We start from the raw sequence: 57,671 nt of genomic DNA, 5'->3' as shown, positions 1-57,671 counted from the left end.
ATACAAGGTTTGCAATATCGCGATTCACCGAGCGGAACTTCAAAGAGTCTTGAGTGAGAATATTTCAGAAAATATCATTCTTAACAAACGCCTTTCGAAAATTGAGAAGAAGGAAAATTACCATTTGACCTTTGAAGACAAAACAGAAATAGAAAGCGACATCATCTTCGGAGCAGATGGTGTAAAATCTTTGGTTCGACATCAAATTCTTAAATCTGGACAGATCCGAGAAGCTAAACAAAAATGCTGGCGCGGAATCCTGACGACCGAAATCCCAGAAAAATACAGTCACAATGCCTACGAAATGTGGGGAAAAGGAAAACGTTTCGGTTTTGTGAAGATCAAGGAAAACACGTTGTATTGGTATGCTTTGGTGAATGAAAAATTCTATTCTGAGGATATTGATCTATTGGAAACCTTTAAAGAATTTCATTCTGATGTTTTGCAAATGATCTCTAAAACTTCGAAAGAAAATATCATTCTCACTGACATCATCGACCTAAAACCGATGGAAAAATGGACTGCGGAAAATCTTTGCTTGATTGGAGACGCAGCACACGCCACAACACCTAATATGGGACAAGGTGGTTGCCAAGCAGTCGAGGATGCGTACCACATCGGAAAACTTTTGGAAACTGAAAAAGACTGGAACAAGATCTTTCATCAATTTGAAAAAATTAGAAGATCAAAAGTGAATCACATTGTAAAAACCAGTTGGACGCTTGGGAAAGTGGCGCAATGGGAGAATTTTACAGGGCTTCGGAATTTTGTATTTAGAAATATGCCGGAAAATGTAAATCAGAAGCAGATGGAGAAGATTTTGAAATTGGAGATTTAGTTTTTATTAGTCTTCGAGAGCCTCAGACTGACAAATAATTGTCTTCGGCTACGCTCAAACAACGTGAGGAAATAGAATTAATCTTCTTTTTTCAAATTCTCAATCAAACCTTCCAATTCTTTGATCTTGTCTTTCAGGTTTTTGATATCATTTTTATTATTGGAAACTTTGCTCTTCAGCATGACCGTTCTGGCGCGTTCGCTGTGGTCGTCCTCATCATCGTCCTCGTTGATTTCTTCCACATCTTCCTGGATTTCGTCAATGTCTTCTTGGATCTCTTCTACATCTTCCTGGATCTCCTCGATGTCTTCCTGGATCTCATCAATATCTTCTTGGATCTCGTTCACATCTTCCTTCAGATCCTCGATATGTTCTGTACTTTTGTTGACAGACATTTGAATGAAAATCGCCAAATAAATCGCTTCCAACGAAACAACCGTGGTGAGAACCAACAACATATGTTCAAATTCTACAATATTAAAAATCGGCAATGCAAAACACACGATGAAGAAAACCGTATGGAAAACCAATGACTGAATAGAACCTACCCACCAAATGATCCCATTGGCGATTTTCTCTAAAATAGTCAGTTTTTCCTGAGTTTCTTCTGTGATTTTCATTGATAAATTTTGATAAAAGTAAGGATTTAAAAAGCGATTTGCAAAAAGACATTAATTAATGACATCGCTCAGCGCCGCATCGAGATTGTTGTACTGGAATTTGAAACCAGCATTTTCAATCTTGTTTGATGAAATTCTACTGCCTTCTAAAGCCAAGACGGACATTTCGCCTAAAACTGTTTTGATGATGAATTTTGGAATATTGGGTAACCACAATTTCTTACCAAGATGAGAAGCAATTTTTCTAGTGAGTTCTCTATTATTAATGAAATCTGGTGCAGAAGCGTTGTAAGCTCCATTCATCGAAACATCTTCCACCGCTTTGACATAGATATTGACCAGATCATCGATTTGGATCCACGGAAAATATTGGTCGCCAGTTCCTAATGCAGCTCCGACATTCAGTTCGATGGGCTTCTTCAAGACTTCCAACGCGCCGCCTTTTTCTGATAAAACAGTCGATGTTCTGACACATACTACTCTACTTCCAAGTTCTTGAAACTGGAAGGCTTTCTCTTCCCAATCTTTGCAGACATTTCCTAGAAAGTCATTGGCATGTTGGTCATTTTCGGTGAAAATTTGCTGTGAAGTTGTCTGTCCATAGATCCCAGCGGCCGACGAGGAAATTACTGCTTCTGGGTAGATCTTTCGTTTTTGCATCTCTTCAAAGATGAACTGAGCAGAATCGACACGACTTTTGTAAACTTCTTCTTTATAGGTCTTGGTCCAACGTTTGCTGATCGATGCACCGGCGAGATGAATGAAAATGTAGGTGTTATCTAACGCACCTCCTTCCAAGAATTTCTTTTCATAATTCCATTCATAAGATCTGAAGTCAGAATTCTGAGGTTTGGAACGGACGAGAATCTCTACCTGATAACCTCTTTCGAATAATTTTCTTGCAATTTTTTTGCCTACAAGTCCTGTTGCGCCACTGATGAGAATCTTTTTCATGAAGGAATTTCCTATTTGGAATCAAAAACGAGTCCAAGTAAAGTCAATCCTGCATTAAGATTATGAGAACTGACAATAAACATCTGAAATATCGAAAAAGTTTTAAAGAAGTTTTATTCTGTCATCAGCGATCTCGATGATCTTATCTTTGTACAGACTTCCAATGGCTTTCTTAAAGTTCTTTTTGCTCATTTGAAGTTCATCTTTGATCTCTTCGGGCGAAGATTTATCAGAAAGATAGAGCAATCCGTAATTGTCATTCAACTTATCTAGAATAGCCTGTTTGAACTCATCCACGTTTTCGAAACCTTGTGGCTGAAGGGTTACATCAATTTTTCCATCCTCACGAATGGTCTTGATGTAACCTGTTTCTTCGGAAAGTGGATATAGCTTTTTGAAGACATCGGAAGCATAGATCAATCCGATATATTCTTTATTGATGACAACATTCCAACCTAACTCGGATTCGTTCATCATAATCAGGTCAACTTTGTCGCCTTGTCTCAGAGGTAAATCTTCGTATTGTGGATTGCGTTTAAATTTGGTAGTTCCTGTGGTCAAACCTGTTGCTTCGTCTTCGTAAACATAGACGATGTAGCGTTTCCCTTCAAGAATTTTTGATTTTTGTTGTTTGTACGGGATGAAGAGATCTTTGATGATTCCCCAATCCATGAATGCACCTGTAGGCAGACTCTGTACGCAGGTCATGACAGCGAACTCGCCAACTTGGGCGTTTGCTTTTTCGGTGGTTGCTTTTAATGCGCCATCATCCTGATAGACAAATACGTCAACTTCATTTCCAATTTCCCAGGATTCATCTGCAAATATTTTTTGGATGAATGCTTTTTCACCAAGCTCATCCTTAAGGATAAAACCAGAAGATATTTGTTCGGCAATTGTTAAAGTTTGGATTTGACCAGGTTTCATAGAATTGAATTTGCTGCAAAAATAGCTAAACTTTTCTTTAATCTGTCTTTTTACGAAATATTCCCTCGCCGAAACACATGGTTAGAACAGACAAGATAATCTTTGCCAATTTCATTACTATCAAGTTATATATTTTAGACATAGATCATTATCTCATTTTTAAGTAAACAAATTCTCAGCTTTTACCACAACAGTAAAAACAACCTTGATCCATTTTGCAATGGATCAAGGTTTATAGTATTAAGAATGAATGTTTCAATATTTTACCATCTAGTAGGATCTTTATAAGGCGGATCTGGATCAACAGCCGCATCCTTTTTCACAACATTTGCACTCACTATTACAGAGTCTCCTAAAACTTTTCTGTTGCTCAACATCTCTTGAGTTTCATTATTTGAAAGTACAGTAGCTTCATCATCTTGTCTGCAAGATGCAAAACTTAATGATACAACTGCAATCGCCGCGATAGTGATTAGTCTTTTCATAATTGGAACCTATTATTATTTTTTGTTATTATTTTAAAAAATTTGTGCCGTAATTGTTTGACGAAAGTATAATCAAATTATCATTTATAAAAATAATAGTGGTCTCTATTACGAAATCGACACGTCCTAATTCACAAATAAAGACAAAGCTAAAACTCTGATATTCAAGCATTTTAATATGTAATTTTAGTAATATTAAACATAATCAATTTTGAGTAAATATTTCTTAATCATATTTTATTATTGTGTACTTTTGCAGAACAAATGACGAAGATAAATATCACAATGAAAAATTTTTTCTTTATCATATTGGCATTTTCTTTCAGTCTTATTTATTCTAAGGATAAGACACCAAAAAGCTATGATGATTATAGGAGAAGATATGAAAACTACAGCGAGAATGACGCTAGAGCTTTCGAAAATCTAAATCCATTTATAAAAAAGGCAAAAAACGAAAAAAAATATTCGGAACTTTTCCAAGGCTACAGGGATGCTGTTTTTTATGCAAAATCTCGTGATAAAAAAATCCAGTATGCAGATAGCTGTCTTGATGCTGCATACAAATCTGCCAGTGATGACCGGATATCCTTTGCCTATATTCTAAAAGGAAGTATCTACTACGCTAATTTTAAAAAATACAAACCAGCGCTTGACGAGTATATCATGGCCTACAAATACGCCAAGAGTACAAATGACATGTATCTGAAATACAAAATCTACTATCATCTTGGCGTTGTTAAAAACTATCTAGGCTATCACGAGGAAGCACTTGAGCTGTTTAAAAACTGTCTTACCTTCTTTGAAGCCGAGGCTAATGATACATCCCAGCATCAATTTAAAACCCTCAATAACAAGAAAGGATATCTTAACACGCTTCACCAGATGATTGTCTGTTATCGAAATATGGGAGATTTGAAAAGCATAGATTCCCTTATCGATATTGGATTGCTAAAAACTTTCAATAATAAGGATTTTCTTCAGGAGCGAAGCTATTTTCTTAAATCGAAAGGTCTGTCAGAGTTTAATAATAATAGATATCAGTCCGCAATCACTGATCTTGGTGAATCTGCGAGACTTATGAAAGATGATTTCGCATGGATATCTGTTGATTATTTTTACATCGGGAAAAGTTATCTAGCACTTAATAAAGATGATCTAGCAATCTCCAATTTCAAAAAGATAGATTCAATCTTCAACAAACATGAGTTCATCCTTCCGGAGCTACGTGAAAACTACGAGTTCCTCATCAACCATTATAAAACTCAAAAAAACAAGGAACAGCAGCTCTACTACACTACTCAACTTCTAAAAGCAGACAGCATTATTTCTAGAGATTTTGCCTATCTATCCTCGAAGATCCATAGAGAGTACGACACCAATACTTTGATGGAAGAAAAAGGAAAACTGCAGACAGCCAATACTTGGGGTTTCTTTGTAATTGCATTTTTGGTGATCACTGCAGGAATTCTCTCCTATATATTATTGAAAAGACACAAGAAAGAAAAGAGCACGCTTGGCCAATATCTTGCCTTACAGGAGAAGTTGAAATCTCACAGTTACGAAACCAACAGCAATGTTGCTTCACAAGCAGCGCAGCCTACAGAGATAAGTGACGACAAAAAAACACACATTACTGAAGCGATCAGAAATGACCTTTTGCATAAGCTAAAAAAATTCGAGGATAAAACCCAATTTACCCAAAAAGGCCTTACCATCCAGAAGTTAGCCGTGCAGTTTGATACCAATTCCAACTATCTTTCCAATGTCATCAATGAGCAAAAAGGGATGAATTTCAATCGATATTTGGGCGATCTCCGAATCCGGTACATCACAAAACTATTGTTCGAAAAGAGCATCTACCTCAATTATACGATCGATAGTCTGGCAAAGGAATGTGGTATTGCATCGAGACAGAATTTCTCTGACCTTTTCCATGAGATCAATGGCATCCGACCGACCGATTTCATTAGAAAAAGAAAGAAGGAAATAGAAAATCCCGATTCCCATTCTTCCTCCATTGGAAATATCCGTGGTTTGTTTTCTGATAATTAGATCAAGTCTAAAAATGCTTCGATTGTCAAGGTTTGTTGCTCGCCAGCCTGCAGATCTTTGATGGTAACATTTCCGTCTTTGATCTCTTGCTCGCCCAGGAAAACCAGATTTTCGATACCTTTTTTCTCAGCGTAAGTAAATTGTTTTTTTAGTTTTGAAGCTTCAGGATAGAGTTCTGCGGAGATGTTTTTTGCTCTTAATTTCGAAATTAACTTCAAAGCTTCGATGGATTCCGTTTCGCCGTAATTTGCGAAAAGATATTTCACTTTGACATCGGAATCTTCTGGGAAAATTCCTAATTCCTCCATCACAAGATAGATTCTGTCGAGTCCAAAAGAAATCCCGATTCCAGGAACATCTTTCACACCGAAAACCTCAGTAAGGTTATCATAACGTCCGCCACCGCCGATGGATCCCATTGCGACATCTTTCGCTTTCACTTCGAAAATAGCGCCTGTGTAATAATCCAAACCTCTGGCAAGGGTGATGTCAAAAACCAGATCTTCAGAATTGATTCCAAGTTCTAAAGCATTTTTGATGACAAATTCCAATTCTTCAACACCTTTTAGACCAGTTTCGTTGCCTGTGAATTTTTCTTTTAGGTTTGATAGATTTTCTAGTGCATCATTGGTTTGATTAAAAAGAAAATCCAATTTTGAGATTGCTTCTTCAGAAATCCCTTTTTCCAGCATTTCTTTCGTCACGCCATCTTTTCCGATTTTATCTAATTTATCAAGCGCAACGGTGAAGTCAATCAACTGGTCTGCAATTCCTGCATATTCTGCAATTCCGGAAAGGATCTTTCTATTATTGATATGAACGGAAACCGCTAAATTTAAGTTATTGAACGATTTGAAATACAATTGCAACAACTCTACTTCCTGCCAAAGACTCGTACTTCCCACAACATCCGCATCGCACTGGTAAAACTCTCTGAATCTCCCTTTCTGAGGACGATCGGCGCGCCAAACTGGCTGGATCTGATAACGTTTGTAAGGAAAAGCCAATTGCCCTTGATTCATTGCAACAAATCTTGCAAACGGAACCGTAAGGTCGTAGCGAAGCGCTTTTTCTGAGATTTGAGAAATCAGTTTTTGAGAATTTTTAGTGCCCCAATCTTCATCATTTGTTTTTGAAGCGTAATCGCCGGAATTCAGGATTTTAAAGATCAATCTATCACCTTCTTCACCATATTTCCCCGTCAATGTAGAAAGGTTTTCGAAACTTGGCGTTTCCAAAGGCTGGAATCCGAACAGTTCGAAATTATTCTGTAAAACATTGATGATGTATTTTCTTCTGGAAACTTCTTTCGCTGTAAAATCTCTCGTTCCTTTTGCTAAGCTTGGCTTCATTATAATAGATAAATGATGATTGATAAATGATAATCGACTGCAAAAATAAGGATTATAGAATAAGGACAGAAAATTTGGACGGCGAAACTTTGTCAATAATCATTAATTCAAAAGTTAATTGTATTTTAGAACTTTAAACCAGATCAAATGAAAGCCATCAAAATTCTAATTTCGGGAATTATTTTCTGTTCGATGTTGATTTCTTGCAGTGATTCGAATGACAAGATTCAAGCTGAGAATGAAAAATTGATTGAAAATTATTTCAAACTGTTCAATGAGCACAAATGGAAAGAACTTTCGGAACTTTATGTTGAAAATGCAGAGTTCCGTGATCCATCGTTAGGTCAAAAACTCGTTAAACAAAGCAAAGCAGAATTTATTAAAAGATATTCACAGTTAGGTCAGATCTGTCCGGATATTAAAGATGAGATCACACATATCTATCCGTCTGGTGATCATTTCATCGTAGAATTTGTTTCCACAGGAACAACGCCAGACAAATCGGAATTTGAGTTGGCAATTTGTACAATTTTCAAAATTGAGAATGGAAAAATCACCAAAGATCTCACTTATTATAATAATTTTGACGAAACTAAATAATGAGCCTTTTCAACGACCAATTTGAATTAATAGAAAACATCCTGCCTTACGACGGCGTGACTTCTTACTACGGAAAAGTATTTTCTGAGGAAGAAGCGAACGATTATTTTCAAAAATTAATGACCGAGATCGAATGGAAAAGTGATGAAGCCATCATCTTCGGAAAACTCATCGAGACCAAACGAAAAGTCGCGTGGTACGGAAACGAGCCATTCAGTTACACTTATTCTGGAAGAACAAAAACCGCTTTGACCTGGAATAAAACATTATTGGAAATCAAAGAAAAAATAGAATCTGTAAGTGGCGAAAGTTTTAATTCTTGTCTGTTAAATCTTTACCACGACGGCTCGGAAGGAATGGCCTATCACAGCGATGGTGAAAAGGATCTGAAGGAAAATGGTGCAATCAGTTCGGTCAGTTTTGGAGCTGAACGCAAATTCAATTTCAAACATAAAACCACGAAAGAATTGGTTTCTTTGATCTTGGAAAACGGAAGTCTTTTGATGATGAAAGACACAACCCAAAAATTCTGGCTTCACCGATTGCCAACGACCACGAGAATCATTAAACCGAGAATTAGCCTGACTTTCCGGACAATCGATAAATCAAAAAATTAAAATTATTTACCCAACCCTAAAGGGAGGAATTTTTAATATTAAATGACTGGTTTGTACTTTCTAATAAACGTCAGACAAAGTATAAAACCTGTCATAGCCAATCCAGCACCGACCAACGATGGATAATTGTAACTCAATCCAAACTCCAAAGGCAATCCTCCGAAAAACGCTCCAATTGAATTACCGACATTGAAAGCTGCCTGCATAAAAGCTGCTGCCATCATCTCAGAATTTCTGGCCGAACGAAGCATGATAATATTGACCGGCGTTCCAACTGCCATGGACAAAACACCACAAACGAAAGTCAATATTAAAGAGGCAATCTTATTTTCCGAGAAAAAGAAAACACCAACCAACGCCAGAATCATTGCGGACAAAAGAATTGCTGCAGCCAAAGCGGGACGCATTTTATCTGCCATGATCGCTCCAAGGAAATTGCCAATGACCATCCCAGCCCCAGCTAGAATCATGATATAGGCAATGAAATCTGTCGGAAACTTTGAAACATTGGTCATCAAAGGTGTGATGTAGCTGAACCATGCAAACAATCCTCCAAAACCAATGGCTGTGATTGCAATGATGTGCCAGGATTTTTGGGTTTTAAAAAATTCCAGTTCGTCTTTGAGCGTTGTGGTTCGCAGACTATCCATGTAAGGAAGGAGGAATTTGAGGAAAACCAAGGTGAGAAGTCCGATCAAAGCGACAACGCCGAACGCATATCGCCAACTCAGCTGATGTCCGAGCCAAGTTACGAATGGAACCATTGCCAGATTGGCAACCGTCAATCCCGTGAACATCATGGCAATACTTTGTGCCTGTTTTCCAGGCTTTGCCAATCGGGAAGAAACAACCGCTCCAACGCCGAAAAATGCGCCGTGTGGAAGTCCAGACATAAATCTTACCGCCATCATGGTGTAATAATCGCTGACCAAAGCGGACAATCCGTTGAACAAGGTGAAGGCGATCATCAGGAAGATGAGAATTCTTTTGGGTGGAAACTTCGCTGCGTAAGCTACCAAGATCGGTGCACCAACCACAACTCCAGCGGCATAAGCGGAAATAAGATGGCCAGCCTGTGGAATAGAGATCTTCAGCGAGTGTGCAACGTCGGGCAAAAGTCCCATAATCACAAATTCTGTAGTCCCGATTGCCAAACCGCCCAAAGCCAGCGGAAATATTCTCTTATCCATTTTGCAAAAGTCTTGTTTTTAAAATAGAAATTCAAGTTTTGGGGATTTAAAATGTCGAATGGTAAGATTAAATTAAACTATTGTTTAAATTGGGTTAATAATAGAAACCTTAAGTGTAACATTATCGACTAAATGTGAACTAACCCTGAAATCTGCAGCCCGGCCTGAGTGGAAATCCTTTTTTGTAGCTGGGAAAAGCCAGGCAAAAAAGATTGGGAACGGAGGACGGATAAAGCTGCCATAAAAATGATTATTAATTGCGTTAATTCCGTTCTGTTTTGATTTTTCTGCTATTTTTGCATAGCTTAAAATTATGCTGAACAAAGTGCTCACATTTCCGTTCGTGGTTTTGATAAAGTTCTATCAATTCGCTATCTCGCCTTTTCTGGGGAAGAATTGCAGATACGAGCCGACCTGTTCGCACTACACTTTGGAAGCGCTGAAGGTCCACGGACTGCTGAAAGGGAGCTGGCTGGCGATGAAAAGGATTGCAAGCTGCCATCCTTGGGGAGGCGAAGGTTATGATCCGGTGCCACCAAAAAAATATTAAAATAAACTATCAATGAACAACTTTTTTTTAAGAATTTATTTGATCCTTTTTGCAGGAATTTTCCAAATGGTCTCTTCACAAAGTACCACAAATGACCTTTCTGACGGAACTTTGAAGATCAATAATAAGGAAAAAATTGCAGTCAAGATCTTCGCAACACAAAATACGACGCTTTTCTATGACGAGGCGTCGCGAAATGTTCCCAACGAATTGGTGATCCTGAATGAAGATAATGTGAAGGCTGAATCGGCGGAACAATTGGGTTCTATCCAAAATATCCTTTTGAAATATAAAGCTTTTAATTTCCAATTTTTGGATGAAGATTTCAAACCTTTGGACGCTACTTTGGAGCAGAAGAATATTGAGAACTTCAAATATCTTTTGAAATCGAATAGAGTCATCAAACCAACTGATACTGTAGAACTGGAAACAAGTTTTAAAATTTGGGATCCAGTGAAGGGAATCAAGTTGGGTCCAGTAATGCTTCATTTCTATAGTTTGATGTTTATCTTGGCTTTTGGATTGGGCTATTTTATCATGGCAAAGATCTTCAAGATCGATGGTGTGGATGAGAAATATCTGGAGCCATTTTTCACTTGGACCTTGATAGGAACCATCTTGGGAGCGAGACTTGGACACGTGATCTTTTATCAGCCCGAGCTTTTCAAGGAAGATTTCTTGAGCGTCTTTTTGCCGATCAGCACGCGAGGCGGATTACATTTCACAGGATTTTCCGGATTGGCAAGTCATGGCGCAGCGATAATGGTGATTGCGACAACTTTATATTACAGTTACAAGATCATCAAGAAAAATCCACTTTGGGTGTATGACAGAATTGGAATAGTGGTGGCTTCTGGCGGTGCTTTTGTGAGAATGGGAAACTTCTTCAACTCCGAGATCATTGGGAAGCAAGTTGATCCGTCTTCGCCATTTGCAATCCTTTTTCCTCAACAAAGTTCTGAATATGGCGTGACAATCCCGAGATACCCAACGCAATTGTTTGAGGCTTTTGGATATGTTTGCCTGTTCTTTTTGCTTTGGTTCTTGTACAGAAAAACCGATAAGAAATATCAGCAAGGTTGGTTGTTCGGCTTATTTTTCATTATTCTTTGGGCCATCAGATTCTTTGTAGAATTCCTTAAAGAGCCACAAGGCGACGAGTTCATTTCGTTTGCTGGACTTAATACCGGTCAGATCTTGAGTATTCCGTTTATGATTGCCGGTGCGGTAATTATGATCATTTCTAAAAAATATAAACTTCCGAAAACGGAAACAGTATAAAATAAAAACTCCCAATATTTTGGGAGTTTTTTAATTTTGTGAGATGATGAGATTTAATAGAACAGCAACAACGATTATAATTTACTTGCTAATTGCAGTTTTAAATATTTTAACCTTCGGTGAGTATTTAAAAGCAACAAAATTAGCTGGAGGTGAAGTTGGAATGATTCCAATTGCAATGATTATTATTTTTGGAATTACTTTTCTGCTTTCTACAATTGCATTTTTAATCATTAATTCAAAAAAGAAAATATCTATAATCACTTCCATATTTATTTACCACATCATTTATTTAGGTGTTTTAATTTCTTGGGGATTTGATTTTAAAAATTTGACTAATCTAAAATACACAAACGTTGACTTATTCATTATTCTAATACCATTCTTAATTTGGGCAATTGTATCATTAGTTTGTAAACTTTGGGTTTCAAAATGGATAGAACAAAACAATCAATTCTAAATTTACAAAGCTTTAATTTCATTAATAAAATCTTCTACAACCTCATCCGAAGTTGCCCAGGAAGTGATTATCCTAATTGCAGAATTCTCTTCATCCATCTTTTTCCAAACATAAAAATCAAAGTTATCCGATAACTTTTCGATTTGAAAATTGTTTAGAATTGGGAATATTTGATTGGTAAAAGTCTCTGAGAAAAATTGAAATCCTTTCTCTTGAAAAGCCGATTTGATCTTCATTGCCTGAACATTGGAAATCTTGGCCAAATCAAAATACAGATCATCTTTCATCAATTCCAAAAATTGAATTCCCAGCAATCTACCTTTTGCTAACAACGCACCTTTTTGCTTGACGTGGAAACCGAATTCTCCTTTCAGATTGTCGTTGGTGATCACAATGGCTTCGCCGAGAAGTGCGCCATTTTTAGTTCCGCCGAGATAGAAAACGTCTGTAAAATTGGCTACGTCTTCCAAAGTCAAATCGTTGATCTCAGAGGTCAGCGCTTGTCCCAATCTTGCGCCATCCATAAAAAGAAAGAGATCATTTGCTTGACAAAATTCATACAATTCTTTCAGCTCTTGTTTTTGATAAATCGTCCCAATTTCTGTGGAATTTGAAATGTAGACCAACTTCTGTTTCAGCTGATGCGGCTTGTTGGTATGAGACTCCAAAACCGATTGAATGTGCTCTGGTTTTAGTTTTCCATCTTCCGTTACAACGCCGTGAATTTTATGTCCTGTCGCTTCTATCGCGCCGGTTTCATTGGTAAAGATATGTCCAGTTTCTGCAGAGATCACGCTTTCGTGAGGTCGAAGAATTGACGAAATCACCAAAAGATTAGCTTGCGTTCCACCACTCACAAAGTAGATCTCAGCATTTTTATCATTGATTTTTTTCTTGATTAATTCTCTCGCGTCATCAGAATAATTATCGTAGCCGTAGCCATTTTGCTGATCGAGATTTGTTTTGATCAATGCTTCTAAAATATTGGGATGACAACCTTCTGAGTAATCATTTTTAAAGGAATATTTCTTCATTTTTCTTTCTGCTTTTTGACGATTCAAAGGTATTGATTTTGATTTATGAGCTAAAATTAAAACAACATTATATTGTTAGTCAAAATTTGATTTACTTCTAACTTTTATTTAATTTTGAAATATGAATTCCTTGACCGAAGAAAATTACCTGAAAGCACTTTATCATCTTGTGAATGAGAATGATGAAGTTTCTGTGAACGACCTTAGCCGACAACTCAACATCAAAATGCCTTCTGTCAACAGTATGGTTAAGAAATTTGCGGAGAAAAACTGGGTGAAATACGAATCGTACAAACCCATCAAACTTACAGAATTTGGAAAAAAAGAAGCGTCGCTCATCGTGAGAAAACACCGATTGACAGAAATGTTTCTCGTAGAAAAAATGGGTTTTGGCTGGGAAAATGTCCACGAGATCGCGGAACAATTGGAACATATCCATTCCGATGCGTTTTTTGATAAAATGGATGAGATTCTAAACTACCCAAAAATGGATCCTCACGGCGAGCCAATTCCTGACAAAGATGGAAACGTCATTCAGCCCGATCACAAAAAACTGAGCAAGTGCAAGGAAAATGAAACCGTAGAATTGGCCTCCGTCACAACTTCATCAGAAGATTTTCTGAATTTTCTTAACAAAAGAGATCTAAGCCTGGGAACACAATTGAAAATCTTGCAAATCGAAGGTTTTGACCAATCGATGTTGATTGCTTACAACGGGCGCGAAGAGAATTTTAGCAAGACGGTTTGTGAGAGATTGTTGGTGAAGTAAATTTTGATTTCAAATTAAACCCATTCAAGTTTTATATAGATGTAATAAAAAAGAGACTCAAAACCGAGTCTCTTTTTTATTTAGTTGAACATATCTTTTACTTTCTCAAAGAATGTTTTTTCTTTTCCTGTTGGTTCGGCGTTCATATCGCCGTTTTCCAATTGTTTTTGGAAGAATTCCTTTTGTTCTTTCGTCAGTTTCTGTGGCGTCCAGACATTGATATGAACAAACATATCGCCTTTGCCACCGTAACCTTCAATGTTTGGAAGACCTTTTCCTGCTAATCTCAAGATTTTGCCAGATTGTGTTCCTTCATCCACTTTGATCTTCACTTTTCCACCCACCACGTTGATTTCCTTGGTCGTTCCCAAAGCTGCTTCTGCGAAAGAAACATACAATTCCTGATGAAGATTGTCGCCCTCACGCTTGATGGTTTTGTCCACTTCCTCTTCTACCACAACCAAAAGGTCGCCTGGCGTTCCACCAAGTGGTGCGTCGTTTCCTTTTCCTCTCACATTCAGTTGGATGCCGTCTCTTGCACCAGCCGGAATATTGATTGTGATCTCTTCATCCTCTTTCACAAGACCTTGCGCATTGGCTCCAGCAGGAATCTTGTCCGCTACTTTACCAACACCTTGACAAGTGCCACAAGTCGTTTGCGTTTGCATCTGTCCGAACATTGTGTTCATCATTCTCACTTGCACGCCGCTTCCGCCACAAGTAGGACAAGTCTTGGAAGTCACGCCTTTTGCCAACTTCAATTTTTTGACCTTGATGGTTTTCTGAGTACCAGAGATCATTTCTTCCAAGTTCAATTTGATGCGGACACGAAGATTAGAACCGCGAGATTGCTGTTGTCTTTGCTGACCACCGCCAAATCCACCACCGCCGAAAATATCACCGAACTGACTGAAGATGTCTTCCATATTCATTCCGCCGCCGAATCCGCCGCCGCCAAATCCGCCGCCTGCTGCACCGCCAACACCTGCGTGACCATATTGGTCATATCTCGCTTTTTTATTGTCGTCGCTTAGAACTTCATACGCTTCTGCCGCTTCTTTGAATTTTTCCTCTGCTTCTTTATCACCTGGATTTTTGTCTGGGTGAAATTTGATCGCCATTTTTCGGTAGGCTTTCTTGATCTCGTCAGCACTTGCTGATTTGCTAACTTCTAATATATCGTAATAATCGCGCTTCGCCATAATTGATGATTGATAGTTGAATTATAATTGATAAATGATGAATGATCATTGATACTACATCAGAAAATCATTTATCAATTATCTTTTATCATTAATAAACTTAGTTTCCTGTCACTACTTTTGCGAAACGAATCACTTTCTCGTGAAGTTGATATCCTGTTTCCACGACATCGATGATCTTACCTTTTAGATCTTCTGATGGCGAAGGAATCGATGTGATAGCCTCGTGTAGGTCTACATTGAACGCGTCGCCTTGCTCTACGTGGATCGGTTTCAAACCTTTTTCTATCAATTTGCTTTTCAGCTTTTGGTAAATTAATTCGATGCCTTTAAGTTCGGATTCGTTTCCACTTTTTGAGATCTCTTTGATGGCTCTTTCGAAGTCATCTACAACGCCTAACATAGATGTCATCAGATCTTGAGAAGCATACAAATAGAAATCGTTTTTCTCTTTTTGAGTTCTCTTTTTATAGTTTTCGAATTCTGCGTAGAGACGGATGTATCTGTCTTTCTCTTCTGCCAAAAGTTCTTCTGGCGTCGGTTTTTGTGACACATTTTCTTGATTTTCCGTTTCTGGATTTTCTGTCGAATTCGTTTCTTGATTCAGGTTTTCCTCGTGTATATCTTTGTTTTCTTCCATAATGGTAATTTTACAAAGTACATTTCTCAATTCTTTTGCCAATCGTGGTTTTTTGACAATTAGGCAGAGATTGGGTTTGGAGGGTTTGGAGAGTTTGAGGGTTGGAGAGTTTGAGGGTTAGAGCGTGTGTGGGTTGGAGATTCGGGATTTGAGATTCTGAATTTGGAATTTGGAATAATGTAATTTGGGATTTGGGATCGTCGATGTTGGCGAAGCTGCGTGAGCGATGATAGTGGATATCCTTTTTTGTTTTTGGGATGGGAAATGCCTGGGCAAAACAAAAAAGATAGTAACGGACAGCGCGACCTGAGGTGTGGGAATGGCGGCTGCGAAGGGCACGCCCAAATTTTAATTCGGCTTGTTGGTAATGGAATTGCGGAAATCGATGTCTTCCAAGGTCCAGCTGAGGATCGCGTCCTCGTTGCCAAAAATATCGTCAAAATTGGGGTCGACATAGAAATTTGGAATGACGCCCTTCTTTTGACCAGCAAATTCTATGTTTGGGCGGATGAGAAATAGACCAATCGGAAGCGACAAATGGGAGTTGGGAAGGATGACCGTATTGTTGACGCCAGCCACAGTCCCATCGTTGGCGCCGCCTGTTTCCTCACCTACTATCACGGCTCTTTTGTCGTACTTCAGTTTGGCAGAAATGATGGACGATGCGGAAAAACTTGCGCCATTGACCAAAACGTAGATCTTGCCGGTAAAAGCATTCTCCTTCGGCTTTGTAGAGCGAGCGTTGAACTCACGGAAGTAATATTTTTCGTTCTTTTTGGATGATAAAAGATAACTACCGGCCAGGAAAAACGGATAACCTGGCGCACTCAAAATCCCTGAGAGAAGCGAGTGTCCACGGAAGTAATTCTGGTGCATGCCGGAAGTTTTGGAGGTCATCTCAGGTGACTTGATCAAGGTGAATTTTTTGTCTGTCAGATAAGAATACAACGTGTTGATCTCGGAAAGAGAGCCGCCCAGATTGTCCCGAATGTCTATGATCAGGTAATCTGAGTTGGCTTTTTTGATCTTTCTGAATGTCCTGTCATAGAATTTTCGGGCATAAGTTGCCGAGAAGGATTTGATCTTGATGTAGGCCACACTGCTGTCTGACTTCATAAATTTGAAACTCCTGTTGTAGCTTTTGGAAACCGCATCGTAATCCTGAAGTTTTTGATCAACGGTGACCTTCGGCTTTGCTTTTTTATCTTCAGCTTCTTTGGTTTCTTTCTTTTGTCTTTTCAGATGAACTTCATTGATAACGTTATCACAGAGCGTTTTCAATTTCACGCTATCCAGATAACCATTTTCCAGAGTATAATAATTGAAGAATGTGAGATTGATAAAGTACTTCTGAAAGGTCTTGTTTTCGCCGTCTGAGCTGTAAAGTTTTCGATATTTGTTGATCAGGTCGGAGACATTTGTTTCATTGATGCTCAAAATCTCTGTTCCAGGTTTGATCTGGCCTACATTTTCTTTGTTCTCTTTCACAAAGATCCTATCGCCAATGATCTTGTAGTCCATCTGCGCGAGTAGCGGTTTTTTACTTTTGAGATCTTTTTGTTCCTTCTTAGAATGTTTTTTCCCGACAGACCTCAACCGGAGATGACCTTCATTGATGCTGGCGATGACCGGCGCCAATTTGAAATAAAATTGATTGGGCGTCATCGGCTCTTGAACTGAGGTCTTCAGGCTATCAAATTTATGATCCAATTGTTCTTTGGTTATATACCAATAAAGTTCCGGATGGAATCTTTGAAGTTTCTTGTAGGTGTAGTCTACATCTTTCCGAAGGTCCGCAACTGGAATTTTCTTTTCCAAAAACAAATTGTTCTTCCTCACCGATTGGCAAGAAAACAGCAACATCATTATCAGAAAAGAAATCATTTTTTTCATGAAGAATCTAAAATTAAGACAATTGCAGCAAACGGAATGAAGGGCTATGATAAATTTAACATTTTATAACACAAAGTGGTTCTGGATTTGTAGCGCTGTCCTTTGATAAAAATAACAACTATCCTTATGAAAAATATAATTCTTGCGACATCCGCATTTCTAATCTCTCAGTTTTCGTTTGCTCAAAGCAAAGAGATCACCGCTTTTACCAATCTCAAAGTTTTTGATAAGATCCCGGTACAATTGGTCTCTTCGGACATCTACAAAGTAGAAGTGAGTGGAACGATGGCCGACAATGTAGAATTTGTCAATTCTGGAGACGAACTCAGAGTGCGAATGAAACCAACAAAACTACTGCAAGGTGATGATGTGAAGATATTGCTCTATTACACGGACATCAGCGACATCCAAGCAAGTCAAGGTGCGAAGATATGGTCTACTGACATCGTGAAATCATCAAAATTGGGATTGACTTCCAATGAAGGTTCTAACATCGATCTGAATGTCAATGCGAAAGTTATCGAGGGAAAAGTAAACACCGGCGCAACGTTGAAGTTATCTGGAAATGCTGATTCGCAATCTGTTGTCGTAAATACAGGTGCTAAATATGACGGTCAAAAACTCAACACACAGATCACAAGCATCACAACCAATGCTGGCGGGAAAGCTTCTGTAAATGCTACTGAATCTGTGGATGCTACCACGAGAGCAGGTGGGATCATAGACATCTACGGAAAACCTGCATCCAAAAAAGACAAAAAAATAGCTGGTGGAAAGATCAGTTATCATTAATAAAAAGTGGATCAGATTTAAAAAATCAATCCTATTCGCAAATAAAAAATCCCACCTATAAACTGGTGGGATTTTTTTTATTTTTTCCTTGACGATGATTGTCTGATCTGCAAAATTGGCGTAAGGACCAATTTTTTCTCGATTGTGATCCCAGAGAAATTATCTTTGATGCTTTCCAGGAAAACATTTCCAGAGACTTTTCCCATCATCACTGGTGTTTGATCCACAGAACTGATGGACAATTCCAAAAACTGAGTGAAAGGTTCGTTACTGAATCCGATGACGCCAATATCCTGAGGCATTTTCAGTTTTAAGTTTTTGATCTCTTTGCAAACCCCTAACGCTGTAAAATCCGATGCAGAAAAGATAGCATCTGGCTTTACCTTTCTTTTCCAAAGGTTTTTCATAGCATTGATCCCTTCTTCTATCGAACTTCCGGTATTGATGATGTTGTCCTGATTCACTGGTAAACCGTGGTCTTTCAAAGCACTGATGTATCCACTTAATCTGTTTTGATAGATCTCCAGATTCTGATCACCGGATAGATGGCAAATATTCTTGTAACCTTCGTTGATGAGATGTTCCGTAGCTTGGTAAGCGCCTTTATGATCATCGATCGTGATCGTGCTGATGCCTTGGATATCTTTTTTTCTATCGAAAAATATGATCGGCGTGTTGGTGGTGTCGATGATCTTTTTGACATATTCCAAATCCGAAGTAGTCTTGGAGATAGAAATGAAGATGCAATCTACCTGCGTATGAAGCAAGGTATTGAGCTGTTTTTTCTCAATGTCCGCATCATCATGACTTTGGCAGATGATCACACGATAACCATGTGGAGACAACTCCTCCTCGATTCCTCGAATAACAGACGAGAAAAAGTTGGTGTTGATGTATGGAACGATGACGCCCACCGTTTTGGTCTCTCCACTTTTCAGCGCTTTTGCCAGATTATTCTGTTTGTAATCCATCTCATTTGCCATGTTCACTACCAATTCTTTGGTCGCCTGGCTGATTCGCGGATGATTGTTCAGAGCTCTAGAAACCGTCGCTACGCTGATATTTAGTTTCTTGGAAATATCATAGATTGTTGTATTTTTTTTTGCCATGTATTATTGTCTCAAAGTCAGTTGTGGGGTTGTAAATATAGAAAAATATAGAAGTCTATTTGCTTTTCTGAATCAAATTTAAGGCATGTAAATCAATGATCCTATTTTTAGTTTTTATTTTGATTTGATAACGTGCTGATGTAGCCAATCTGCACAGACCTTTTTCCAATTGTCCGTAAGTTCTGCCTTATTATTGATTCCAATATTGTGCTCACCTTCCGGAAAGATAAATATTGCGCCTTTCACGTTTTTCTGAATCATCGCCTCATAATACAAAATACTGTTGATGACTGGAACTGCAGGGTCATTCTGAGCGTGGAAAAGAATCGTTGGTGGTGTCTTCTCCGTTACGCGATTCTGCATCGAAAATTCTTTGATTTTTTCCTCAGAAGCATTTTCACCAAAAAGATTGATTCGACTTCCTTTGTGCGCAAATTCACCCAAGTCGATGACGGGAGAAATCAAAATAGCAAAATCTGGAATGGTGGAATAATTTTGCCAATCGCCTTTCAATTCGGTGTAATCTGTAGAAATATCACTTGCCATTGCAGCCAAATGTCCGCCAGCCGAAGTTCCCAAAACACCAATTTGGTTGGGTGAAATCCCATATTGGGCTGCATTTTTTCTAATTAATTTTATCGCTGCCTGGATATCCTGCAACGGACCCATTTCTCTTTGCTTCAAATCTGGAGAAGTCGGCAATCGGTAATTGAGCACGAAGGCAGAAATCCCTAAAGTGTTGAGCCATTTCGCATAGGAATAGCCGCCCAAATCGTAGGTCAAATGGTGATAACCACCGCCGGGAATGATAATGACAGCCATCTTGTTCCGTTCCTCTTTCGAAGGTAAAAACGCGACCCATTCGGGTTCCTGGATTTGTGTGATTCTTCCTTCCTTCTCCTCTATCGTTTTTAATTTCAAACCTTTGGAATTGGGCATTTTCCCTTTTTCCCAAAGCGTTATTTTTTGTTGTGCTGAGATTTGACTGATGACGAAAATAGATATAATTAAAATTACTTTTTTCATTGATTTCAGAATTTAAAACTATTTAGCATCCAAAGTTTTCAACCAATCGGAACACAATTTTTTCCAATTTTCGCTCAGTTCATTTTTATTGGTAATTGCAAACCTGTGACCGCCTTCCGGGAAAATAAACATCGCACCTTTCACTTTATTTTTCGTCATCGCTTTGAAGTACAAAATACTATTCATCGCAGGAACAGCTTTATCATCCTGATTGTGAAAGAGAATCGTTGGCGGCGTTTTTCCCGTCACTCGGTTTTGCATAGAATATTCCGTTATTTTTTCCTGAGAAGCGTTTTCTCCAAGCAAACTTTTGCGGCTTCCCGCGTGAGCAAATTCACCAAAATCAATTACGGGACAAAAGAGTACTGCAAAATCCGGAATCGTAGAAATGCTAGCCCAATCGCCTTTCAAAGCTGTGTAATCTGTCGAAATATTACTCACCGATGTGGCCAAATGTCCGCCAGCTGAAGTTCCTACAACACCCACTTGACTTGGCGAAATTCCCCATTGAGAAGCATTTTTTCTGACATATTTTATCGCTGCCTGAGCATCCTGCAACGGCGCAATTTCTCTCTGAATCAAATCTGGAGAAGTCGGCAATCTGTAATATAAAACAAAGGCAGAAATCCCCAAAGTGTTCATCCATTTTGCTATCTGAAAAGCTCCTTCATTGTAGGTCAGTTTCGAATAACCACCGCCAGGAATGATGATAACAGACCTTTGGGAACGCTCCGCTTTCGGTGGCAAGAAGGCAAAAAGTTCGGCTTCCTGAGTGGATATTTCTGGATTTGAAGTTGGATTTTCAATTTTCAGACCTTTGGAATTTGGCATTTCACCTTTTGGCCAGAACAGGAATTTGTCCTGCGCTGAGATTTGATTAATCAAAAATATAAATGCGATGAAAAGTGTCTTTTTCATAAATCTATTCATTAAAAAAGTTACCACTAAAACTTAATGATAACTTATATTTTAAAATTATTTAATGTACTTTTCCAAGCCCGTTTTCAAAGGCTTCAAAGCTTTTAATGCCAGTTTTGCAACCGTTTCTGCACCTAGTTTTGATAAATGTGTGTCATCCTCTTTTCCTTTGGGATAATACTCCACCTCGCCTTCTTTGAAATGCAAATGAAGCAATTTTGATTTTTCTGGACCAGCCGCGATTTCCATTTGTTCTGTTAATAATTGCATATCGACAAAAGGCACTTTCATATCGTCCGCCACCAATCTCACCACCAAAGGATAATTGCCGTGCGTGTCCACCAAAACGCCATTCTCTGTAAAATCTCTTCTTACGATAGAGGTCATCAAAATCGGTGTTGCACCTTTTGCTCGGGTTTCGTTGACATATCTTTCCAGATTGGCTCTGTACTGCGTGTATGGATTGGTGAACTTTGTAGAATCTTTCACTTTCTGGTCGTTGTGACCAAATTGGATGACCACAAAATCACCTTTCTTCAGTTGTTTTTCTACTTTGTCCCATCGGCCTTCTGTGCGGAAACTTTTGGAACTTCTTCCGTTCATTGCGTGATTTTGAAGTTCGATTTCCGTGGTCAGAAATTGTGGGAGAACCTGTCCCCAGCCGTGTTCGGGATTTTTATCAGGCTTATCTTTGTTTGCCATTGTAGAATCTCCGATGAGGAACAAGGTTGGTTTTTTCTGAGCAAATATCAACACTGAAAATAGAATTGATAAGCTTAAAAGCAATTTTTTCATATTAATTAAGATTACGAGCTTATTCAAAAATCCGATTAATTCTTTACCACAAAAGTCACAAAAGAAAAAGTTAAAAAAATACTTCTTTAAGAGCAAAAAAGAAACTTATCACAACATTACCTTTTATGAACTTTTGCAAGGCTTAAAAATCGTCATACCATTTGTGATTTTTGTGGTATTATAAAATTTAAACAATCTCAAATTATTGAACAGGATTCCAGTCACCGAAAATCTTGTCGATGGTATAATTTTTCACTTCTTTTTTGGTTAATTGATGAGACCAGGAAACCCTTTTCGAAACATTTCCGCCTTCACCTCTACTTCCAAACTCCGCGTAGTAAGTGGTTTTCTCTTTTTCCGGAAACATTGCGTCGCCTTTCCAAGGATTCCAACCTTCTGGCAAAATGTGATTTCCCATTTCTGTATTAATGAAAACTGTACTGGCAAACGAGCGCCAAGGTCTTCCAAGAAAAACTTTTGTGATGCCGTCTTTTGCAATCAATTGACAATCGAAAAAGACAAACCCGAATTTCTTCCCTTGCTGTGTTGAAGCGGCTGTGATGTAAGAGTCAGCTAAACTTTTGATAGTACAATTTTTAAAAACAACCGTCGCGGAACCGAAAATAAAATCCGTTGTTCCCTCGATGAAACAATTCTCAAAATATTGTCGGCTGTGATTTCCTGTTGCATAGACTGTATCCTGGCAACCCAAAATCTTTGAATCCTTAATGACAAACTTGTCGCCTTCCACGTGAAGGGAAACCGCCTGACCTTTGTTACACCAAGTATTCTGAATCGTCAAATTTGAGATTTTAACTTCATCCGCCATCACCAAAAGTGTGTAGGAATTGAAGGTCGTCATTTTCTCGTTGAGAGCGTCTATCTTACCAGAATAATCATCATTAATGAGAATGGTATTCTCAGCGTTTTCGCCTTGCAACGTGACTTTGTGTTTGGAAGACGGAATGACGATTTTTTCTTTATAAGTTCCCGCTTTTATTTTGATTAAAGCTTCGCCCGGACCAAAATCCCTCAATGAATTGATTGCTTTCTGAATAGAAGTGAATTGTCCGCTTCCGTCCGATGCTACATTAACTGTGATGTAAGGCGCAGTTTGAGCAAACAGAATTTGAACAAAAGCCATCATTAATATTGATAAAATCCGCTTCATAATTTTATTTTAAATGTAATTTTTTAAACGCAAAAGTCTTTTTTCATTCTTCATATTTTTAGTGAGCAAAGTAGGAGTCAATAAATTGATTGGATGAAGCTTAAATCAAAAATATTCTTCATCAGAGCCTTGTCTCTATCTTTGCTTTCTTAAAATTTGCAGTATTGTAATTAAATCTCTGCGTTTAAAATTGAGATACTTATTTTTTTAAAGTTTTATCTAAAAACTTAACCGTCAAATCCAAAGTCTCCGTGAACCAAGGTTCTGCTGACCAGAAAGAATGCGGCGTGTCTTTGATTTCGTGAAATTCTGTTGGGATATTATAGCTTTTCAACTTCTTCATCATATCATCTCGTCCTGCGTGGAAACGTGCCTGGGAACTGTTGATGAAAATCGTTGGTGGCGTATTTTTATCGACAAATTCCAAAGGTGACGCTTCTGTCCAGTTTTTGAGATTGACATTTCTGTCGCCATCCAACCAATAAGCAGCGTAGGTACTTTCTTCCGCTTCTGGATGGATGAAGGAAACAATGCCGTCCACATTCACAATCGCTTTGATTTTATTTTCCTTTCTTACGCCAACCAAAGTAGCTATTTGAGCACCGGCAGATTCTCCCAAAACTGCGATATTCTTGGAGTCTAACGAATATTTCTTTTTATTTTTCATTAAAAATCGGATTGCAGTTTCAACATCATTGATTGCTGCAGGATACTTTGCAACATCGGCCAATCTGTAACCTACAGCCATTGCAACGTAGCCTTTGGAAGCCAGTTCCTGGGCCATATATTTTTCGTTTTCCTTACTTCCTGAAATCCATCCACCGCCGTGAACCATTGCAATTCCTGGATATTTTTTTGATTTATCTAGCGGATAATAGATATCTGCCTTCAAAGAGACACCATTGACGTTCGCATATTCCACATCTTTATCAACTCCGATGTTGGTCGGCGTTGGTCTATCAATCGGTGTGATGAAAGGATATTTCTTCTTAAGTTTCTCGTACGTCGTTTCGTTGGTATAAGGAGTTGCATTCGGACGTGTGGTTTGTCCGAATGCAGATTTAGCTCCAAATAAGAAAAAAATAAGAAAATATAGTTTGTGAAAACCCATATTAAAATTGATTATTTGACAGCACTCTTAGCGACTTCTTTCGCCAGAGTGATCTGTTCTTTTGCAACACTTTTAGGAAGTTTTACGGCTGTCGTTTTGCTTCCTGAAACCTTGATGCTTGGTTTGTTTGCCGATTCCAAAGTCAATCCAGAGATGTCGATATTCTTGCTGTTGTAGATGGTTGCTCCAACACCTTCGCTGTACTTCAGTTTTACATTTTTCAAAGTGATTCCATCTGCATCTACAATTGTCAGAGCTTTTTTGGTATCGAATTTAGAATCTTCGATCACGATGTTTTTGAGGTTCATTTCGGATAATCCGCTCAACGCGATCGCTTCGTAGGAATTGGTAGCAGTGATATTTTTGAAGAACACATTTCTGAAGATCGGTGTTTCATCCGTCACTGGAATTTGTTTCTCGACTCTCTTCTCGTCGTCTGCACTTTGATCTTCCTCAATAATCGGCGAATTACCTTCGTAGAACATATTGAAGCCGATCACCTGCGCCGGAATGTTGATCATATCCACATTGCTGATCCAGATATTTTCCACAACACCGCCTCTACCTCTCGTCGTTTTGAAACGAAGACCGATATCTGTACCAATAAAAGTACAATCTGAAGCGTGCAGATTTCTTACACCGCCAGACATTTCGCTTCCGATCACAATTCCGCCGTGTGCGTGGTAAACAGTATTATTTTTGATGATGACATTTTCTGTCGGAACGCCTCTGTCACGTCCATCTTTATCTTTTCCGGATTTGATACAGATCGCGTCGTCTCCAACATCAAAGGTATTGTTGTAGATCAAAACATTTTTACAAGATTCCAAATCCAATCCGTCTCCATTTTGAGAATACCAAGGATTTCTCACGTTTAGATTTCTCAAGATCAAATTACTTGACATCAATGGATGCAGATTCCACGCTGGCGAGTTTTGGAATGTTGGTCCATCCAGCAAAACTTTGTCGCACTCCACGATGCTCACCATCACTGGACGAAGGAAATCTTTTACTTTTTCCAAGTCTGCTCTGCTTGTCATTTTCTCTGGAACGTTGAAGTTTCCTGTGCTTGTAAATCCTTTTTTGGAACTTTCTGTCGGGAACCAAATTTTCTTATCATCCGACAAAACACCACCTTTGGAAAGCAATTCTTTCCATTGTCCGTCTGTCATTTTTCCTCTTTTCACATATCGCCATGCATCGCCACTTCCGTCGATAACGCCGTTTCCTGTGATAGCGATATTGGTTGCACGTTTTGCAGAAATCGGAGATTGTGTACGAGTCGTGTTCAGACCTTCGAAACTAACATCTACCAAAGGATAATCATTAAAATCTTTGCTGAACAAAATCATTGCGCCATCTTCCAAATGCAAGTTGACATTGCTTTGAAGAACAATTGGACCGGTCAGCCAGATTCCTCTAGGAACAATTACTTTTCCCCCACCCTTCTGATTGATGCTTGTAATTGCTTTTTTGAATGCTTCTGTATTTTTCACATTGGTTCCGGCAATGGCACCAAAATCTTTGATACTTACGGATGTTTCAGGAAAAGACGTTTCTGCCACAGTTGGCATCTTGAACTCCACATTTTTGTAGATATCCGCCATTTGCGTTTGTGCAAAACTGTTTGCCGAAAATAACGCTGCCAAGCTTAACGCTAATAATTTAATCGATTTCTTCATTATTATTTATATTTTAGAATCGGGAACCGAGATCCTGGATTTTATTTTAATTAATTTTATTTTTTAGTGATTCGGAAAAAGTCAAAATCTGCATAACCGCCTCTTGCAACCTTTGAATCGCTCACAGAATAGATCCCGACTTTCGCTCCGATCCATTTTCCTGGTTTTGCCTGAAATTTTTCGCCAATATTGGTAAACGTCTTTCCATTTTCGCTATAGCTGAATGTGCAGATCCCATTTGGCTCGCTCACATTGACCTTCAGGTAAGCTTCGTTAGATTTCAACTTTATTTCATTAATGATCTTCTCCTCGCCACCTTTTTCAGCTTTGGGCGCCTTTCTCAATTGAAGATAATAACCATCTGCTTTATTGGTGATGACGAGTGAAGCGTGGTCTGTTCCCATCACCAAAAGTCCAGCAACTTTTCCTTCTTTGGCTTCCTCGGGGAATAGTTTCACTTTGGTTGTCGCCACAAAGTCAGGTGCGGGAAATTTCTGCGTCAAAAGATTCGGAACATTCCAAAGATTCTTTTCACCTTCCGGAACTTTCATCGAGAACAATCTCAAATGATCTTTTCCAGGAATTTTTGCAGACCAAACCACATTTTCATTGGCGCTCCATTGCCATTGCAGTCCAATCTTATCATCATTGAACTCATCAGATTCTGCAGGCGTTTCTATTGGGAAAGTTTTACCGACGTTTGGTTTCTTATAAGTCAAAACCGGTTCACCGATCCCATTTTTATCTGTATCGATTCCCATCACTGGCCAGTCCTTTTCCCACTTCATTGGCTGGAGGTGGACAAGTCTTCCGCCCGCATCGACATCCTGAAAATGGTAAAACCAATCTTCACCTTTTTGCGTATCTACCCAAGCGCCTTGATGTGGACCATTAATTTTGGATTTTCCCTGTTCCAAAACGATTTTTTCCTCGTAAGGACCGTAAATATTTTTTGACCTTAATATCAATTGCCAACCAGTCGCCACGCCACCAGCCGGAGCAAAGATGTAATAATAGCCGTTTCTCTTGTACATTTTCGGACCTTCAACCGTTGGATGCGCGTCGTGGCCATCGAAAACGTGAATGCCTTTGTCCAGAACTTTGGTTCCTTCAGGATTCATTTTATTTAAGGTCAAAATACTTTTGACACCAGCTCTACTTCCTGCCCAACCGTGAACCAGATAAGCATCGCCATTGTCATCCCAAAACGGGCAAGAATCAATTAACCCTTTTCCTTCCATTACCAAAACGGGATCGTCCCATTTCCCCAATGGATCTTTGGTTTTCACCATATAAATTCCGAAATCCGGGTCTCCCCAATAGATGTAGAATTCACCTTTGTGAAAACGGATACTTGGCGCCCAAACGGCATCACCTCTTTTTGGAACAGAGAAATGTTCCTTAGGCAAAACATCCTGAATCGCGTAGTTGACCAGTTTCCAATTGACCATATCTTTGGAATGCAGAATTGGCAAACCAGGCGCTTCGTTGAAGCTGGAAGCGGTCATATAATAATCGTCGCCCACACGGATTGCGTCAGGATCAGAATAATCCGAGTATAAAACCGGATTTTTATAATTTCCATTTCCTAGGTCAGAAACCCAGACTTCTGAGACGTAAGGTTTCGTTTTCTGCGCATCCAAATGATTGATTGACAATGCAAACAATGAAAGGATGATATGTTTTTTGTTGATTCTCAAATCTTAAATTTTAAAATAATATTTTTTTAAAGCAAGGTCAAAACATTAAAAAAGGTAATGTGTCAGTCCATAGCAATCCAAATCTAGCTGTAGAGATTCCTACGGAATGACAAATATTATGGTTATTTTTTATTTTTCGAATTCTAAACTTGCGAGGATGAATGGTCCGGTTCCTTTTGGATCATTGGAACGGATCTCTTCGTTGACGTAATATTCGTAAGTTCCGCTTCTGTAAGGTTTGCCGCCCAAGCCTGCCACCGCGCAACATCTGTTTAGGTTAACAACGCCGTTTTCATCCACAGAGATCAGATTTTTCAGGATGCCGTCGTAGCCTTTTTGAGCAACTGCTTTGTAAGACTTTGGCAAATAACCTTTGTTGACGGCCTTGATCATCGTGTAAACAAACATCGATGAGGCTGAAGCTTCGGTGTAATTTCCTTTTTCGCCGCCTTTGTCCAAAACCTGATACCAAAGTCCGGTTTCCTGATCCTGAACTTTGATGATCGCATCTGTGTAAGACTTGATGTAACCAATGATCTTAGCTCTTCCCGGATGGTCTTTTGGCAAGAAATCCAAAACATCTACCATTGCCATTCCGTACCAACCCATCGCTCTTCCCCAAAAATTGGGAGAAAGTCCGGTTTCCTTGTTTGCCCAAGCCTGCTCTTTGCTCTCGTCCCAAGCGTGGTAAAGCAATCCGGTTTTCTTATCAAGCAGATTCTTTTGAATCAGATCAAATTGGTTGACAACATCGTTGTACGCTTTTTCGGCCTCCGCGCCTTTGCTGAATTCTTTGGTGTAATTTGCATAAAAAGGTTCGCCCATATACAGACCGTCCAGCCACATCTGATGCGGATAGATCTTCTTGTGCCAGAAACCACCTTCTTTGGTTCTAGGCATTGTTTCGATCTGGTAACGAAGCGTTTGAAGTGCCTTTAGGTATTTTGGCTTTTTCTCTTTTCCATAAAGATAAAGAAGGACGTTTCCACAATTCAGGTAATCGATGTTGTGTTTGTCGAGTTCGTAGCTTACGATGCTTCCGTCCTCTTTTACCATCGTGTCGCCAAAGTTGCTGATGTACTCATAATATTCTTTGTTTCCGGTTTTGGCGTACAGCTGTTCTGCACCTTCCAAAACAATGGCTGCCGGATAAGCCCATCTTGGTTCTTTGTTGAAATCCAACATCCAAGCTTTCGGGAAACGGTTCATCTCGGAAAGGAGCATTCTCTCGGACCATTTCAGATTGGTCGGAACTACTTTTCCGGATTGTGAAGTTTGTGTTTTGGTATTTGAAGCTGTCGCCGATTTTGTTTGAGCACAAGAAAGGAACAATCCTGAAGCGAAAGCTGCAATGGATAATACTTTAAGGGTTTGAAATTTCATATTGCTTTTATTTTTTTTATTTTTTGAATAGACAAAATTCTGTAAACGAAACTTTGTTTTTATCTGGAAACCTGCAGCCCGGCTTGAGTGGAGCTCATTTTTTTGAATTGGCCAAAGCACTGGCAAAAAATAGCGGGAACGGAAGACGGAAAAAGCTGCCCAAATAATTCTTATCATCTTACTTTTCGAATTCCAGACTTGCCAAGATGAATGGTCCGGTTCCCTTTGCATCGTTGGAACGGATCTGCTCGTTGACGTAATATTCGTAGCTGCCGTCGCGGTAAGGTTTTCCACCCAAACCTGCTACAGCACAACATTTGTTGAGATTGACCACACCATTTTCGTCCACTGTAATTAGATCTTTGATGATGCCGTCATAACCTTTCTTCGCTGCTGCTTTGTAAGATTTTGGCAAATAACCTTTGTTGACCGACTTGATCATCGTGTAGACAAACATGGCGGAAGCCGTTGCCTCTTCATAATTGCCGTTTGCCAATGGCTTGTCCAAAACCTGATACCACAGACCTGATTTTTTGTCCTGATACTTGATCACAGCATCTGAGAAGGATTTGATGTAGGAAATGATACTTGCTCTTCCGGGATGATCTTTTGGCAAATGGTCCAAAACGTCGACCATCGCCATTCCGTACCAGCCCATTGCACGACCCCAGAAATTGGGAGAAAGTCCGGTCTGTTTGTCTGCCCAAGCCTGCTCCTTGCTCTCGTCCCAAGCGTGGTAGAGCAATCCTGTTTTTTTGTCCAAAAGATTTTTCTGAACGGAATCAAACTGCATCACCACATCATCATAAGCTTTTGTAGCATCAGCTCCTGTTGTAAAATCTTTGGTATAGTGCGTGTAGAAAGGCATTCCCATGTAAAGTCCGTCTAGCCAAACCTGATTGGGATATATTTTTTTGTGCCAGAAAGAGCCTTCATTGGTTCTTGGCTGTCCGTCGATTTGTAAGCGAAGCGTTTGTAGGGCTTTCAGGTATTTTTCTTTTTTCTCTTTTTCGTAAAGATAAAGCAATACGTTTCCGCTATTCAAAAGGTCGATGTTGTACTTTTCCAGTTCGTAGGAAACGATGGTTCCATCTTCTTTGACCAATTTGTCGCCGAAGCTGCTGATGTAATCGTAGTATTCTTTTTTGCCGGTATTTGCGTAGACTTGCTCAGCAGCATCTAAAACGATGGCTGCGGGATAGGTCCATTTTGGGCTTTTGCTGAAGTCGAGCATCCAGGATTCTGGGAAGCGGTTCATCTCGGAAAGGAGCATTCTTTCGGACCATTTCAGGTTTGTGGGAACTACTTTTCCAGACTTCGAAGTTTCAGTGGATGGTTTTACAGCTGTCGTTTTTGTCTGCGCAGAGGCCAAGAACATTCCTGAACTTAGAATTGCGAAAGTGTATATTTTTAATTTACTATTCATAAAACTCATTGGTTTGAAATTTTATAATTGATTGTTTTGGTCTAATGTTTCTAACTTTTTGTCCAGATCCTGGTAGAATTCGGTTTCTGTTTTGATACCGTTTGGTTCTTGCGACCAAGCGCCCAGAAAGTAATACGATACATTTTTGTTTTTCTTGAAAACCACAACGTGCGTTGATTTTGTCTGAATATATTTATCAAAACTTTCTATTGGATAGAAAACCGCCATTCCCAGATTGTCCTCTTTTTTGGCTAAAGTTTGCTGGCCGTAAGTAGCAATGTAAGCCCATTTTTTATTTTTACTCACCACTTGTTTGAACGGAATATCTTTGATGGCAACGATCCCTGTACACAAACCAGAAACAGCGTTGTTCAAAGACAAATCGACTTTTACAAAACGGTCTTTGTTGAATATCGTCAGTTTTGATTTCAAATCTACCGCATCTCCCCAGGTTTTCCAGCCTGTGTAATCGATTACAGCGAAGGAGCTGGTCTTTTCATTTACGACTTTTACAGACGTACTTTTTACCGTTTTGAATGTCTCTACAAAATCATTTTGCTCATCATATCTTCCATAGGAACCAACACCAATCGTGCGACCGGATTTCAAAATATCCTGTCCCCAAGCTGCATCGTGGTGGTAAGATTCAAAACCGTCTTGTCCCACTTCTGGTAAAACCAAAGTATTGACTTTTTTACCGAAAATATCTGTGGCATTTCTCCAATCCAAATATAATCTGTAACCAACCTGGTTGTTTTCCAGACCGATTCCTTCGTATCGAATGTAATAAGAATGATCGGTGTGTTCTGCGGGAATTTGTAATTCGGTCACATTTTTGAAATTCCCTCCAACATATTGGTTGCCTTCCCATTTCCCGCCTTCCTTAACTGATAACTCGGCGTAGGAGAAAGGTTTGCTTCCTTCTTTTTTGATCTTCTGGATCACATCGGTTTGGGCTGAACAGTTGATGAAGCTGATCAGAATTCCTGAGTAGATGGATTTGAGGATGATGTTTTTCATTTTTATTTTTTTATTTTGAACACAAAGTGCACAATTTTTTTCTTTAAATTCTTTACTTTTTAAGGTTCACAAAGGCACTTCGACTCCGCTTAGTGTGACATTGCAAATACTACTTTTTGATTTTGAAATTCCAATTGTCGGTTCCAGACAGGATGTTTTTTATGGAATATTCTTCGGCTTCTTTTTTTGATAATTGATGAGACCAGTAAACTCTATCTTTTACATTTGACCCTATTCCTTTGGAGTTAAATTCACCATAAAATGTTGTCTTCTCAGCCTCTGGTTTGTTCCAATTGTGCCAGCCTTCCGGTTTGATGACCTCACTGACCTCTGTATTGATGAAGACCGTTTTCGCAAATGGTCGCCAAGGTCTTCCGAGATAAACAGATCGGGATTTTGCATCGCCTGTGATTTTACAATCTGTAAAAACAAAACCATACTTTTTACCTTCCGGCGTTGAAGCTGCCGTGAGATATGTTGCAGATTCCTTTGCGTAGATTTCACACTTTTCGAAGACAGCCGTTGCCGCTCCGAAGATAAAATCCGTTGTTCCCTCGATGTAGCAGTTTTTGAAATAACTTCTGACTTCTCTCGTTTTGTTGGAATCGTCCTGTTGGCCTTTCAAATATAAGGTGTCTTGAAATCCAAGAAATCGGCAGTTCTCAAAAATCGAGCGGTCGCCAGTGATCAGTACAGCAACTGCTTGTCCAACTTTGCCAGCATCATTTTGGAACGTGATATTCTTCGCTGAGAAGTCATTAGAAAAAATAAAGATCGTGGATGAACCAGTTGTTCCTATATTTTTGCCTTCCTCGTTTTGTTTCGAGGCAAAATCGCCGTAGACCAGTATCGTATTTTTCGCATTTTCACCAAGCAGACTGATGGCGCTTTTTGTTGCTGGGATTGTGATCTTTTCTCTGTAAGTACCAGGTTTCACAATGATTTTTGTTCGACTCGTTCCACCTTCTCCTACAGCGTCTATAGCCTGTTGAATTGTTGTGAAATCACCCTTTCCATCTTTAGAAACAATGATGGTTTTGTCAGCAGACGTTTTGAAAGAAAGGATACAAAGCAACACTGCTGAAAAAAGTGATAGAAATGTAACGTCTTTGTAAAACTTGGTGATCTTCATAAAAGGTAAGCTTGTTTAATAAAAATACAGACTCACTCCCTTACAGGAGAAAGTCTGTAAAAAAAAAATTAAAAATATGAATGCGTTTATTATCAATAACCATGATTTTGTATCAGTAATTTTCTTTTGTATTAGTTTCAATTATTGCGCAAATCCAACAGTAAATTTCATGTCTGTTCTTAACAATGATGCTGAACTGTATTTTTATTTCGATAATTAATTTAAAATAAATATCAAAATGCAATCGATTGCACCTCTCTAATTAAAGATTACTCAACACGACTAAACTAAGATTATTTTTTAATTGTCAGCTAGAAAAAACCACGTTTTAAAAGATTTCCTTTGACAGGTAGTAAAATATTATGATAAGATAGTTCATAAATAATTAAAAATCAACTACTTGAAACACATGAGACAATTTTATTTTAAATGGCTTTTTTTAAAAAGACCATGCAATATTTCTGATTTTGCTCTATTATGTATCGAAAAAATGAAAATTTTCACCAGTTTGAATTAACCAAAAATTAACTTAAAGATAACAGTTATAACAAAATTGATTTTTTTTTACACTAAAATAAGTTCTTGAAAGTAAAAATTATACTATTCCATCTAATTTAAATTATCAGTAATTAAAATACTGAATTTCAACACACTAAACAATATATTGATTTAAAAACGATAATTATTGTACAAAATCATTAAAAAATAGAAAAAGACAATAAAATAGAAGTAATGAGCGAAATGACACACTTCCGAATCCTCTCCAGCTTGGTAAAAACAACATATAAACACTCATAAACAACTGATTTTAAACAAAATAAAATTAAATTCTATTTTTTGTTTCTCAGTTGAAATTTATATTTATATTTACAAAAATTATTTGCTGTGCCAAATTGCGCAATTGTTAGTGCAATCGATTACACATCGTTAATTATTTGTTCACATTAAAAGATCAAAATGACTCAATCAGAATTCCGATATGCGCATCATCCGAATGATGCCAAAAATTACACAACAGAAGATTTAAGAAGAGAATTTCTTATCAACGACCTATTCTTAGAAAACCAGATCAAATTGGTTTACACCATGTACGACCGTTTGATCGTTGGTGGAATTATGCCGACGGACAAAGCTTTAACATTGGAAACCATTGATGAATTGAAAGCGCCTTACTTTCTTGAAAGAAGAGAAATAGGAATCATCAACGTAGGTGGAAAAGGAAAAGTAACTGTTGACGGAACAGTTTACGAACTTAATAATAAAGAAGCCTTATATATAGGAAAAGGAAACAAGGAAGTGACTTTCGAAGCTGTAAACGGTGAACAACCTTTTTTCTATATCAATTCTGCGCCAGCTCATCACGCTTTTCCAACTAAGAAAATCACAAAGGCTGAAGCAGAGATTGTAGAATTGGGCGATGCAAAATATGCGAACAGAAGAACCATCAACAAATTAATTGTGAACAGCGTTCTGGAAACTTGCCAACTTCAAATGGGAATGACCGAATTGCACGAAGGAAGCGTATGGAACACAATGCCTTCTCATACTCATACAAGAAGAATGGAGGCTTATTTCTACTTCGATCTGGAAGAAGGGCAAACGGTTTCACACTTCATGGGACAACCAACGGAGACACGTCATATTTTCCTTAAAAACAGAGACGCCGTGATCTCTCCGGAATGGTCGATTCACTCAGGTGTTGGAACTGCGAATTACACCTTCATTTGGGGAATGGCAGGAGAAAATATGGATTACGGCGATATGGATGCTGTAAAAACCGACGAATTAAAATAATTAGAGATTTAAGCTCTCGCAGACTTAGCAAATCAGGCAAATTTAAAATCAGCATTATCTGCTAAATCTGCGAGAACAAAAATATTTCAAAATACTTTACTAAAAGATATTTTTAAAATGACAAATTTATTCGACTTAACAGGAAAAGTGGCTTTAATCACCGGTGGAACGCACGGTCTTGGTTTGGCAATGGCAGAAGGTTTGGGCTCAGCGGGCGCAGAATTGGTCGTTACCAGCACTACACCATCGAAACTGGAAGAAGCTATCAAATACTATCAATCAAAAGGTTTCAAAGCGACAGGTTATATTTTTGATGTGACCGACGAGAAAATTGCAGCTGAAAAAGTAGCAGAGATCGAAGCAAATCACAAACAGATCGACATCCTGATTAATAACGCCGGAATCATCAAAAGAGTTCCAGCCCTGGAAATGGAAGTTTCTGAATTCCGAAAAGTGATCGATGTAGATTTGACCGGACCTTTCATCATGTCACAATTGGTGGCGAGAAATATGATCAAAAGAAGATCCGGAAAGATCATCAACATCTGTTCTATGATGAGCGAATTGGGCCGTGACAACGTCGTGGCTTACGCTTCTGCAAAAGGCGGACTGAAAATGCTGACCAAAAATCTGGCAACAGAATGGGCAAAACACAACATCCAAGTGAACGGAATCGGTCCTGGATATTTTGCAACGTCTCAGACTGAACCAATCAGAGTGGACGGAAATCCTTTCAACGAGTTCATTATCAGCAGAACGCCAGAAGGTCGTTGGGGAAATCCAGAAGATTTGGCAGGAACCGCAATTTTCCTGGCTTCCGAAGCTAGTCAATTCATCAACGGACAGATCATCTACGTTGATGGCGGAATCTTGGCAACCATCGGCAAACCTTCAAACGAATAAAGTCTTTCATCTATCAGTCTATCATCTATTAGTCTTATGAGCACAAAACCTTTCATTACAGATACATTTTTACTGAAAAATAAATTCGCTGAAGAGTTGTATTTCAATTTTGCTGAGAAACAACCGATTATCGATTATCACAACCACTTGCCTCCGAAAGAGATCGCAGAAAACCGTCAGTTTGAGAACATCACTCAAGTCTGGATCGGTGGCGACCATTACAAATGGAGAGCGATGAGAACGATGGGCGTGAACGAAAAATTCATCACTGGAGACGCTTCTGACAAAGAAAAATTCGCCGCGTGGGCAAAAACAGTTCCGAATACTTTGAGAAATCCTTTGTTCCATTGGACACATTTAGAATTGGCAAGATATTTTGACGTTTATGACTTGCTAAGCGAAAAAAATGCAGACGAAGTTTACGAAAATGTATCTGCTCAACTTCAAACACCAGAGAAATCTGTTCACGGCTTGTTGAAAATGAGAAATGTGGAAACGGTTTGTACCACAGAAGATCCGATTGACACTTTAGAATATCACCAGACAATCAAACAGAACAACATCGGGATCAAGGTGAGTACAGCTTTCCGTCCTGATAAAGCGATTTTGATTGACAACGAAGATTACAATTCTTACATCGATAAATTAGGCGAATCAGCAGGAATCGAAATCAATTCTTACCAAGATTTGCAGGAAGCTTTGAACAAAAGAATCCAGTTTTTCCACGAAAATGGTTGCAGATTGTGTGATCACGGATTGAACAATATCTCTTTCGAAATGTTCACAGATTCAGAGATCAATACAATTTTTGAAACCAAAAGAAAAGGCGAAACTTTGACGCCTCACCAAATTGAACAATTCAAAACTGCGATTTTATTGTTTTTGGGAGAGACTTATCATTCTTTAGGTTGGGTTCAGCAATATCATTTGGGTGCGTTGAGAAACAACAATGCAAGAATGTTGAAGGTTCTAGGACCAGATACAGGTTGGGATTCTATCGGAGATTTCGGTCAAGCGGTCAACCTTTCAAAGTTCCTTAACACATTGGATTCCAAAGATAAATTAACTAAAACGATCATTTACAATCTGAATCCTGCGGACAACGAAATTATGGCAACAATGATTGGAAATTTCAACGATGGTTCTGTGAAAGGAAAAGTACAGTTCGGTTCCGGTTGGTGGTTTCTAGATCAAAAAGATGGAATGGAAAAACAACTGAACGCCCTATCAAATATGGGATTGATCAGCACTTTCGTTGGAATGCTAACGGACTCCAGAAGTTTCCTTTCTTTCCCAAGACACGAATATTTCAGAAGAGTTTTATGTAACTTGTTAGGAAACGAGATCGAGTCTGGAGAATTGCCTCAAGACTTGGATTTGGTTGGAAAAGTGGTTTCAGATATTTGCTACAATAATGCTAAAGAATATTTCACTTTTTAAATTTAAAATAACGAACCCGAAAGGGTAAATATCAATAGCCGAAGGTTAACATCAAACCAATCTCAATTGAAAACAGAACAAACATCAAAGATATTCTACAAATCGGATTCCACAGAATGGGAAAAAATAGATGAATACATCGACCGACAGATTGTTGGCTACGATAATTCTGTAATGATGGTCAATGTCCGTTTCAAAAAAGGAGGAATTGGATACAAACACAAACATCCGCACATTCAAGTGACTTATGTTGCTGAGGGAAAGTTTGAAGTGAATATTGGAGAAGATATTTCAATCCTGAAAAAAGGAGATTCATTCTTCGTTCCTTCCAATATCATTCACGGTGTAGAATGTCTGGAGGACGGCATTTTGGTGGATGTTTTCAGTCCGCACAGAGAAGATTTTATTAAATAATTAAAAAATAAAATCAGGCTCCCTTTAGGTTGGGGAAAACTGATTTTCAAAAAAAATATAAATTAATGGGCAAAGTAGTAAGCTTTGGAGAAGTGATCATGCGATTGTCACCTGCTAACAACAGGATGATGAAGCAAAGCAACGAGATGGAATTCTTTTTCGGAGGCACAGAACTCAACGTTGCGGCGTCACTGGCGACAATGGGTTGTGACGTAAAACACGTGAGCGTTGTTTCTGACGATTTCGTTGGAGAATCAGCCATTTCATCCATCAAAAGTTATGGCATCGATACGACTCACATTTCAAAAAACGAGCATCCGTTGGGATTGTACTTCCTGGAAGTTGGTTCATCTGTTCGTGCTTCCAGAATTGCTTACAACCGTTTGAACGGTTCATTTGCGAACATCAATCCAAATCAAATCGACTGGGAAAAAGCTTTGGAAGGTGCAGACTATTTCCATTGGACAGGAATTTCTCCCGGAGTTTCGGAAAGTGCTTACATCGCTTTGAAACAAGGTTTGAAAACTGCCAACGAAAAAGGAATTGAAATAACAGCCGACCCAGCTTACCGTTCCAACCTTTGGAAATACGGAAAAGAAGGCTTCGAAGTTTTGAAAGAATTGGTGTCCTACTCCACTATTTTCATTGGTGGCGTGAATGAGATCAACGAGATCATCGGAACAAAATTCTCTTCTGACAAAGACAGTTTCATCGAGGCTTGTAAAGAGTTTCAGAAGCAAATGCCATCTATCAAAAAGATATTTGACAAAGTGAGAGTCGGTGCCAGCGCAAGTACTCAGGAAACTCAAGGAAGAGCTTGGGCAAACGAAACGTACTTCGAATCTGAACCAATCGAAATTCTTCAAGTTGTAGATAGAATCGGAACTGGCGATGCTTTCGCTGCAGGTTTGATCTATGGTCTATTAAACTTTGATGATGAAACTGCTCTTAAGTTCGGAAACGCCGCTTGTGCTATCAAACATACCGTTCCAGGCGACATCAACCATTGTAGCGCTTCTGACATTTTGGATGTGATGAATGGCGACAAGGGCGGAAGAATAAAGAGATAATTTAGAAAAAAATGATCATAGATACATTAGAAAACGCTTCTCAATATTTTTTGCTAAATCCATTATTTGAAAAAGCTTTCGACTATTTAAAAAACAGGAATTTAGATTCTTTAGAAGTTGGAGTGACAGAGATTCAGGAAGATCTTAAAATGATCGTTTTTGATGAAATGGCCAAAACAAAAGAAGAAAGTCTTTCCAAATTCGAATGTCATAATCAAAATATCGATATTCAAATTTGTCTGAAGGGAATAGAAAATATTGGTTGGAAACCAAGGCAAAAATGCACCAGCCCAATCGGAGAATACAATGCAGAAAAAGATGTTCTTTTTTACAATGATGATCCAGATATGTTTTTCCAATTAAACGATAATCAGTTTGCTATTTTTTATCCAAATGATGTCCACGCACCGATGATTGGAAACGGCTTCATTAGAAAAATAGTTTTTAAAGTAAAAATTTTAAAAAAATGACAAAAATTCAATTAGTTACCAATGCAATCATCAACCAAGGTATTTTGCCTTTGTATTATAATGCAGACGAAACGGTAACTCTCGACATATTGAAAGCACTTTACAGAGCCGGAATCCGCGCTGTAGAATATACAAGCAGAGGCGAAAACGCACTTTCGAATTTCACCAAAATGGTAGAATTGAGAAATGCCGAAATGCCAGAAATGCTTTTAGGAATCGGAACAATCAAGAATTTGGTGCAGGCAGATGCTTATGTAAAAGCTGGCGCAGATTTCTTTATCAGTCCAGGATTTGTGCCAGAAGTTGCAGAATTTTTGATCTCCAAACATTTGCTTTACAGCCCAGGTTGTATGACGCCAACAGACATCATCGCAGCAGAAAATGCAGGCGTGACTTTCGTGAAACTATTCCCTGGAAATGCTTTAGGCCCAGGTTTTATGAGTGCGATAAAAGACGTGTTTCCTAATTTAGTTTTTATGCCAACCGGCGGTGTTGATACCACCAAAGAAAGCATCGAAAGCTGGTTCAAAGCTGGTGTTTCTGCTGTTGGAATGGGAAGCAAATTAGTTAGCAAAGAATTGATGGCTTCAAAAGATTATGCCACCATCGAAAACGAAACCAAAAAAGTTTTAGAGATCATCAAATCGATAAAAGCTTCTTAAAAATAAAAAACACAACCAAATCATTCAAACATGAATCAATCTACAACCACAAAACCGACCACTTTCAGATGGACCATCGTTGGTTTGCTTTTCTTGGCAACCACGGTAAACTATCTGGACAGGCAAGTTCTATCTTTGACTTGGAAAGATTTTATTGCACCAGAATTCCACTGGGACAATAATGATTATGGTAACATCACCGCATTGTTCTCGATTTTCTATGCTGCAAGCATGATCTTCGCAGGAAAATTTGTGGATTGGATGGACACCAAAAAAGGTTTTCTTTGGGCAATTGGAGTTTGGTCTGTGGGTGCAGTTTTACACGCGTTTTGTGGGATCGCAACATCTGGGATCATATTAGGCGATTGGTTTGTAAGTTTCGAAGGTGCAAAACATAACATTGCCACAGTTAAAGATATTTCCCGAGTGATCAACGTGAGTGTTGCCTTGTTCATTTTTGCAAGATTGATCTTGGCCATTGGTGAAGCTGGGAACTTTCCTGCGGCCATCAAAACTACGGCAGAATATTTCCCTAAAAAAGATAGAGCCTTAGCTACAAGTATTTTCAATGCTGGTGCAACGGTTGGAGCACTTGCGGCACCGATTTCCATTCCTTTTATTGCGCAGGCTTTAGGTTGGGAAATGGCGTTTATCATCATTGGTGCCCTAGGATTTTTGTGGATGGGAATTTGGATCTTCTTCTACAAAAAACCACACGAGCATCCAAAAGTAAATGAGCACGAACTCAATTACATCAATCAAGATATCGATAAGACGATTGTAGAAGATCTATCTGAGCCGAAAACAACTTTTACATTGGCGCAATGTTTCAAATACAGACAAACCTGGGCTTTTGCCTTCGGTAAATTTATGACAGACGGCGTTTGGTGGTTCTACCTTTTCTGGACTCCGGCTTATCTAAGTTCAGTTTACGGAATGGACAGTACGCAAAGTGCATTTCCATTGTTCGTCCTCTATATGATCACGTTGGTTTCCATTGTTGGTGGTTGGCTCCCGACATTCTTTGTAGAAAAGAAAGGAATGAACCCTTACTCTGGTCGTATGAAAGCGATGTTGATCTTCGCATTCTTCCCATTGTTGGCATTATTGGCACAATCCACAGGTAAAATTTCTTATTGGTTCCCAGTATTGATCATCGGGATTGCTGGTGCCGCGCATCAGGCTTGGTCCGCGAATATTTTCTCCACTGTTGGTGATATGTTCCCGAAAAAAGCGATTGCAACTATCACAGGAATTGGTGGATTGGCAGGCGGAATTGGTTCTACGATCATCAACAAAAGTTCTGGTCTCTTGTTCGACTATTCACACAAAGCTTGGACGACTGTCGATGGTGTTCCACTATTGGAAAAATTCCCTCAATACGCAGAAGAACGTTTGCCGGAAGGTTTTTTTGAACAATTACAAAAATCAGGTGCCGTGGTTTCCGACGGTATCGACAAAGGATATATGATTATTTTCTCATTCTGTGCAGTCGCCTATTTGATTGCGTGGTTCGTCATGAAATCATTGGTTCCGACTTACAAAATCATTAAAGAATAAAGAAAATGGAATATCAGACTAAAGAAAAACTAAACCGTGAAAACTCAGGTCTAACTGAGAAACTTCCTATAAAATTTTTACAATTCGGAGAAGGCAACTTCCTGAGAGCTTTTGTTGATTATTTGATCGACAAGATGAACAAAGAAGCAGGCTTCAACGCTGGTGTAGCTGTGGTGCAGCCAACTGTTGGCGGACTTGTAAATATGTTGGATGAGCAAAATAACCTTTACACCCTTTTTGTGAGAGGTGTGAAGAAAGGACAGATTGTAGATGATCAAACCGTGATCTCCGCAATACAGAGATCATTGAGTCCTTACGAGAATTATCAGGAATATCTTGATCTGGCAAAGGGTGAAGATCTTGAATTCATTTTATCAAACACCACAGAAGCGGGAATTGCTTTTGATCCCTCTGAGACTACGCTTGAAGCTGGACCGCACAAGAATTTCCCTGCAAAAGTAACCGCTTTTCTTTACGAAAGATTCAAACATTTCAGTGGTGCTGAGGACAAAGGTCTTCACATCATTCCTTGTGAATTGATCGAGAATAATGGATTGACACTTAAAAAATATATCCTTCAGTACGCTCAACTTTGGAATCTTGAAGAAGGTTTCTCTGCTTGGGTAGAAAATAGCAATTCTTTCCACAACACTTTGGTGGACAGAATCGTACCTGGATATCCAAGAGAAGAAAAAGACGAATACGAAGCTAAATTCGGTTACGACGATAACTTAATGGTGGTTTGCGAAGCATTCCTACTTTGGGTGATCGAAGGTGATGACAAGTTAAGAGCTTTAATTCCCTTTGATAAAATAGATGATCAGGTTTTGATCGTGGATGACATCACACCTTACAGAACCAGAAAAGTAAGAATCCTGAACGGCGCTCACACAGCCATGTTGGCATTCTCTATCCTTGACGGAAAAGAAACTGTGAAAGAAGCTATCGATGCAGAATTTGCTGGAAAATTCATTTCTGATACAGTTTATAACGAGATCATTCCAACTTTAGATTTATCAAATGAGGAATTGACGGCTTTCGCTGAGGAAGTTTTTGACAGATTCAGAAATCCATTTTTAAAGCATCAGCTTTCCAGTATTGCATTGAACTCGGTTGCGAAATTCAAAGTGAGAGTCTTACCAAGTTTGTTACAATATGTTGATGACAAAAAAGAATTGCCTGTAAACTTAACCTTCGCTCTTGCAGCATTGATCAGATTCTACCAAGGTGAATTCAATGGGAAAACGCTTCCAGTGATGGACGATGCACCGGTTTTGGAAAGATTCAAAGAGATCTGGACAAACAATGACCTTGGAGAAGTGGTGAAAGCAACTTTATCTGAAGTAAGTTTCTGGGATACAGACCTAACAGAAGTTCCAGGATTAACGGATTCTGTGACAAAAGCGTTGAAAGAGATCGATGCCAATGGGATCGAGCAAGGTTACAAGAATTTCATCAAGTCATAATTTTTAAACATTTAGAAATTATGAAAAAAGTATTAAAAGTAAATCCAAAAGACAACGTTGTCGTTGCGCTGATGGACCTTTACAACGGTGAGATTGTCGATTTAGACGGAACGCCGTATCAGGTTTTAACGGATACAAAAGCTAAACATAAATTCGCTGGAGAACATTTTGAAGCTGGCGACCAGATCATCATGTACGGTGTTGTGGTTGGGAAAGCCAATCAAACCATCCAGAAAGGGGAAGTGATCACGACAGAAAATGTGAAACACCAGAGTGAACCGGTTTTCAAAAAAACAGGAGATCTTGGCTGGACACCACCAAATGTTGACCGTTGGAAAGACAAGACGTTCAATGGTTATCACCGTTCTGACGGACAAGTTGGGACCAAAAATGTCTGGTTGTTTTTCCCATTGGTGTTTTGTGAAAACAAGAACATCGAAAAGCTGAAAGACATTTTCGAAAACGAATTGCTCCCGAAAAAAGAAGTTTCCTATAAAAATTTCCTACGCTCTCTGATTGAGGAAAAAAGCGTGGCAGAAGTTGAAGACACATCTCGAAATGAGAATCTTCTGGATAATATCGAAGTGAAGTTCATCAATCACCAAGGTGGTTGTGGTGGTATCAGACAAGATTCGGAACTGTTGGCAAAATTGCTTGCAGGTTATGTAAACAATCCGAATGTAGCTGGTGCAACGGTTCTTAGCTTAGGCTGTCAAAATCTTCAGGTTGATATTTTTCAAAATGCGTTGAAGGAAATGAGCCCGAACAGCGATAAAGAAATTTTGATCTTCGAGCAACAAAAAATCGGAACTACGGATCAAATGTTCCAAATGGTGATTAAAGATTCTTTCGAAGCGATCAAAAGAGCCAATAAAATCGAGCGTCAACCTGCGCCAGTTTCTAAGATCAGTATTGGTTTGGAATGTGGTGGATCCGATGGATTCTCAGGAATATCTGCCAACCCAGCGCTGGGCATTGTTTCTGATATCTTCGCAGCATTGGGCGGAAAAACCATCTTGGCAGAATTCCCAGAACTGTGTGGCGTAGAGCAAGAATTGATGAACCGATGCGTGGACGAAGAAAAAGCAGATAAGTTTTTATCATTGATGAAAGCTTTTGAAAAATCCGTCGTGGATGCAGGTTCTGGATTTGATATGAATCCATCACCAGGAAATATAAAAGATGGATTGATCACCGACGCGATGAAATCTGCAGGTGCTTCCAAGAAAGGCGGAACGGCGCCAATCGTCGATGTTTTGGATTACGGCGAATATATTTCAAAACCAGGTCTGAATCTTTTGAACACGCCAGGAAACGATGCAGAATGTACCACAGGATTGGTAGGATCTGGCGCAACAGTCGTTCTATTCACCACAGGTTTAGGAAATCCGATGGGAAATCCAATTGCACCAGTTGTGAAGATTTCTTCTAATACAGCATTGATTAATAGAATGTCTGACATCATCGATGTGAATGCAGGAACTGTGATCACGGGTGAGAAAAGCATTCAGGAAGTTGGTGAGGAGATCGTAGATTATATCATCGAATTGGCGAGCGGAAATGTAGAAACAAAAGCAGACCAATTGAAACAGGATGTTTTTATCCCTTGGAAACGAGGGGTGTCATTATAATTTTCTTTGAATTTTTAAGGTTTTTATTAAGAGTATTCTTTTCGGAGAGTACTCTTTTTTTTATTTAGTGGTTAGGATCTAAATTTAAGATTCTATTAAAAAAATTGATGATGATCTGACCAAATTCATACATTTGGAAACTCAATTTTTGAAAATGAATCAGCATTACCAGAACATTATCCAGGGTATTTTTCTTCAGATCAAAAATGAAGAAAATCCTGGTGAAGTTGCATCTTACATTCCAGAACTTGCCAATATTGACGCTGATCAGTTCGCTGTTTCCATCAAACCAATCAATGAAGACGCTCACAGTTACGGCAATCATCAAACCAGATTTTCTATCCAAAGTATTTCCAAGGTTTTGCTGCTCTGTCTGGTTTACAAACATACCGGTGAGAAGATCTGGGAACGTGTGGATGTAGAGCCGTCTGGAAATCCCTTCAATTCTCTTGTACAGTTGGAATCCGACAATGGGATTCCTAGAAATCCATTTCTTAACGCGGGCGCAATCGTGGTATCTGATATGTTGATCGATCTGTTGGAAGATCCTAAGAAAGAATTTTTAGAATTCATAAGAGATATTACAGATTCCGAAACCATCTGCTATTCCGAAAATGTCGCCAAAAGTGAGCTGAAAATAGGCTATCGCAACGCAGCGCTTTGTAACTTTATCAAATCGTTTGGGAACATCAAAAATAATCCTGACAAAGTTTTAGAGCTTTACAGCCTGATCTGTTCTGTAGAAATGAGTACGGTGGAACTCTGCAATGCTTTCACATTTCTCGCCAATGGCGGCAAAAAGGTCTCCGATGGAAAAGTAATCTTGACAAAAAGTCAAACAAAAAGGGTGAATGCCATCATGCAGACCTGCGGTTTCTATGATGAATCTGGAGAGTTTTCTTTCCGCGTTGGACTTCCGGGGAAAAGTGGTGTTGGCGGTGGAATTGTCGCTTTGCTTCCCGGCCGTTATGTGATCGCCGTTTGGAGTCCAAAACTAAATCCAAAAGGAAATTCTTACCGTGGAATGAAGTTTTTGGAGCTGTTTACCACTGCTACAGAAGAATCAATTTTTTAACTCGGAACAATCCGCAAACATCTTTCTCCATTTGGAAACCGTGTTGCGACTCAGCTTGAAATGATCTGCCAATTGGGAATTGTTGAGTTTGTTTTTGTCCTGATAGCCCAATATCTCAAGAATGGTAGACCTGTCGTATGATTTGTATTTTTGATTTTGGCTTTCGTTGTTTTTATCCGTGGTACCAAAGATCTTATTATTAAGTTTGATCACATCAAAATCCGACAATTCCTCTTTGCTTAGAATATTGGCAAAAGAATCATATCTATTGGGAAACTTTTTCTGAAGAATGTCTGTGTAAATATTTTTGTAGTTGGGTCTCATGGTCGGTTATTGGATTTAATGGAATTAAAAATATTTCTAAATCTGCTGTATTCCTTCTCTTTTAAAATCCCAAGCTGATAATAAAAACTTTTCTTTCCTCGGTTGGTTTTAATATTTAATATCAAAAAATTACTGACGATTCCTCTTTCAATTTTGTAGGAGCTGACTTTTTCCAAAGGAACTTCCAAGACAGGAATATTCGTTTTCTTCCCTAATGGATGGCTATATTTGATCGAAAGTACATGTTGTGAGATCTCCACTGAAAAAACTTTGAGCCTCATTATTCTCCAAATTCCCAAGATCAATATCAAATATGAAATGAGATCTAAAATGATATGATCGACATCCAGAACCTTAGCGATGATCATAAAAGCAATATCTAAAAATAGAATACAGAAAAGACCGAACATTATCATTTTGGTCGTTTTTTGATTACTTAATTTCATTTTTTGTGAACTGTAATTATTTTGCTTTTTAGTTTGGAATTTTAAACCAATAGGATTTGGAAACTACTTTTTGTTCTTATCGATCCATTTGTACAAAGTGGTTCTCGGGATCCTGTAATGTTCTATCACTTGACTCTTGGTCATCTCTCCGGAAAAGATCTGTTCCAAGATAAAATCTATCACCTCCTGAGTGTAGATATTTTTTCTAAACGTGGGAAGCGAAGATGGTTTTTCACTCTGATCTTGCCCAACCTTTGATGGTGGCGAATAAAAAATAAGATGTTGCGAATAGATGCGGAAAAAATCGTACGAAAGAAGTTTGCACCATTTCAGGAGCGTTTCGGAATCCAGGCTTTGCTGATTGTACATATCAGCAAGCTCCTGTTCTGAGCATTTTAAAAAATTACAGATCCTGCGTTCATCAATTTCACATTCCGAAAGCCTTTGTTTGATCAAGCTTCCCATATGAATATTTTTGAAGTTCAGATTTCTGTCTGATGAGTTGGACGCAGACATATTTCTTTTTTAGAATTAATTTTCAGCAAAAGAAATAAAGTCTTGTGAGATATGAAAAAAAACGGATACCCAACGCGTACCCTGTCCTCATTTTATTTGATTATCAGAGGGTTATTTGATAGAATTTCTGATCCAGATCGTAAAATCATCCTTTGTGGGAACTTCCAATCTTTTCCTTAGATTGTACTTGTTATTCTTGATGGTTTTGACTGCTTTGAAGGTATATTCTGCAATATCCTTGGTACTGAACCCCAGATAGATGTAGGCGCAAAAAATAAGTTCTGAAGGCTTGAGGTCAGGATTAAGTGATAATAATTTATTATTAAATTCTGGATAGACCTCCTGAAATCTTCCCCAAAACTCCGGGCTGTTGGTTTTTGCGAGATAGATCACCTCATCAAAAGATTCATTAACCTTCTGTTTCAGTTCTTGGGTTTCCTCTTCTTTTTGATGGAGTACATTTTCTTTCTCCGTCAATAATTTGGATTTTTTTTGATTTTCCCTGCGGTTGATAATCAGGAACATGACGATGATCGCAACGAGTATCACGATGATAAAGATTACTGTTTGCAGGACAGACTCCTTCTCTTCGTGGATCTCTTCTTTATTTTTAACGATGTGATCTACAGAATCATTCAAGGTTGCCGTAGTGGCTTTCGTGATGCTGTCCTGCAATTTGGAAAAGCTTCTCTCGTACTTTATTGTGCTCTCGTAATCGCCAAGTTTCTCATACGAGCGGGACAATCCCATAAAAGATAAGAGGAGCTGTTCCATGGCCTTACTTTGCTTTCCGAATTTCTCAGCCATTTTGTAGGCAACGATAGCTTTTTTGTAATCCTTTCGATCCTCATGGTACTTTCCCCATTGGTTGTAAACAATTGTTTTTTCAAAAGTGAACGTGGGATGTTTGTCCAGAAAAGTGGTCGAACGATTGAGATAATGTACGATCGAGTCGTTGTTCTTGGTCTCTTTGATGTGATAATAAGTGAGAAAAGACAAGATGTAGGCGTCCTCCTCTATTCCCTTTGCTTTCCACGCGTAGGTGACACCAATGTCATTTCTGTTGATATTGCTGTAGGCTGACAACAGACCTTGGTAGGCATATGTAAGATAATCGCCCCGCTCGGCCTTATCAGAAATATTTTTTGCAAAACGCTCAGCCGCCTTGAACTGGTCGATGGATTGGTTGATGATCTTAGACTCATTGTAATTCCTTCCCGTCTCTATTGCGATTGCTGCTTTCAAGCTATTATCATCCACCTTTTTTGACAGCAGATTCGCCTGGTCCAATGCACTCAGACTTTCCTTGTACTTGCCCAATGTGCAATAAGCATTTCCCAGTCTACAGTAGCCCCAGGATTCTCCTCTTGTGTAATTGATGTCCCTGGAATTTTTGATGATCGTTTTGCTGACGGGAATCAGTTCTTCATATTTCGCATCGGCACGCAACTGTTTTGTTTCACGAAAGATCAAAGAATCTATCTCTCTCACAGAAAGTTGTGAAAGCAGCACCAACGGGCAAAAAAGGAATAATATGATTATCTTCTTCAACATTATTTTTAATTTAACTTAGATAATTTCTTATCCAAATTGTAAAATCACTTTCGGTAGGAATTTCCAATCGTTTTCTAAGATTGTACTTATTATTTTTAATGGTTTTGACAGCTTTAAAGGTATAATCAGCGATGTCCTTGGTCATAAATCCCAAATAGATGTATGCACTCAGAATGAGTTCTGATGGCTTCAAATCTGGATTGACCGCTAACAACTTGTCCCGGAAGTCCGGATAAACTTCTTGAAATCTTCCCCAAAACTCTGGACTGTTGTTCTTTGCCAGTTGCACCACCTCATCGAAGGACTGATTCACTTTTAGTTTTAATTCCTGCGTCTTCGCCTCATTTTCGGATATGATCTCCTGCTTTTCATCTTGAGTAGATCTTGAGATTCTTTTTAAAATATAATAACCCACCACCAGCACGGTCAACAAAATGATGATAACAAGATAAATATAATTTTTCTCTTTTTCTTTTACCTCCGCTTCTTTTTCTCTCAGAATATGTTTGATCGGAGTTTCCTGGATCTTCTTGTTTTCAAAGGACAAACTATCGCTGATCTTAGAATATTTCTCCAGACTTTCGTTCGCCTTTTGATCATCATCAATGGCTTTGTAGGCTTCGTAAAGCAGCTTCTCTGTATCCTTGATGTCTTTTGGTTTTTTTAATTCTTCCGATATCGCAAGGGATTCTTTGTAGTACGAGATGGCTTTTTGATGATCTTTTTTTGCAAAATAATATCTGCCATAGCTCCTCAGCAATATGGATTTTTGGAAAATGGGAAACTTACCTGTACTGAAACTTTGTTCTCCTTTTTGCAGATAATATTTTGCCGAATCAAGATCCTGCCGATGAACTGTAAAATACTTTGCCAACCTTGATGCGCCGTAGGTGTCCGGATTGTTTTCATAGGCATGGTGAAGATCGCTGTAAAGTTCGTCCACTTGATTCGTGTCTTCATAAATCACAGCTCTGGCACTGTAAAGATACTGTAGCAGTGGCTTTTTCGTTTTCTGATCTTCGATCTTTGTTGCAAGATCGATACTCTTTGTAAAATGTTCGATTGCTTTTTGACTGAAACCTAGGATGTTATAATTTCGACCGTACTCACCATAGATCCTGGCTTCTATCTCATTGTCCTGAAGTTTTTGATTGCCTTCCATCGCAAGTTCCAGATAGTCAAAACTTTCTTTTACCCGTGAAAGATTGCAAAGGATATTTCCTGTCTGGATGTACAAACTCAATAATTCCTTATCATTCAGAGCACTGCTTCTATCCTTAATGATCTTTTTACATAATGCGAGAGCGTCGTCTAGCTGGCCATCTTTTCTAAGTTGAAAAATCACCTTATTCAAAGAATCGCTCTCTTTCTTCGACGATTGTGAAGAAAAAAAAAGCGGTAGGCAAAGTAAAAATGTTACGATATAATGACGCATAATTGTTTTTAAAAATAGAGATCTTCTCATTAAAACTAACTTGATTTCGCTTTTTGAACATATTCGTAAACAAAGCATATCATCGTTTTGATGAAAAAATATTCTTCAAAATCATTAATTACAATTATTTATAATAATTAATAAATAGATATTGATTATTGAAATTAGAATGGCAAAACTAAGATTTTAATGATATAATTTCCAAAATATATTATGTTAAGTAAGAAAAAAAATCCTCAGAAATTATAAAATTCTGAGGATTGATAAATAGATTCAATAAAATTTACTTCCAGTAGTTCCATACAAGACCATCAAAAACGGCCAGCGAACTACTTGCGGTATCGTAGCACATCATGCCTGGGTACGGATCTTTTACATTCAAGTGCGGCTTGTCTATCCAAGGTAAGACCATCGCTTTGTTTGTAGCTTCAAGAACTAGAACGCCTTTTGCACTACTCGTAGCAGACCCAATGATCACCCCTTGATTTGCGCTGGTTTCAGCTGTTGTGTTAGGTGTGATTTTGGCATCGCTGCCAACATCGCTTAGGTTGATCCATGTATTTTTCTCGTACATTTTGACAGTGTCATCATTTTTGTCAAACACAAAAGTTCCGTTGTTTGCGGTTGGGTCCGTGGTACTCAAAACATTGTTCAGATTTTGAACTGCAGATAGCACAATACCTTTTTTGTTTGCAGCAGCACCATCAAATTCCAGAATGACACTGGTATTGCCTGAGTTTGATTTTCCAATGGACAATTGCGCGTTTATATTTATGATCGTAAAGCTCAAGAAAGCTGTGAATATTATTTTTTTCATTGTGTTCAATTTTTAATTGATTGATGGTGTGGTAATTTCTGCTGGATCGTTGCAGCTTCTTTTGATACAATTCCAGTTCGCGCCATTGAAAAGTTTCACACATTTATCCTCCACATCATAGACCAACATTCCTGCGACTGGACTAGCGATAGAATCTGTAGTCTTTGGAACGAAGCTAACGTGTGGAACTCTCGTGATCACAAGTCCTTTTTCTTTAGACTCCAATGCGATATGTCCATTCGGAATGTTCTCTGGCCAGCCCGCTTGTTTTTGCTGAACTGAGATTCCTACTTTGGTGATCACCGGCGTTCCAGCTGAAGGCGGTTGCACACAATAACAGCCCACTACAGCAGCATTTTGTGAATCTCCTAGGCTTTGACCTGTGGTATTGATGTATCCGGACGGAATTGGTGTCGCAAATTGTGGCAATCCTCTGTTTGTGCCAGTAGTACTTACACAAGTTGTGCTTGCACACAGATTTTTGTTAACATTTGTGCTGCCTCCAGAAAGCATTCCACCGGCAGTCACTAGTTGCAATCTGTTAATGGCAGCTCCACCTTCGAAGGCATCGGCGCAGCCATCGGCGTCAGAATCAAGGTCCAATCTGTTTGGAATACCATCTCGGTCAGAATCACATTCCAAGTAGATCCTTACCACATACGTTGGGTCTCCAGTTGCTGTTGTGGTAGAAAAACCAAAAGATTTGCTACCAAAATTGAGGTCAGCGTATCGCCAGTTACCTAACTGAGGCGTAGCATTGAGTCTGGAAAGCGTTTTTTCTACTGCTGTTTCCATCACGCCCCATTGTCCTGCGACAGGAGTTTGATTTTCAAAACCAGCTGGTCCTGTGATGGCGGTCAAAGGTCCGGAATATCCAAAAATACTTTTGCTGTCATTTCCCAAATATTCATTGTTTTGAGATAATAGGGCAAAGGCAGTCAGGTTCCCTGTAATGTTCCAAACAGAAGGTTTTTCTCCATTTTTTGTCCACCAATTGTCCTTCGTCGGATGCACAGAAGCATTGGTGATTGAGACAATGATCGCACCAGAATTAGCTGGATATCCAAACTTACTACTCACATCTTTGCTTACATTTTGGTTTTTAGCATTCAAGTCCAAATCGAAATCTGACGGAGCAAGATCTATAAAACCTCCTGCCTGGAAAACATTGAACATATCCGCAACCGTATTGCTGCACTCCACTGTATCCAGAATTCCATCATTGTCATCATCTACATCCAGGTCGTCATTGATACCATCACCGTCAGAATCTGGAACAACTCGGAAAGTGACCGTTGCATAGCTGATATTGCTATCTTCAACACCATCTGTATCCAGATCTGTAATACTGTACGTGTAGGTATAGATTCCTACCGGTGTTGATGGTAATATTTTAAGTGTTCCGTTGCTTGTGCTTACTTGGGCATTCATATCTACCCAAAGAACTCTTTTCAATCCTACATTGGATAATGGAAGAGATACTGCTGGGCCATTGTAGGTGTCATTAGCAAAAATATTTGGCAAGGTCGTCTCCACACCATACGTGATCGGCGTCGAAGTAAAATTGTCGTCTTTGGCGCAGATCGCTGCGTAGACCACTATTTCTTTTGTCGGTGAATAACAATTACTGGCTGAATCAAAGAAAGCCGCAAAGTATTTTGTAGTTCCTGTCAAGGCAGTTACATTGGTAATCTTATTGGCGGTTGTCGCAGGTGTTGCGGTGTGCCAAGTAAGTGTTATCGTTGATGGCGTTGGTTTATTGGAAGCTGTCAAGCCACTAATGTTTGCCGTAGTTGCCCCACAAGGTATGTTGTAAGCTGAGTTGGAAACTGTATAGTTTGTAGCAGCTCTGATAATGGGCGCAGTAGTTCCTGCGGCACAAGCTGCAATATTAATCGTGATTGTGGCAGATTTACAGTTTGATGATGATGCAGAATCACATAGTTGATAGTTTACAACATAGTTTCCAGCAACTGCGTTGGTACCTATGGAAAGCGTTCCATTTGGATTCACAGTGACACCTGTTGGTAGGGTTCCGACTGCAAAAACCGAGTTTCCAGAAGTAGCCGCTACACCACAAATGTTATCATTTGCCAAAATTGATGTTGTGGTAGATGCCGTACCAGCAGTACCGGAAAAAGTGTCGTTTGTTGCAGTCAATTGCGTGGCTGCTCCAGAAAAACCAGCGACAGTGTAAGTTCCGCCATCATCGGTATCATGATATTCAAAAACGATGCGCGAAACTCTCAATCCATTATAATTAATATTTACGGACCCTCGCGTGTTGCTGGTATCATCCGAACCACCGTAAAATGTATTTCCGCTTCTGGTAATATCTGTTGGACTAAACAAAGTGGCATTAGCAGCCGTCAAATTAATGGGACTATTGTTTTGATCAAAAGCTTTTACAGTCACAACATCCTGATCATCAATATCATTGATTCTAAATTTAAGATCTGAAACACTTGTACTGAATGTGATCTGTGTTTCAATTCGATTGTTATAAGAATTGGTATCACCCTCTTCATCATGCCCGATATTAATTCCCAACTGATCCAAATGACCATTAAAAAGTCTTTGAATATCTAATCTGGCATTACCATATCTTGTGATTGCGACGCTCATTCTGGCTGTACCAATGCTGACATTGTTCGAGCTGAAGTAGCTAGGGATGTTAACATTATTAGAACTGTTTGCGGATGACGGAAGAGTCCATGCACTTGCTACACACTGAGCGCTCATTTGTGTGGCAAACAGCATTACAATGAGTAAATTATATACTTTTTTCATGTTTTAAATTTGTGTTTAAGAAATCCTGTCCTCACAGTTTTTAACTGAAGAAATACAGGAGTAAGGTTTAATTTTTGGGAGATCTTTACGAGAAAAAAGGTGGTGCTCTTCCAGAAAACAGACCACAATAATCAGAGACAATAATCTGATTGTAAAAATAATAGCGTGTATTTTGAAAGAGATCTTTTAAGATCAGTTTGCCGGGCACAGAACATGCCTTTAGAAAGACTTTTTCGGAATCGTGTGAAGGTACTAAAGCCTTCATGTGCGACTCACTTATAGAATAATAAAAATCGTTTTTTGAAGAAGGATAACAGTAGACAATTTCCTCCGATGGTTCCTTTTTTACAGATCTGTTAGTATTGATCTGTTTAACAGCTTTCTCACGAGTACTTTTTTTTGCAATCGTTTTACTTTCGACCTTGGAAGCCGGGGAATCTACATTGATGATCTTTCCCTCGATCTCATTATCAAAATCTACAACTGTGGTTCCTGAGCTGACATAGATAGCCTGGCTATTATCGCTGCCATCAATCTGGTCTGAACCTACAGAATCTGAAACAACAACTGCTACTTCCCCTTCACCTAAGTTTGAATAGTGTGGAGTACTGACCTTCGCTGAAAAAATATGGATGATGAATAAAAACAAAATCCCAAACACTTTTCTCTTACCAAGAAAAATGTCTGGTTTAATGTCATTCAAAATTTGTGTTTTTGCCATCATAGCGTTTACTGAAAAAAAGAACTTCTCTTGATCAGGTTGGCAAAGGAACAAATTACAATGAAAAAAGTACAAAAAAGGGGTACCCAACAGATACCCTAATGACGCAAAAAACTATTAATCAAATAATTAAAACCAACCGTTATGATTAACATAAGATAATTTCTAACTAATCGATTCCAAAAATGAGGATTGAATTTTTAGAATTATTTAAAAAAAGAATGGCGATTTTTATCTCATTAAAAATGATTCAAAAAGAAGCAATGTCTAAATTTTATCACAAAAAAGCCTCCAAAAAATTAATTTTGAAGGCTTTCAAATCTTAAAAATCTAAGAGCTTATTTCTTGATAAATTTCTCTTGATAAACTGATCTGTCTGTTACAATTCTCAGGATATAATTTCCTTTCGGGAGAGCACTCACATTGATCTGTCCGTTCACAAATTTAGCATTGATCTGTTTTCCGGTCACATCAAATACTGAAACTTCTAGAACTTTGTCTAGCGTTTTAACATTCAAGATCTCTGTTGTCGGATTTGGATAGATGCTCAATTCCAATTTCTTCACATCAGCCGTTGCTGCCAAAGAAGATGAGATCACGGTCAAGGTTTTCTCCACCACTTTTCCATTGGAATTAAAGCTGATGACCAGATTTGCCGTTCCTGCATTTTGAGGTGTTAAAACCAATTCATCATCCGCATTCACCTCAGCTGAGATCGCTGTAGGATTGCTATTTGATTTGATAGATTTTACAATAGCTGAAGACAAATTGTCCGCATCGGAAACAACCGTTTTCAAATCGATCTTCGTCACACCACTCAAAGTCGTTTCTGTTGGGAAACTAGAAGCCACGACTGGCAAAGTATTGTCTGGGAAAACCGTGACAGCTGGGAACCAATAATAATCATTTAAGATCTTTGTATTTAGCAAAGCTCCAGTGTTGTCATAGGTATGGATCCAGTTTTTTTGATAATGCGCGCCGTAACCGCTTTCTGTTGTGTTCAAGATCAATCTGTCAGAAACAGGATCTACTCGCAAAGCTGCGCCATAAGGGATTTGCTTATAAGTACCTTCCTGTCCTGGGATTGTGATGAAATTATCAACAAGCGTTTTTGACGTTACATCAAATTTGATGATTTTCGCACCTGACGTGAATGCATTAACCGAGTTCATCCAGTACAACGCATTCTGTTGACTGCTGTAAGTAAAACTTCCCGCGTTCCAAGCGCCCCAAGAACCGAGATATTGGGTCGAAGTGGAAAGTGCAAATTCCGTAGTTGCGAAAGTTTTTGGGTCGATGTTGATCAATTTTTGATTTTGAATGGCCCAAACACTTCCATCCTTTGCCTGAACAACCGAGTGATAAGCGCCAGAAATGGTCTTGATCACAGTATTTGTTTTTGGGTCGATGATCAAGATTCCTGCAGATTGCTTCACAGCGTAAACATATTGCGAGGTTCTGACCATATTTCCAATCTGTCCCGCGTACTGACTTCCACCGCCAGTTCCCGTGATCAAAGTGCCAACTTGTAGATTTTCGATGTCAAAAGTGTAGATTCCGTTGGATGCGCCAATGTAGCCCAATTTGTCCGTCACACCTACGAAAGAACGGCCGTCTCCTCCACCGATGTTGTCGAAACTTGCAATTTTTTCCATAGTGGTCGCATTCGCGATTACCAATCTTCCGCCTGGCGTGTATTGTGTATCACCGCCATCTGCTGCTTGCTTCGAGATAAAATAGAATTTGTCACCGTAAATTGTTCCAAACTGAGTCGTCGCACCGAAAGCCTGATTGTTGTTCTTTTCGCTGTAAACTCTGTAATAGATCTGGTCATTTTCTCCAACAAAATTCACGGAACCGTTGGTGTGACCGAACCATTCTTCATTTACGATAAAGTAACCTTTGGTAAAATCTGCCTGCGCCGAATAAACAGAAACCGGCGTCAACGTTGAAGAGATGTCATAGCTTTCCATATTCGGATTGAAATTCCAAACATCCCAAGAACCGTTCACCAATTGCCTGCTGCTCGCTCCCAGTCCAGAATATCCAAAATCTGCATCCGTCGGGTCTTTTACCCAATAAGACCAATATCCCGTGTACCAAGCAGAACCCCAATGGTCATCGGCATCTTTTGCGGTGTAATCATCAAAATCATAGGATGTCGTATTGATGATGCCATCCACAGGATACAGCGGATAAGTGGTGTTTCCGCTTTTATAAAGCGCATTGGTGTCGTTCCCGTCCAGGTCAAAACCTAAACCGCCGACTGCGCTTCCGAATTGCGTTCCTTGATAAAGCAATGTGAAAAATCGCTTGTCAGTTTTTGCAATCGCTTTCAGCATATCTTCGCCGGTCGCCGTTCCGTTCCATCGGAAGCCCCAAACCAGAGCGTCCGGATTTTTAGAATCGTTCCACTGAACTACGAAAGCCGCTTCGTTGGTTCCAGTTCCTACCCAATACACGATGTCATCGAAATTGAAATTGGCTTTTTTGGATTGTTTTTTAATTGAGTTTCCCTTGATGTCATTTCTGGGAACACTTTGTACTGTGACCTGCGCATTGGTAAAGAATGCAAAGAACAACAGCCAAGTCAAAAGATAAAACTTTTTCATTTTTAATTGATTTAAAGAATTTTTATTGTTAATGATTATTTTAAATGTAAGTCGTAAGCGCCAGCCACTTCCGTCGAAACTTCACCCAGCCAACCCGCTTCCTGATTGATTCCCGTATAAACTTTCACGAAATCGATTCCGGGAAGTTTGACGTAATTGCCGTTCTTGTCGACTGCCCAAGAGATATCGATGTTGGAGGCTTCATCGGTATTTGGTGCATTGTCGGCGTATCCGAAGGCGTAAGATTTCCCGACCCAATAAGTTCCCGTTCCACTTTGGTCGTAGTAATTGTTGGCCAATTTGGTTCCTGTAAATTGGTAAGAAGCATCCGTAATCCACAATGGATAGTAGCTTTGGATATGGAAAACATTTTTAGTTTTATAACCAGTATTTCCCAGATTATCTGTCCATTTGATATATTCCACGTCGTTTTCCCAATATTCGTTTCCTGCAACTGGCGGTTTGGATTCGTTGGGTTTGAAGTAATTGATGTTGTAATTTTTGACGGTTGTATTCTTGAAATACTCACTGCCTGCAATTTCGTACCACTCGTCTTCATCGGGTTTTCCGTTTTTATTTTTGTCGTAGGCGACCATTATGATTCCGGGTTCACAAGAGCCAGCACGTTCGTCTTGAGACAAATCGCCCCAAAAAGCATTTCCTAAGATTTTAAAATCCCGACCATTCATATTTGGAATTGTGTGGTCGAATCCGAAAGTGACATAACCGCCAAATCCGCCCAACGTAATCATCGAGGAATTGGAACCGACCAAAGATTGTTTCGCTTTCTGAATCATATTTTCAGTCGTATTTCCAGCCACGTATTCCGGAATTTCATTTATGAATTGACCAACGGCTGGACGAAAATCGAAGACGTTTGAAATGTATTTGCTGTAAGCTGAAGTTTCTTTGTTGACAATAATTTTTGAAGTGTAGGTCGTCGTTGTTCCGTTCGTTTCCACCTTCAAAGTCAGTGGATAGGTTTTGGCGAATGGACTGATGAAATCCAAAGCTGAATTTTCTGAAATAATAGAATCATTGACACTCCAAGTAAAGGTTCCTGAGATGTTGGTTGGAATATTCAGAACTTTGAAACGGTCAATTGAGTAAGATTCGGCCAGATTAAATGTACTTTCATCATCATCGTTTTTACAGGCAATGATTGCAGTTGCAATGACTGAAAGTAATGTGAATTTTATAAATTTATGTTTCATTTTTATTGATTTAATTTTATTCAGATTG

General features: G+C 38.9%; 52 protein-coding genes (1 of these 52 running past the window's edge). 20 read left to right on the top strand and 32 right to left on the bottom strand.

Annotated elements, in window-relative coordinates; genetic code table 11:
• A protein-coding gene (locus tag BMW39_RS04870) for an FAD-dependent monooxygenase (protein ID WP_034979563.1) crosses the window boundary here: on the top strand, nt 1–838 show its 3' portion. It extends 275 nt beyond the left edge of the window; 838 of the gene's 1,113 nt are visible here — the last part of the coding sequence; its start codon lies off the left edge, out of view; its stop codon occupies nt 836–838.
• A 77-nt stretch (nt 839–915) separates the two neighbouring features.
• Here BMW39_RS04870 and BMW39_RS04865 read toward each other — a convergent pair whose 3' ends face one another.
• From BMW39_RS04865 to BMW39_RS04850, 4 genes are all read right to left on the bottom strand, one after another.
• A complete protein-coding gene (locus BMW39_RS04865) occupies nt 916–1,458 on the bottom strand; it encodes a coiled-coil domain-containing protein (protein ID WP_034979567.1) in 543 nt (180 codons plus the stop codon).
• A gap of 51 nt (nt 1,459–1,509) precedes the next feature.
• A complete protein-coding gene (locus BMW39_RS04860) occupies nt 1,510–2,412 on the bottom strand; it encodes a TIGR01777 family oxidoreductase (RefSeq protein ID WP_034979570.1) in 903 nt (300 codons plus the stop codon).
• 102 nt (nt 2,413–2,514) lie between these two features.
• A complete protein-coding gene (locus BMW39_RS04855) occupies nt 2,515–3,339 on the bottom strand; it encodes a CvfB family protein (protein WP_034979573.1) in 825 nt (274 codons plus the stop codon).
• Nucleotides 3,340–3,602: 263 nt separating this feature from the next.
• Nucleotides 3,603–3,824 (bottom strand): hypothetical protein, encoded by a 222-nt coding sequence (locus tag BMW39_RS04850; protein WP_034979576.1) that lies wholly within the window; start codon nt 3,822–3,824, stop codon nt 3,603–3,605.
• A 285-nt stretch (nt 3,825–4,109) separates the two neighbouring features.
• Between BMW39_RS04850 and BMW39_RS04845 the strand changes: the two genes are divergently transcribed.
• Nucleotides 4,110–5,876, top strand: a complete 1,767-nt coding sequence (locus tag BMW39_RS04845) for a helix-turn-helix domain-containing protein (RefSeq protein ID WP_051880094.1) — start codon at nt 4,110–4,112, stop codon at nt 5,874–5,876.
• Here BMW39_RS04845 and hisS read toward each other — a convergent pair.
• Nucleotides 5,873–7,228: a histidine--tRNA ligase gene (hisS, locus tag BMW39_RS04840; protein WP_034979579.1), complete on the bottom strand. Its 1,356-nt coding sequence runs from the start codon at nt 7,226–7,228 to the stop codon at nt 5,873–5,875. The genes BMW39_RS04845 and hisS overlap by 4 nt on opposite strands.
• A gap of 147 nt (nt 7,229–7,375) precedes the next feature.
• On the opposite strand from hisS, the gene BMW39_RS04835 reads away from it, so the two are divergent.
• A complete protein-coding gene (locus tag BMW39_RS04835) occupies nt 7,376–7,828 on the top strand; it encodes a nuclear transport factor 2 family protein (RefSeq protein WP_034979582.1) in 453 nt (150 codons plus the stop codon).
• Nucleotides 7,828–8,445 (top strand): alpha-ketoglutarate-dependent dioxygenase AlkB family protein, encoded by a 618-nt coding sequence (locus tag BMW39_RS04830; RefSeq protein ID WP_034979584.1) that lies wholly within the window; start codon nt 7,828–7,830, stop codon nt 8,443–8,445. The genes BMW39_RS04835 and BMW39_RS04830 overlap by 1 nt, the downstream gene beginning before the upstream one ends.
• A gap of 38 nt (nt 8,446–8,483) precedes the next feature.
• Here BMW39_RS04830 and BMW39_RS04825 read toward each other — a convergent pair whose 3' ends face one another.
• Nucleotides 8,484–9,635, bottom strand: coding sequence for an MFS transporter (locus BMW39_RS04825; protein WP_034979587.1), 1,152 nt, complete (start codon nt 9,633–9,635; stop codon nt 8,484–8,486).
• A 313-nt stretch (nt 9,636–9,948) separates the two neighbouring features.
• On the opposite strand from BMW39_RS04825, the gene yidD reads away from it, so the two are divergent.
• The 3 genes from yidD to BMW39_RS04810 all read left to right on the top strand — a co-directional run bounded on the left by yidD (nt 9,949) and on the right by BMW39_RS04810 (nt 11,926).
• Nucleotides 9,949–10,185, top strand: a complete 237-nt coding sequence (yidD, locus tag BMW39_RS04820; RefSeq protein WP_034979590.1) for a membrane protein insertion efficiency factor YidD — start codon at nt 9,949–9,951, stop codon at nt 10,183–10,185.
• Nucleotides 10,186–10,608: 423 nt separating this feature from the next.
• On the top strand, nt 10,609–11,466 hold the full coding sequence (gene lgt / locus BMW39_RS19475) for a prolipoprotein diacylglyceryl transferase (protein WP_034979793.1): 858 nt from the start codon (nt 10,609–10,611) through the stop codon (nt 11,464–11,466).
• Nucleotides 11,467–11,509: 43 nt separating this feature from the next.
• Nucleotides 11,510–11,926 carry a hypothetical protein gene (locus BMW39_RS04810; RefSeq protein ID WP_034979593.1) on the top strand — a complete coding sequence of 139 codons (417 nt, stop codon included), beginning with the start codon at nt 11,510–11,512 and terminating at the stop codon, nt 11,924–11,926.
• Between the two features lie 2 nt (nt 11,927–11,928).
• Here the strand turns inward: BMW39_RS04810 and BMW39_RS04805 are convergent, their stop codons facing one another.
• Complete coding sequence (locus BMW39_RS04805; RefSeq protein WP_034979595.1) at nt 11,929–12,960, bottom strand: threonine aldolase family protein; 1,032 nt, start codon at nt 12,958–12,960, stop codon at nt 11,929–11,931.
• Nucleotides 12,961–13,081: 121 nt separating this feature from the next.
• Here BMW39_RS04805 and BMW39_RS04800 point away from each other — a divergent pair, with 121 nt between their 5' ends.
• Nucleotides 13,082–13,729, top strand: a complete 648-nt coding sequence (locus tag BMW39_RS04800) for a metal-dependent transcriptional regulator (protein WP_034979598.1) — start codon at nt 13,082–13,084, stop codon at nt 13,727–13,729.
• Nucleotides 13,730–13,809: 80 nt separating this feature from the next.
• On the opposite strand, the gene dnaJ is transcribed toward BMW39_RS04800, so the two are convergent.
• From dnaJ to BMW39_RS04785, 3 genes are all read right to left on the bottom strand, one after another.
• Nucleotides 13,810–14,931 carry a molecular chaperone DnaJ gene (gene dnaJ / locus BMW39_RS04795; RefSeq protein ID WP_034979601.1) on the bottom strand — a complete coding sequence of 374 codons (1,122 nt, stop codon included), beginning with the start codon at nt 14,929–14,931 and terminating at the stop codon, nt 13,810–13,812.
• 100 nt (nt 14,932–15,031) lie between these two features.
• Nucleotides 15,032–15,571, bottom strand: a complete 540-nt coding sequence (locus BMW39_RS04790) for a nucleotide exchange factor GrpE (RefSeq protein WP_034979603.1) — start codon at nt 15,569–15,571, stop codon at nt 15,032–15,034.
• A gap of 348 nt (nt 15,572–15,919) precedes the next feature.
• Entirely contained in the window at nt 15,920–17,455 is a 1,536-nt protein-coding gene (locus tag BMW39_RS04785) for a S41 family peptidase (RefSeq protein ID WP_165569376.1), read from the bottom strand.
• 135 nt (nt 17,456–17,590) lie between these two features.
• Between BMW39_RS04785 and BMW39_RS04780 the strand changes: the two genes are divergently transcribed.
• Nucleotides 17,591–18,256 (top strand): head GIN domain-containing protein, encoded by a 666-nt coding sequence (locus tag BMW39_RS04780; protein WP_034979608.1) that lies wholly within the window; start codon nt 17,591–17,593, stop codon nt 18,254–18,256.
• A 77-nt stretch (nt 18,257–18,333) separates the two neighbouring features.
• Here the strand turns inward: BMW39_RS04780 and BMW39_RS04775 are convergent, their stop codons facing one another.
• From BMW39_RS04775 to BMW39_RS04720, 12 genes are all read right to left on the bottom strand, one after another.
• Nucleotides 18,334–19,365: a LacI family DNA-binding transcriptional regulator gene (locus BMW39_RS04775; RefSeq protein WP_034979611.1), complete on the bottom strand. Its 1,032-nt coding sequence runs from the start codon at nt 19,363–19,365 to the stop codon at nt 18,334–18,336.
• Nucleotides 19,366–19,479: 114 nt separating this feature from the next.
• A complete protein-coding gene (locus BMW39_RS04770) occupies nt 19,480–20,391 on the bottom strand; it encodes an alpha/beta hydrolase (protein WP_034979614.1) in 912 nt (303 codons plus the stop codon).
• Between the two features lie 18 nt (nt 20,392–20,409).
• Nucleotides 20,410–21,309, bottom strand: coding sequence for an alpha/beta hydrolase (locus BMW39_RS04765; RefSeq protein WP_034979617.1), 900 nt, complete (start codon nt 21,307–21,309; stop codon nt 20,410–20,412).
• A 57-nt stretch (nt 21,310–21,366) separates the two neighbouring features.
• Entirely contained in the window at nt 21,367–22,104 is a 738-nt protein-coding gene (locus BMW39_RS04760; RefSeq protein ID WP_034979620.1) for a rhamnogalacturonan acetylesterase, read from the bottom strand.
• Between the two features lie 202 nt (nt 22,105–22,306).
• Nucleotides 22,307–23,275, bottom strand: a complete 969-nt coding sequence (locus tag BMW39_RS04755) for a pectinesterase family protein (protein WP_034979624.1) — start codon at nt 23,273–23,275, stop codon at nt 22,307–22,309.
• Between the two features lie 199 nt (nt 23,276–23,474).
• Nucleotides 23,475–24,386 (bottom strand): alpha/beta hydrolase, encoded by a 912-nt coding sequence (locus BMW39_RS04750; RefSeq protein ID WP_034979627.1) that lies wholly within the window; start codon nt 24,384–24,386, stop codon nt 23,475–23,477.
• A gap of 11 nt (nt 24,387–24,397) precedes the next feature.
• Nucleotides 24,398–26,068 carry a glycoside hydrolase family 28 protein gene (locus BMW39_RS04745; RefSeq protein ID WP_034979628.1) on the bottom strand — a complete coding sequence of 557 codons (1,671 nt, stop codon included), beginning with the start codon at nt 26,066–26,068 and terminating at the stop codon, nt 24,398–24,400.
• A 56-nt stretch (nt 26,069–26,124) separates the two neighbouring features.
• Nucleotides 26,125–27,762 carry a glycoside hydrolase family 43 protein gene (locus BMW39_RS04740; protein WP_086045798.1) on the bottom strand — a complete coding sequence of 546 codons (1,638 nt, stop codon included), beginning with the start codon at nt 27,760–27,762 and terminating at the stop codon, nt 26,125–26,127.
• Nucleotides 27,763–27,897: 135 nt separating this feature from the next.
• On the bottom strand, nt 27,898–29,151 hold the full coding sequence (locus BMW39_RS04735) for a glycoside hydrolase family 88/105 protein (RefSeq protein ID WP_034979799.1): 1,254 nt from the start codon (nt 29,149–29,151) through the stop codon (nt 27,898–27,900).
• A 178-nt stretch (nt 29,152–29,329) separates the two neighbouring features.
• A complete protein-coding gene (locus BMW39_RS04730; protein WP_034979631.1) occupies nt 29,330–30,577 on the bottom strand; it encodes a glycoside hydrolase family 88/105 protein in 1,248 nt (415 codons plus the stop codon).
• A 21-nt stretch (nt 30,578–30,598) separates the two neighbouring features.
• On the bottom strand, nt 30,599–31,597 hold the full coding sequence (locus tag BMW39_RS04725) for a DUF4861 family protein (protein WP_034979634.1): 999 nt from the start codon (nt 31,595–31,597) through the stop codon (nt 30,599–30,601).
• Nucleotides 31,598–31,706: 109 nt separating this feature from the next.
• Entirely contained in the window at nt 31,707–32,729 is a 1,023-nt protein-coding gene (locus BMW39_RS04720) for a pectinesterase family protein (protein ID WP_034979638.1), read from the bottom strand.
• A gap of 957 nt (nt 32,730–33,686) precedes the next feature.
• Between BMW39_RS04720 and kduI the strand changes: the two genes are divergently transcribed.
• The 11 genes from kduI (at nt 33,687) to BMW39_RS04665 (ending at nt 45,214) form a co-directional block, all read left to right on the top strand.
• Complete coding sequence (kduI, locus tag BMW39_RS04715; RefSeq protein WP_034979640.1) at nt 33,687–34,523, top strand: 5-dehydro-4-deoxy-D-glucuronate isomerase; 837 nt, start codon at nt 33,687–33,689, stop codon at nt 34,521–34,523.
• Nucleotides 34,524–34,640: 117 nt separating this feature from the next.
• Complete coding sequence (locus BMW39_RS04710; protein WP_034979643.1) at nt 34,641–35,426, top strand: gluconate 5-dehydrogenase; 786 nt, start codon at nt 34,641–34,643, stop codon at nt 35,424–35,426.
• Between the two features lie 36 nt (nt 35,427–35,462).
• Entirely contained in the window at nt 35,463–36,866 is a 1,404-nt protein-coding gene (gene uxaC, locus BMW39_RS04705; RefSeq protein ID WP_034979646.1) for a glucuronate isomerase, read from the top strand.
• Between the two features lie 66 nt (nt 36,867–36,932).
• Nucleotides 36,933–37,280, top strand: coding sequence for a cupin domain-containing protein (locus tag BMW39_RS04700; RefSeq protein ID WP_051880095.1), 348 nt, complete (start codon nt 36,933–36,935; stop codon nt 37,278–37,280).
• Between the two features lie 65 nt (nt 37,281–37,345).
• Nucleotides 37,346–38,350 carry a sugar kinase gene (locus BMW39_RS04695; RefSeq protein WP_034979649.1) on the top strand — a complete coding sequence of 335 codons (1,005 nt, stop codon included), beginning with the start codon at nt 37,346–37,348 and terminating at the stop codon, nt 38,348–38,350.
• A gap of 11 nt (nt 38,351–38,361) precedes the next feature.
• The gene (locus tag BMW39_RS04690) at nt 38,362–38,820 is read left to right on the top strand and encodes a YhcH/YjgK/YiaL family protein (RefSeq protein ID WP_034979652.1); all 459 of its coding nucleotides are present in this window, start codon (nt 38,362–38,364) and stop codon (nt 38,818–38,820) included.
• Nucleotides 38,817–39,482 (top strand): beta/alpha barrel domain-containing protein, encoded by a 666-nt coding sequence (locus tag BMW39_RS04685; protein WP_034979655.1) that lies wholly within the window; start codon nt 38,817–38,819, stop codon nt 39,480–39,482. The genes BMW39_RS04690 and BMW39_RS04685 overlap by 4 nt, the downstream gene beginning before the upstream one ends.
• Before the next feature lie 30 nt (nt 39,483–39,512).
• Nucleotides 39,513–41,042, top strand: a complete 1,530-nt coding sequence (locus BMW39_RS04680) for an MFS transporter (protein WP_034979657.1) — start codon at nt 39,513–39,515, stop codon at nt 41,040–41,042.
• A gap of 5 nt (nt 41,043–41,047) precedes the next feature.
• On the top strand, nt 41,048–42,508 hold the full coding sequence (locus tag BMW39_RS04675) for a tagaturonate reductase (protein WP_034979661.1): 1,461 nt from the start codon (nt 41,048–41,050) through the stop codon (nt 42,506–42,508).
• A gap of 20 nt (nt 42,509–42,528) precedes the next feature.
• A complete protein-coding gene (locus tag BMW39_RS04670) occupies nt 42,529–44,139 on the top strand; it encodes a UxaA family hydrolase (RefSeq protein WP_375600497.1) in 1,611 nt (536 codons plus the stop codon).
• A 154-nt stretch (nt 44,140–44,293) separates the two neighbouring features.
• Entirely contained in the window at nt 44,294–45,214 is a 921-nt protein-coding gene (locus BMW39_RS04665) for a glutaminase (RefSeq protein WP_034979666.1), read from the top strand.
• On the opposite strand, the gene BMW39_RS04660 is transcribed toward BMW39_RS04665, so the two are convergent.
• The 10 genes from BMW39_RS04660 to BMW39_RS04615 all read right to left on the bottom strand — a co-directional run bounded on the left by BMW39_RS04660 (nt 45,203) and on the right by BMW39_RS04615 (nt 57,643).
• Nucleotides 45,203–45,538, bottom strand: coding sequence for a transposase (locus tag BMW39_RS04660; RefSeq protein ID WP_034979669.1), 336 nt, complete (start codon nt 45,536–45,538; stop codon nt 45,203–45,205). The genes BMW39_RS04665 and BMW39_RS04660 overlap by 12 nt on opposite strands.
• Entirely contained in the window at nt 45,535–45,984 is a 450-nt protein-coding gene (locus tag BMW39_RS04655) for a hypothetical protein (RefSeq protein WP_034979672.1), read from the bottom strand. Before BMW39_RS04655 ends, BMW39_RS04660 begins: the two co-directional genes overlap by 4 nt.
• 63 nt (nt 45,985–46,047) lie before the next feature.
• A complete protein-coding gene (locus BMW39_RS04650) occupies nt 46,048–46,500 on the bottom strand; it encodes a transposase (protein WP_245750446.1) in 453 nt (150 codons plus the stop codon).
• Nucleotides 46,501–46,611: 111 nt separating this feature from the next.
• Nucleotides 46,612–48,054 carry a helix-turn-helix transcriptional regulator gene (locus tag BMW39_RS04645; RefSeq protein WP_034979677.1) on the bottom strand — a complete coding sequence of 481 codons (1,443 nt, stop codon included), beginning with the start codon at nt 48,052–48,054 and terminating at the stop codon, nt 46,612–46,614.
• Between the two features lie 10 nt (nt 48,055–48,064).
• Nucleotides 48,065–49,519 (bottom strand): tetratricopeptide repeat protein, encoded by a 1,455-nt coding sequence (locus BMW39_RS04640; RefSeq protein WP_165569377.1) that lies wholly within the window; start codon nt 49,517–49,519, stop codon nt 48,065–48,067.
• Nucleotides 49,520–49,772: 253 nt separating this feature from the next.
• The gene (locus tag BMW39_RS04635; RefSeq protein WP_034979683.1) at nt 49,773–50,306 is read right to left on the bottom strand and encodes a hypothetical protein; all 534 of its coding nucleotides are present in this window, start codon (nt 50,304–50,306) and stop codon (nt 49,773–49,775) included.
• Nucleotides 50,307–50,318: 12 nt separating this feature from the next.
• Complete coding sequence (locus tag BMW39_RS04630; protein ID WP_131474375.1) at nt 50,319–53,096, bottom strand: hypothetical protein; 2,778 nt, start codon at nt 53,094–53,096, stop codon at nt 50,319–50,321.
• A gap of 85 nt (nt 53,097–53,181) precedes the next feature.
• A complete protein-coding gene (locus BMW39_RS04625) occupies nt 53,182–53,820 on the bottom strand; it encodes a hypothetical protein (protein ID WP_175459325.1) in 639 nt (212 codons plus the stop codon).
• A 335-nt stretch (nt 53,821–54,155) separates the two neighbouring features.
• Entirely contained in the window at nt 54,156–56,429 is a 2,274-nt protein-coding gene (locus tag BMW39_RS04620; protein WP_034979692.1) for a T9SS type A sorting domain-containing protein, read from the bottom strand.
• A 35-nt stretch (nt 56,430–56,464) separates the two neighbouring features.
• Nucleotides 56,465–57,643 (bottom strand): hypothetical protein, encoded by a 1,179-nt coding sequence (locus BMW39_RS04615; RefSeq protein WP_034979695.1) that lies wholly within the window; start codon nt 57,641–57,643, stop codon nt 56,465–56,467.
• Between the last annotated feature and the right edge of the window lie 28 nt (nt 57,644–57,671).

This window comes from Epilithonimonas lactis (assembly GCF_900110605.1).
GTDB classification, from domain to species: Bacteria; Bacteroidota; Bacteroidia; order Flavobacteriales; family Weeksellaceae; genus Epilithonimonas; species Epilithonimonas lactis.
Note: the sequence above shows the minus strand (reverse complement) of the source record. Positions and strands in the feature narration are given on the sequence as shown.

Coding starts and splice junctions, on each gene's coding strand:
- BMW39_RS04770 (WP_034979614.1), bottom strand. CDS start 20,391: ATGAAAAAAGTAATTTTAATTATATCTATTTTCGTCATCAGTCAAATC.
- BMW39_RS04860 (WP_034979570.1), bottom strand. CDS start 2,412: ATGAAAAAGATTCTCATCAGTGGCGCAACAGGACTTGTAGGCAAAAAA.
- BMW39_RS04765 (WP_034979617.1), bottom strand. CDS start 21,309: ATGAAAAAGACACTTTTCATCGCATTTATATTTTTGATTAATCAAATC.
- BMW39_RS04660 (WP_034979669.1), bottom strand. CDS start 45,538: ATGAGACCCAACTACAAAAATATTTACACAGACATTCTTCAGAAAAAG.
- BMW39_RS04670 (WP_375600497.1), top strand. CDS start 42,529: ATGAAAAAAGTATTAAAAGTAAATCCAAAAGACAACGTTGTCGTTGCG.
- yidD (WP_034979590.1), top strand. CDS start 9,949: ATGCTGAACAAAGTGCTCACATTTCCGTTCGTGGTTTTGATAAAGTTC.
- BMW39_RS04655 (WP_034979672.1), bottom strand. CDS start 45,984: ATGAAATTAAGTAATCAAAAAACGACCAAAATGATAATGTTCGGTCTT.
- BMW39_RS04845 (WP_051880094.1), top strand. CDS start 4,110: ATGAAAAATTTTTTCTTTATCATATTGGCATTTTCTTTCAGTCTTATT.
- BMW39_RS04785 (WP_165569376.1), bottom strand. CDS start 17,455: ATGATTTCTTTTCTGATAATGATGTTGCTGTTTTCTTGCCAATCGGTG.
- BMW39_RS04690 (WP_034979652.1), top strand. CDS start 38,362: ATGATCATAGATACATTAGAAAACGCTTCTCAATATTTTTTGCTAAAT.
- BMW39_RS04625 (WP_175459325.1), bottom strand. CDS start 53,820: ATGATGGCAAAAACACAAATTTTGAATGACATTAAACCAGACATTTTT.
- BMW39_RS04855 (WP_034979573.1), bottom strand. CDS start 3,339: ATGAAACCTGGTCAAATCCAAACTTTAACAATTGCCGAACAAATATCT.
- BMW39_RS04620 (WP_034979692.1), bottom strand. CDS start 56,429: ATGAAAAAGTTTTATCTTTTGACTTGGCTGTTGTTCTTTGCATTCTTT.
- BMW39_RS04775 (WP_034979611.1), bottom strand. CDS start 19,365: ATGGCAAAAAAAAATACAACAATCTATGATATTTCCAAGAAACTAAAT.
- kduI (WP_034979640.1), top strand. CDS start 33,687: ATGACTCAATCAGAATTCCGATATGCGCATCATCCGAATGATGCCAAA.
- BMW39_RS04805 (WP_034979595.1), bottom strand. CDS start 12,960: ATGAAGAAATATTCCTTTAAAAATGATTACTCAGAAGGTTGTCATCCC.
- BMW39_RS04750 (WP_034979627.1), bottom strand. CDS start 24,386: ATGGGTTTTCACAAACTATATTTTCTTATTTTTTTCTTATTTGGAGCT.
- BMW39_RS04850 (WP_034979576.1), bottom strand. CDS start 3,824: ATGAAAAGACTAATCACTATCGCGGCGATTGCAGTTGTATCATTAAGT.
- BMW39_RS04645 (WP_034979677.1), bottom strand. CDS start 48,054: ATGTTGAAGAAGATAATCATATTATTCCTTTTTTGCCCGTTGGTGCTG.
- BMW39_RS04650 (WP_245750446.1), bottom strand. CDS start 46,500: ATGTCTGCGTCCAACTCATCAGACAGAAATCTGAACTTCAAAAATATT.
- BMW39_RS04830 (WP_034979584.1), top strand. CDS start 7,828: ATGAGCCTTTTCAACGACCAATTTGAATTAATAGAAAACATCCTGCCT.
- BMW39_RS04810 (WP_034979593.1), top strand. CDS start 11,510: ATGATGAGATTTAATAGAACAGCAACAACGATTATAATTTACTTGCTA.
- BMW39_RS04865 (WP_034979567.1), bottom strand. CDS start 1,458: ATGAAAATCACAGAAGAAACTCAGGAAAAACTGACTATTTTAGAGAAA.
- BMW39_RS04835 (WP_034979582.1), top strand. CDS start 7,376: ATGAAAGCCATCAAAATTCTAATTTCGGGAATTATTTTCTGTTCGATG.
- BMW39_RS04640 (WP_165569377.1), bottom strand. CDS start 49,519: ATGAGAAGATCTCTATTTTTAAAAACAATTATGCGTCATTATATCGTA.
- BMW39_RS04695 (WP_034979649.1), top strand. CDS start 37,346: ATGGGCAAAGTAGTAAGCTTTGGAGAAGTGATCATGCGATTGTCACCT.
- BMW39_RS04630 (WP_131474375.1), bottom strand. CDS start 53,096: ATGAAAAAAGTATATAATTTACTCATTGTAATGCTGTTTGCCACACAA.
- hisS (WP_034979579.1), bottom strand. CDS start 7,228: ATGAAGCCAAGCTTAGCAAAAGGAACGAGAGATTTTACAGCGAAAGAA.
- BMW39_RS04720 (WP_034979638.1), bottom strand. CDS start 32,729: ATGAAGATCACCAAGTTTTACAAAGACGTTACATTTCTATCACTTTTT.
- BMW39_RS04780 (WP_034979608.1), top strand. CDS start 17,591: ATGAAAAATATAATTCTTGCGACATCCGCATTTCTAATCTCTCAGTTT.
- BMW39_RS04615 (WP_034979695.1), bottom strand. CDS start 57,643: ATGAAACATAAATTTATAAAATTCACATTACTTTCAGTCATTGCAACT.
- BMW39_RS04730 (WP_034979631.1), bottom strand. CDS start 30,577: ATGAATAGTAAATTAAAAATATACACTTTCGCAATTCTAAGTTCAGGA.
- dnaJ (WP_034979601.1), bottom strand. CDS start 14,931: ATGGCGAAGCGCGATTATTACGATATATTAGAAGTTAGCAAATCAGCA.
- BMW39_RS04755 (WP_034979624.1), bottom strand. CDS start 23,275: ATGAAGCGGATTTTATCAATATTAATGATGGCTTTTGTTCAAATTCTG.
- BMW39_RS04735 (WP_034979799.1), bottom strand. CDS start 29,151: ATGAAATTTCAAACCCTTAAAGTATTATCCATTGCAGCTTTCGCTTCA.
- BMW39_RS04685 (WP_034979655.1), top strand. CDS start 38,817: ATGACAAAAATTCAATTAGTTACCAATGCAATCATCAACCAAGGTATT.
- BMW39_RS04800 (WP_034979598.1), top strand. CDS start 13,082: ATGAATTCCTTGACCGAAGAAAATTACCTGAAAGCACTTTATCATCTT.
- BMW39_RS04745 (WP_034979628.1), bottom strand. CDS start 26,068: ATGAAGAAATCGATTAAATTATTAGCGTTAAGCTTGGCAGCGTTATTT.
- BMW39_RS04825 (WP_034979587.1), bottom strand. CDS start 9,635: ATGGATAAGAGAATATTTCCGCTGGCTTTGGGCGGTTTGGCAATCGGG.
- BMW39_RS04710 (WP_034979643.1), top strand. CDS start 34,641: ATGACAAATTTATTCGACTTAACAGGAAAAGTGGCTTTAATCACCGGT.
- BMW39_RS04675 (WP_034979661.1), top strand. CDS start 41,048: ATGGAATATCAGACTAAAGAAAAACTAAACCGTGAAAACTCAGGTCTA.
- BMW39_RS04725 (WP_034979634.1), bottom strand. CDS start 31,597: ATGAAAAACATCATCCTCAAATCCATCTACTCAGGAATTCTGATCAGC.
- BMW39_RS04635 (WP_034979683.1), bottom strand. CDS start 50,306: ATGAAAAAAATAATATTCACAGCTTTCTTGAGCTTTACGATCATAAAT.
- BMW39_RS04760 (WP_034979620.1), bottom strand. CDS start 22,104: ATGAAAAAATTGCTTTTAAGCTTATCAATTCTATTTTCAGTGTTGATA.
- BMW39_RS04665 (WP_034979666.1), top strand. CDS start 44,294: ATGAATCAGCATTACCAGAACATTATCCAGGGTATTTTTCTTCAGATC.
- uxaC (WP_034979646.1), top strand. CDS start 35,463: ATGAGCACAAAACCTTTCATTACAGATACATTTTTACTGAAAAATAAA.
- BMW39_RS04790 (WP_034979603.1), bottom strand. CDS start 15,571: ATGGAAGAAAACAAAGATATACACGAGGAAAACCTGAATCAAGAAACG.
- BMW39_RS04680 (WP_034979657.1), top strand. CDS start 39,513: ATGAATCAATCTACAACCACAAAACCGACCACTTTCAGATGGACCATC.